The 57,671-nt window shown below is 32.8% G+C and carries 52 protein-coding genes (1 of these 52 only partly in view); 13 read left to right on the plus strand and 39 right to left on the minus strand.

From position 1 onward, the window contains the following. From LCM23_RS06080 to LCM23_RS06130, 10 genes are all read right to left on the minus strand, one after another. A protein-coding gene (locus tag LCM23_RS06080; RefSeq protein ID WP_224936103.1) for a fibronectin type III domain-containing protein crosses the window boundary here: on the minus strand, positions 1-4,399 show its 5' portion. It extends 149 nt beyond the left edge of the window; 4,399 of the gene's 4,548 nt are visible here — the first part of the coding sequence; the start codon lies at positions 4,397-4,399; its stop codon lies beyond the left edge, outside the window. Positions 4,400-4,415: 16 nt separating this feature from the next. Beyond that, positions 4,416-5,237, minus strand: coding sequence for a hypothetical protein (locus LCM23_RS06085; protein WP_224936104.1), 822 nt, complete (start codon positions 5,235-5,237; stop codon positions 4,416-4,418). Positions 5,238-5,268: 31 nt separating this feature from the next. Continuing rightward, a complete protein-coding gene (locus LCM23_RS06090; RefSeq protein WP_224936105.1) occupies positions 5,269-8,097 on the minus strand; it encodes a glycosyl hydrolase family 28-related protein in 2,829 nt (942 codons plus the stop codon). Positions 8,098-8,138: 41 nt separating this feature from the next. Then, a complete protein-coding gene (locus LCM23_RS06095) occupies positions 8,139-8,411 on the minus strand; it encodes a hypothetical protein (protein WP_224936106.1) in 273 nt (90 codons plus the stop codon). Positions 8,412-8,419: 8 nt separating this feature from the next. After that, entirely contained in the window at positions 8,420-13,189 is a 4,770-nt protein-coding gene (locus LCM23_RS06100; RefSeq protein ID WP_224936107.1) for a phage tail spike protein, read from the minus strand. A gap of 13 nt (positions 13,190-13,202) precedes the next feature. Then, on the minus strand, positions 13,203-13,961 hold the full coding sequence (locus LCM23_RS06105; RefSeq protein WP_224936108.1) for a phage distal tail protein: 759 nt from the start codon (positions 13,959-13,961) through the stop codon (positions 13,203-13,205). Positions 13,962-14,024: 63 nt separating this feature from the next. Then, positions 14,025-19,988 carry a phage tail tape measure protein gene (locus LCM23_RS26050; protein ID WP_318247529.1) on the minus strand — a complete coding sequence of 1,988 codons (5,964 nt, stop codon included), beginning with the start codon at positions 19,986-19,988 and terminating at the stop codon, positions 14,025-14,027. Positions 19,989-20,036: 48 nt separating this feature from the next. Continuing rightward, on the minus strand, positions 20,037-20,693 hold the full coding sequence (locus LCM23_RS06120) for a hypothetical protein (RefSeq protein ID WP_224936109.1): 657 nt from the start codon (positions 20,691-20,693) through the stop codon (positions 20,037-20,039). A gap of 55 nt (positions 20,694-20,748) precedes the next feature. Next, a complete protein-coding gene (locus LCM23_RS06125) occupies positions 20,749-21,900 on the minus strand; it encodes an HNH endonuclease (protein WP_224936110.1) in 1,152 nt (383 codons plus the stop codon). 102 nt (positions 21,901-22,002) lie between these two features. After that, positions 22,003-22,215, minus strand: coding sequence for a hypothetical protein (locus LCM23_RS06130; protein WP_224936111.1), 213 nt, complete (start codon positions 22,213-22,215; stop codon positions 22,003-22,005). A gap of 180 nt (positions 22,216-22,395) precedes the next feature. Here LCM23_RS06130 and LCM23_RS06135 point away from each other — a divergent pair, with 180 nt between their 5' ends. Then, on the plus strand, positions 22,396-22,557 hold the full coding sequence (locus LCM23_RS06135; RefSeq protein ID WP_224936112.1) for a DNA-binding protein: 162 nt from the start codon (positions 22,396-22,398) through the stop codon (positions 22,555-22,557). Between the two features lie 419 nt (positions 22,558-22,976). Here LCM23_RS06135 and LCM23_RS06140 read toward each other — a convergent pair whose 3' ends face one another. The 29 genes from LCM23_RS06140 to LCM23_RS06280 all read right to left on the minus strand — a co-directional run bounded on the left by LCM23_RS06140 (position 22,977) and on the right by LCM23_RS06280 (position 44,558). Continuing rightward, positions 22,977-23,360 (minus strand): hypothetical protein, encoded by a 384-nt coding sequence (locus LCM23_RS06140; RefSeq protein ID WP_224936113.1) that lies wholly within the window; start codon positions 23,358-23,360, stop codon positions 22,977-22,979. Between the two features lie 20 nt (positions 23,361-23,380). Beyond that, positions 23,381-24,409, minus strand: coding sequence for a tyrosine-type recombinase/integrase (locus LCM23_RS06145; RefSeq protein WP_224936114.1), 1,029 nt, complete (start codon positions 24,407-24,409; stop codon positions 23,381-23,383). Between the two features lie 18 nt (positions 24,410-24,427). After that, positions 24,428-24,847, minus strand: coding sequence for a hypothetical protein (locus LCM23_RS06150; RefSeq protein ID WP_224936115.1), 420 nt, complete (start codon positions 24,845-24,847; stop codon positions 24,428-24,430). Positions 24,848-24,862: 15 nt separating this feature from the next. Continuing rightward, entirely contained in the window at positions 24,863-25,375 is a 513-nt protein-coding gene (locus tag LCM23_RS06155; protein WP_224936116.1) for a hypothetical protein, read from the minus strand. Between the two features lie 28 nt (positions 25,376-25,403). After that, positions 25,404-25,826 (minus strand): hypothetical protein, encoded by a 423-nt coding sequence (locus tag LCM23_RS06160; protein ID WP_224936117.1) that lies wholly within the window; start codon positions 25,824-25,826, stop codon positions 25,404-25,406. 81 nt (positions 25,827-25,907) lie between these two features. Continuing rightward, on the minus strand, positions 25,908-26,642 hold the full coding sequence (locus tag LCM23_RS06165; RefSeq protein ID WP_224936118.1) for a hypothetical protein: 735 nt from the start codon (positions 26,640-26,642) through the stop codon (positions 25,908-25,910). 47 nt (positions 26,643-26,689) lie between these two features. Beyond that, positions 26,690-27,409, minus strand: coding sequence for a hypothetical protein (locus LCM23_RS06170; protein WP_224936119.1), 720 nt, complete (start codon positions 27,407-27,409; stop codon positions 26,690-26,692). After that, complete coding sequence (locus LCM23_RS06175; RefSeq protein WP_224936120.1) at positions 27,406-27,912, minus strand: hypothetical protein; 507 nt, start codon at positions 27,910-27,912, stop codon at positions 27,406-27,408. Before LCM23_RS06175 ends, LCM23_RS06170 begins: the two co-directional genes overlap by 4 nt. Then, the gene (locus LCM23_RS06180; protein WP_224936121.1) at positions 27,912-28,550 is read right to left on the minus strand and encodes a hypothetical protein; all 639 of its coding nucleotides are present in this window, start codon (positions 28,548-28,550) and stop codon (positions 27,912-27,914) included. Before LCM23_RS06180 ends, LCM23_RS06175 begins: the two co-directional genes overlap by 1 nt. After that, on the minus strand, positions 28,537-28,791 hold the full coding sequence (locus LCM23_RS06185) for a hypothetical protein (RefSeq protein WP_224936122.1): 255 nt from the start codon (positions 28,789-28,791) through the stop codon (positions 28,537-28,539). The genes LCM23_RS06180 and LCM23_RS06185 overlap by 14 nt, the downstream gene beginning before the upstream one ends. Further along, entirely contained in the window at positions 28,788-29,183 is a 396-nt protein-coding gene (locus tag LCM23_RS06190; RefSeq protein WP_224936123.1) for a hypothetical protein, read from the minus strand. The genes LCM23_RS06185 and LCM23_RS06190 overlap by 4 nt, the downstream gene beginning before the upstream one ends. Positions 29,184-29,193: 10 nt before the next feature. Next, entirely contained in the window at positions 29,194-29,658 is a 465-nt protein-coding gene (locus LCM23_RS06195) for a hypothetical protein (RefSeq protein WP_318247530.1), read from the minus strand. Positions 29,659-29,737: 79 nt separating this feature from the next. Continuing rightward, on the minus strand, positions 29,738-30,754 hold the full coding sequence (locus LCM23_RS06200; protein ID WP_224936125.1) for a hypothetical protein: 1,017 nt from the start codon (positions 30,752-30,754) through the stop codon (positions 29,738-29,740). A 39-nt stretch (positions 30,755-30,793) separates the two neighbouring features. Next, positions 30,794-31,309, minus strand: coding sequence for a hypothetical protein (locus LCM23_RS06205; protein WP_224936126.1), 516 nt, complete (start codon positions 31,307-31,309; stop codon positions 30,794-30,796). 27 nt (positions 31,310-31,336) lie between these two features. Next, a complete protein-coding gene (locus LCM23_RS06210) occupies positions 31,337-32,749 on the minus strand; it encodes a hypothetical protein (protein WP_263624139.1) in 1,413 nt (470 codons plus the stop codon). Positions 32,750-32,782: 33 nt separating this feature from the next. Continuing rightward, entirely contained in the window at positions 32,783-34,309 is a 1,527-nt protein-coding gene (locus LCM23_RS06215) for a hypothetical protein (protein WP_224936128.1), read from the minus strand. A 47-nt stretch (positions 34,310-34,356) separates the two neighbouring features. Next, complete coding sequence (locus LCM23_RS06220; protein ID WP_224936129.1) at positions 34,357-36,099, minus strand: hypothetical protein; 1,743 nt, start codon at positions 36,097-36,099, stop codon at positions 34,357-34,359. 9 nt (positions 36,100-36,108) lie between these two features. Continuing rightward, positions 36,109-36,915: a hypothetical protein gene (locus LCM23_RS06225; RefSeq protein WP_224936130.1), complete on the minus strand. Its 807-nt coding sequence runs from the start codon at positions 36,913-36,915 to the stop codon at positions 36,109-36,111. A gap of 105 nt (positions 36,916-37,020) precedes the next feature. Further along, complete coding sequence (locus LCM23_RS06230) at positions 37,021-37,392, minus strand: hypothetical protein (RefSeq protein ID WP_224936131.1); 372 nt, start codon at positions 37,390-37,392, stop codon at positions 37,021-37,023. Between the two features lie 198 nt (positions 37,393-37,590). Continuing rightward, entirely contained in the window at positions 37,591-37,878 is a 288-nt protein-coding gene (locus LCM23_RS06235) for a hypothetical protein (protein ID WP_224936132.1), read from the minus strand. A gap of 17 nt (positions 37,879-37,895) precedes the next feature. Then, entirely contained in the window at positions 37,896-38,138 is a 243-nt protein-coding gene (locus tag LCM23_RS06240; protein WP_224936133.1) for a hypothetical protein, read from the minus strand. Between the two features lie 45 nt (positions 38,139-38,183). Beyond that, positions 38,184-38,453: a hypothetical protein gene (locus LCM23_RS06245; RefSeq protein ID WP_224936134.1), complete on the minus strand. Its 270-nt coding sequence runs from the start codon at positions 38,451-38,453 to the stop codon at positions 38,184-38,186. 28 nt (positions 38,454-38,481) lie between these two features. Continuing rightward, positions 38,482-39,714, minus strand: coding sequence for a hypothetical protein (locus tag LCM23_RS06250; RefSeq protein ID WP_224936135.1), 1,233 nt, complete (start codon positions 39,712-39,714; stop codon positions 38,482-38,484). Between the two features lie 3 nt (positions 39,715-39,717). Then, positions 39,718-39,909 carry a YonK family protein gene (locus tag LCM23_RS06255; protein WP_224936136.1) on the minus strand — a complete coding sequence of 64 codons (192 nt, stop codon included), beginning with the start codon at positions 39,907-39,909 and terminating at the stop codon, positions 39,718-39,720. A 39-nt stretch (positions 39,910-39,948) separates the two neighbouring features. Next, positions 39,949-40,602 carry a PhoH family protein gene (locus LCM23_RS06260; RefSeq protein ID WP_224936137.1) on the minus strand — a complete coding sequence of 218 codons (654 nt, stop codon included), beginning with the start codon at positions 40,600-40,602 and terminating at the stop codon, positions 39,949-39,951. 51 nt (positions 40,603-40,653) lie between these two features. Then, positions 40,654-40,929, minus strand: a complete 276-nt coding sequence (locus LCM23_RS06265) for an HU family DNA-binding protein (RefSeq protein ID WP_224936138.1) — start codon at positions 40,927-40,929, stop codon at positions 40,654-40,656. A 350-nt stretch (positions 40,930-41,279) separates the two neighbouring features. Then, complete coding sequence (locus LCM23_RS06270; RefSeq protein WP_224936139.1) at positions 41,280-43,871, minus strand: hypothetical protein; 2,592 nt, start codon at positions 43,869-43,871, stop codon at positions 41,280-41,282. Between the two features lie 118 nt (positions 43,872-43,989). Further along, a complete protein-coding gene (locus tag LCM23_RS06275; protein WP_224936140.1) occupies positions 43,990-44,265 on the minus strand; it encodes a hypothetical protein in 276 nt (91 codons plus the stop codon). 86 nt (positions 44,266-44,351) lie between these two features. Further along, entirely contained in the window at positions 44,352-44,558 is a 207-nt protein-coding gene (locus tag LCM23_RS06280; RefSeq protein WP_224936141.1) for a helix-turn-helix transcriptional regulator, read from the minus strand. Positions 44,559-44,779: 221 nt separating this feature from the next. On the opposite strand from LCM23_RS06280, the gene LCM23_RS06285 reads away from it, so the two are divergent. The 12 genes from LCM23_RS06285 (at position 44,780) to LCM23_RS06340 (ending at position 57,057) form a co-directional block, all read left to right on the plus strand. Further along, positions 44,780-45,061 (plus strand): hypothetical protein, encoded by a 282-nt coding sequence (locus LCM23_RS06285; RefSeq protein WP_224936142.1) that lies wholly within the window; start codon positions 44,780-44,782, stop codon positions 45,059-45,061. Then, complete coding sequence (locus LCM23_RS06290; protein ID WP_224936143.1) at positions 45,061-46,179, plus strand: FtsZ/tubulin family protein; 1,119 nt, start codon at positions 45,061-45,063, stop codon at positions 46,177-46,179. The genes LCM23_RS06285 and LCM23_RS06290 overlap by 1 nt, the downstream gene beginning before the upstream one ends. 188 nt (positions 46,180-46,367) lie before the next feature. Further along, entirely contained in the window at positions 46,368-46,937 is a 570-nt protein-coding gene (locus tag LCM23_RS06295; RefSeq protein ID WP_224936144.1) for a M23 family metallopeptidase, read from the plus strand. Between the two features lie 235 nt (positions 46,938-47,172). Then, a complete protein-coding gene (locus tag LCM23_RS06300) occupies positions 47,173-47,601 on the plus strand; it encodes a helix-turn-helix domain-containing protein (RefSeq protein WP_224936145.1) in 429 nt (142 codons plus the stop codon). A gap of 87 nt (positions 47,602-47,688) precedes the next feature. Continuing rightward, on the plus strand, positions 47,689-47,877 hold the full coding sequence (locus LCM23_RS06305; RefSeq protein WP_224936146.1) for a DUF7394 family protein: 189 nt from the start codon (positions 47,689-47,691) through the stop codon (positions 47,875-47,877). Beyond that, positions 47,852-48,343, plus strand: coding sequence for a hypothetical protein (locus LCM23_RS06310; RefSeq protein ID WP_224936147.1), 492 nt, complete (start codon positions 47,852-47,854; stop codon positions 48,341-48,343). The genes LCM23_RS06305 and LCM23_RS06310 overlap by 26 nt, the downstream gene beginning before the upstream one ends. 29 nt (positions 48,344-48,372) lie before the next feature. Next, positions 48,373-49,485 (plus strand): conjugal transfer protein TrbL family protein, encoded by a 1,113-nt coding sequence (locus tag LCM23_RS06315; RefSeq protein WP_224936148.1) that lies wholly within the window; start codon positions 48,373-48,375, stop codon positions 49,483-49,485. An 85-nt stretch (positions 49,486-49,570) separates the two neighbouring features. Then, positions 49,571-51,694: an FtsK/SpoIIIE domain-containing protein gene (locus LCM23_RS06320; protein ID WP_224936149.1), complete on the plus strand. Its 2,124-nt coding sequence runs from the start codon at positions 49,571-49,573 to the stop codon at positions 51,692-51,694. A gap of 77 nt (positions 51,695-51,771) precedes the next feature. After that, a complete protein-coding gene (locus LCM23_RS26155) occupies positions 51,772-51,948 on the plus strand; it encodes a helix-turn-helix domain-containing protein (protein WP_224936150.1) in 177 nt (58 codons plus the stop codon). 27 nt (positions 51,949-51,975) lie between these two features. Beyond that, positions 51,976-54,273: an AAA family ATPase gene (locus LCM23_RS06330; protein WP_224936151.1), complete on the plus strand. Its 2,298-nt coding sequence runs from the start codon at positions 51,976-51,978 to the stop codon at positions 54,271-54,273. A gap of 3 nt (positions 54,274-54,276) precedes the next feature. Then, entirely contained in the window at positions 54,277-55,116 is an 840-nt protein-coding gene (locus LCM23_RS06335; protein WP_224936152.1) for a hypothetical protein, read from the plus strand. Positions 55,117-55,278: 162 nt separating this feature from the next. Beyond that, the gene (locus tag LCM23_RS06340; protein ID WP_224936153.1) at positions 55,279-57,057 is read left to right on the plus strand and encodes an ATP-dependent helicase; all 1,779 of its coding nucleotides are present in this window, start codon (positions 55,279-55,281) and stop codon (positions 57,055-57,057) included. Positions 57,058-57,671 lie beyond the last annotated feature (614 nt).

Genomic DNA, 57,671 nt, shown 5'->3' on the forward strand with positions numbered 1-57,671 from the left:
AAGTTGAGTCAGCTGTCTTTTTGTAGTAAGCATTCTTATAAAGAGTGTCTTTATCTTTTGAATCTGTCCAGCTTAAATTTGCAATTCCTGTTACAGTAGATATTGCAGAGAAATCACTTACAGGCAATGGAACAACTAAGTCAAAAAGAGATTGAAAATTTTGTGCAATCTCATCTGATGTTAATGCTCTGTTATAATAGGCAAATACTTTATAATGGGAATTTGATGTATGTGATGAATCACCAATTGTTAAAGAAGTTGTTCCATCTCCATTAAGGTATCTGTAATTAGTATCTAAAGACATACTACTAACTGGAGCAAGTATAGTGTAATCTGTACCATTTAGGTATATCCTTATATTATCACCAGACCTTCTTATAGTTATCATATAATAAGCATCAGGCTCCATTTTTCCTTGCATATCACTATCATTTGTAGAAATAGGTGGATAGTTTTTATATGTCCCATCAATCTGATTTTTCCCTGTGAAAACAGCCTGCACATAAGCACTAGAAGTTCCCCAGTTTGCAGAACTTATAGCAAGAGTCGAATTATTTACCTGTCCTAAAACCCTTCGTTCAATCAAGCTTGTTTTTGTATTAGCCTTAGTCAAAAATGTGACAGTAAAGTCTTCATTTCCTACAAAATAGCTATTTTTATTTAATAAAGTAGTTCCAGCTAGCACATCAGTCATAAATGTTATAAGCCCATCTTTTACATACCCAATAAAACTATTTGGTGGGGTAGAAGAAGTTGACACAGTAAATGGTACACCAGTAGAAACATTACCATTTTTATCCTTGCTTTTAATGGTAAATGTGTATTCAGTTGAAGGGATTAAATTAGTTATACTAAAGTTTGGCGATAACGATTCACCTATTAAAGTTAAACCATTATACACTTCATAAGAATAGATGTCTTCAGCAATGCTAGGTTCCCATGTTAAGCCAATATTTGTATCTGAAATTAAACTAGCATTAATAAGTGTAACTTCCTCAGGGGGTATTTCATCGTCACTTGTTGTAAATGTGACAGATAGCCCGTCAGACTTGTTGCCTGCATCATCAACCGTTACAACTGTTAGTGTATAAGTTGTGTTTGCCAAAAATCTATCTATATATACACTTGCCTCTGATGTTGTTTTAAGCAAGGTTCCCTCATTATACACTTCATATTTTACCCAATCAGTAGCTATTGAATGTTCCCATGTTAAAGTAACGCTGCTATTTTTAATATCAGTTGCTAACAAACTAGTCACATCTTCTGGTGCAATTAAGTCAACATCGTAAAACCATGTCTTTTTAGAAATTACTGATGAATTAGAATCTAAAGCAATAGCCTTTATAACAGTAGGAGATTCTACAACAATTGGGTTAATATATAATGTGCTTGCTGCTGTTGGTTCAGTTCCATCGAGTGTATATCTTATTGAAGAAGCTATCGCACATGTTAGATTTACAGTTTGTTTAGTGTTATAAATATATGGTTCTGGAGTTACAGAAATTTGAACAGGTGTTTTGTCGACTACTGAAGTTGCAATGTCTGTATTTCCAATTAACTGTAAAGCATTAGGGTCTGAACCACTTGTTGATGTTGTCATCTTGTATGTACTACATCCAGTGACCAACAAAACTTTCGGTTGAGAAGCCCACACTGTGGCAACCTTACTATTTTCAATATAACTATCCATTACAATAGACTTATGGTTATTATTTTCCTTGGTTAAAGCACTTTTTGTGAATCTTGAATTTCTGATATTTACATCTCCAAGATATACTGTTTGATTTAAAAAAGTGGCATCAGAAATGTTAACTCCATAGTACTTATTATAATTGTTATCTGTGCCTAAGCTAACGCTATCTCCATGACTTGAGATGAATTTTGCATTACTTACTTGACAATTATTTAACTGTGCTTCACTATCAATTACAGTTAAACCTTCAATAGTAATAGGTCTGCCACTATAGTTGTATGCTGAACCAGTAATAGTGACATTGCAATTTTTAACCACAATATTTTTTAAAGTAGCACCTGATAAAGCAATATCAATTCCTTTTACGCTCGATCTATAGTCTTTTTCAATAGTCACGCCATCAATGTACAGCCTTCCGTAGTTATATCTTGAAACAATAAAACCTTGTTCACCAGAATCATAGAATACTACAGGTTTACCGCCCTCTGTCTCAGAAACTTGGAAAGAGTATGCCTGCTGATTTACGACATAATACACTTTGTTGGTCTGTAATCCTTTAGGAACTTTCCCAGCCCAACTTTCAAAAGAAACTTTAGCTGTATTTCCCATTTCATGTGGAGCTGAGAAAATAAAAGAGCTTGTTGTAACATCTACTGTAGGTGTTCCAAAAAAACCATATTTAGAATTTCCATAGAATATTCCATCTTTTATTTTTACATCCCTTACTATAGCACCTTCCGTAGTTGCTAAACGGATATTACCACCTTTATCAAATGTGCCACCTTGTATTAGGTTATCTCCGCTTACCCATTGTTCACATCCAATATAAGTATTATTTATAAACTTATTGAATCGATATCTGTAATCAGCGCTTACACCACCAAGACCAGCGCCTTCAAAAATATTATTTTCCACTGTAACATAAGAACCATCTGGACTAACAAAATGACCTCTTTCATTGTGGTGAACATAGTTATTAAACACATTAATACGGAAGTTTACCTCTACTCCGTCATACCCATAGTACAAATGTTTATAAGGTATGTTAGATTCACCTACCATAGATTCAATATCAATACCGAATGCAGGAGCAGTAAAATGAGGTGTCACTCCATCGTCATCCTTGCCAATATGATGTATGTGATTTTCATAAACATATTGGTCATTTGGTCCACACAGTGATACCCCTTGTCTACGGTTTCTATGAATGTCATTATGATGAATATAAATATACTGACCAATTTCTCTTTGTAGCTTAACTAAATCAGGATAATTACCGTCAGCTTGATATTTATATCCCGTTCCAGTTAGAACTCCATCTCCTGTGAAATCAAATAGTTCCATATGATCTACTTCTACGTTATAGCCGCCATAAATCGCCACACCATATCCACTTTCATGAGTAAAGTACTGATGGTCTAGTTTAATTCGTAAATTTGATACCTCTTCATCGGTTAATGGGTTATTTGTTATATCAATAGCTATAATCATTTTATTTGCTAAATCTGGTTCAGCAAACCATCCCCGACCTGTTGGAGCATTAGGGGCGAACAAACCATTATTTCTATAGCCTGCTAAAGAATTTGGTGATATTACATCTTTCCACTGTGCAAAATGATAACCAGTTGCGTTAGGTAGTTTGTCTGGCAACCACACTCTGAACATAGAAAGGATACCTTCAGACAATCTATCTAGGATGGGAGTCCTAATCCAATTTGGATCATCGTTTAAAGTACCATCTGGATTTATACCGCCTCTTACAAAGGAAGTATAAATTTCAAACTTATGAGTTTTCCTGTCTCCTTTTATTTTTCCCCCTGAAACTCTAGAGTTAATGGCATTATTAAATAAAACCACGTCATAATTTGTCCAACTATTAGTTTCAACTTCTATTAAAGCATTCCTATCTAGCTCAAAGTGGAAGTCATCTGGCATCTTTACAACATGAGGTGTAGTACCAGAACTACTACGACTGTTCAATTGTAACCGCACCAAATAGTGTCCACTAGGTAAAAATGCTTTTGAATAACCATTATCCTTAGCCCATTGAACAGCATAATCCAATCCTTTAGCTGTGGCATCGGGATTTGTGCCATCTTTACGTATTCCCCATCTATCCAGCTCAATAACATACGTTAGACCTTTATGGGATGTCATAGGAGCCTCAATATCTTTTGGTTTCCAAATGCCAGCTTCAAAAACTAATGCATTACCTTCTAATGGAGTAACTGTGGTTAAATCAACATCACTCAATCCATCCAAACTAGTTGCTCCAGAACCAGAGCCAGATGGTAAAGCTTTCGATACAAACTTTCCTAAAGTTGAATCATATAATAAAGCATATCCATTTGCTTTGTTTGTAACATCCAGACCTGTTAAATCCGATAAATCATGATCATGCTCATTATTTGCCTTTCCTTCAATCGCTTGTTGTAAAGCTCGATCATCATAAACTTGTAGTTCCACACCATCAACGTTGATATATCCATTATTTGTGCTGTCTGTAACTGTTGAGCCGCCACTACCTGAGTCTTTTGGAATATCTGATTTCTTCGCAATTAGAATATTTCCTCTTGCTGAACCTATGTAGAGCTGTTCTTGTCCTGAATCTGTTGCAAATCCAAACTCTCCTTCATCTAGAACAGGTAAGTCTGCTTTTAATCCTTTTCTTTGTATTAATTTTACAATTTCGATTGTTTCAGACAATACATTTTCCTCCTTGCTAGTTAATGAAGCTTCCACCACTTATTGTTTTAGTGTATGAAGCTGTCGTGAAAGTTCCGCCTTCATATGTTATGCGTTGGATAGGTTGAACCCCATCTTCTAAGTAACTTAATCTATCTTCTATGGCATTTAATTTCTCTAATAAAGTAGAATATGCTCCTCTTGCATCCGTCACTTCCTGAGCCATTTCTTCTAATTGTGTAGCAATCCTTTGTTGTTCTTGTGTAATAGCACTGTTACTAACTATTTCTGTAAAGTTCCACTGTCCATTTTCATAGCGATAGAATTTATTGTCATCCATTGTTTGTACAGACCAACCATGAGATGGGGAAGGGTAAGAAGTGGCAATTGCTGCAAAATTAGCTACTGGTTCTTTACGAATTGTCTTATTATCTTCAGCCACTTTTTGAGCAGCATCAATTAAACTTTGAGTGTTTTCCAACATAGTAGATAAACTATTTTGACCATATTCATCTAGTTCTCCAACCCAAACTCGTTCAGCAGGGAAGGAGACATAACCTGTACCTAAATATTCAAATATGAGAGATTGGTTATTTCTAATAGAATTAAAAAATACCAAGCCAACTGAATAGTCGACTCGGTATTGATTAGTAGTAGGGGAGGCATTAGTAGTTTCCGATAAATATGTTCCATTTAATTGCTTAACTTTTACTTTATTATTGAAACTGGGTATTTCTCTAAGTGTCACATAATTTGACTTGACTGTCTTTTCTTCGCTTAAGCTTATGTACGGATCAGAGGATGTTCCTTTTCGCTGATACACATAAGCAGGATCAACATTAGGAAAATAAAATGCCATAAAATCATCCTTTCATTTAGTTAAAGTGTAGTTAGTCAGTTTCAAAAATTCTAACGTAATGTTGCAATGTAGCTAAAGAACCTTGTGTAGCGACTCCAGTTCCAGACCAATCTGAGTAAAAATAAAATTGAATTTTATCATTGGTTGAAACGGGAATTTTAGCAGTTGAGTAAGGGTAGATAAAAGATTCGGAGCTTTCGGACGAACCGCTAAAAGGATGATGGAAAAGCTCCGAATAACTATTTCCATTTTTATAGATTTTTAACACATGTGAAAAGTTTTTATGAGGATACTTTATTGTAACTTTTAAATCAATATGCAAATATCCATCATTTTGCACAATATAAGAACCATCATTAGAAAAATTAGTTCCAAGATTATTAAAAACAATTTTATTGTTGACTCCTTTGGAAATTGGTATTGAATCAGCAACACTAGCAAATGAATAACTTTGCGTTCCACCAATTCTAGTAATATTTTTATTTGAATCAATTTTAACCAGTCTGTCAAAATCGTCTAATCTTATATTGTAACTTCTATTGCCATCTACACTATGCAACCGAAAAGAATCTCCTAAGTTGTCTAATCCTAACCTAACTTTTCCTGAAATGCCTGTAGCATTGTTATTGAATGTCTGAACATCCCTACACTTTGAAGACACTTCAATTCCAAACCTATTCTGTCCTAATGGTGCAATGTTTTCAGAAATTAGACCTTCTGAACATTCGGTGGCAATAAATATGGAATTGTATTCATTTACTTTCTCCATTGATGTATTCTTTATGATGTTGTTTTTAATGATGAAGTTGTTTGTTCTTTGAAGAAATATTCCTGTTTTTTGTGTTTTGTCAACTATATTCCCCGAGATAAAAAGATCGGAAGTGTAATTCAAATTATGCAATTCTTCATCATACTCGTTCGAGAAAATCGCCTCTGTTAACATATCTTCGAAATTATTATTTAAAATTTTTGATCTAGACAAAAAGTTAAAATGGACACCTCTCATTACATTTTTAAATGTGTTCCCTTCAATTAGGTAATCGTCACCCCAAATAATATTAATAGAAGCAGCGGTGTTTCTATGGTTGTTTCTATTTTTAAATGTATTATTTAGGATTTTAACTCCTTTCATTTTTGCATTCTCTAAATCAGATTGACCAGAGTATGCAGTTGCCCTTATGGACTCTTGAACAGAATTGATAAAGTAGTTACCTTCTATAATTACATCTTCACCAGCCTGAGCATTCCCACTTTGAGAGCCATCCAAATTCTTTGACGAATAAGAATTTGGAGCAACATTATTGATTCTGACTCCAACATTACAATTTTCAAATCTATTGTGGCTGATAATTACATCCCGATATTTAAATACACGAACACCAGCAAAAGTCATACCCACGAATTTATTATTTTTTATGCAAATGTGCTCATTATAGATATTGTTAACTCCAGCATGATGGCCTATAGCAGTTGGATAAGGACTCATGCCAACTGTGTCGCTATTACCAAAATAGCAGTTTTCTATAGTTAAATTTCTAGTTGGTGTTCCATCATAATCACCATACTCAGGGAAACCATCTTTAGTGTGTTCTGCAACTTGAATTGCCTCTCTTTGTGTAGCAGCTTCATCTCCATCTACAATTCTATATCCGAGAAAAGAACAGAAGTCAAAAATTACTTTTTGAGAAGAGTTTAGATCAATTACGTGTCCACCCACAGTATCTCTAAATGTGCAATTTCTAAAAATTACTGAAGTATTATGTCCAATTCCTATTTGTGAGAATCCACTCTTGAACTCAAGTACATTCCCATTAGTAGAAATGCCATCAAACGATATTTGTTGATTTTCATCTCCATAGCCAGTTTGTGGATTTAAAGGGTCACCAAGCATAAAAATCATTCCGCTGTGACCCCTTAAAATTTCTGGTCTACCTATACCAGAAATTCTTGTATTTGGGTGTACAATTAAAGTAGAAGTTGTACGATATGTGCCTCTTGGGAAAATAACTTCTAAGCCTGGGTTTTCTTTTGCTATATTAAGTATTTCCTGAATAATCGAGGTATCATCACTTAATCCATCACCAATTGCTCCATAGTTTTTCACATTTAATCCACGATTTAATATGTCCGCATTCAATTTTTTATGGTTAGTTGTTAAACTCTCTAAATTTTCTTCAGTTTCTAAAAAACGCTCTTTTAGGGAAGAATAGATAATACCATTTTGTCCTACATAAGCTTCTTCTATTTTTTTTTGTTCAGCATCAATCCTACTTTTTAGCGATTTGTAGCTAGTATTATTTAAATCAATGTAAGCTTCTTCTATTTTTTTTTGTTCAGCATCAATCCTACTCTTCGAAACAGAGTAAACTTTACCGTTTCTATCTATTCTAGTATCTACAATTTCACTTGGTTGTGGTATCGATAATAATTGCTGATCAATTCTATTACCTTGTACTCTAATGTTTCTATCCAAATCATTGATCTTTCCTGTTAGGTTTGGAAATTCATCGTCATCTGTTAAATATATTCTTGAATCAGGAAAGTAACAAGCACCTTCCCCAGTATATTTAAATGTAAGACTTTCCTTCTCATGTGTTGAATCGAAAGATACTACCCCATTAAGGTAGTCAACATAAAAACTATTCTTATCCAATAGGCTTAAAGTGGAATCGTTAGTCTCATACCAGGAATTGTCTTCGCTTAAAATCTCTACTTTATTAAATCTATTGGGAATTTCCTTTAGTTGAGCTTTACCATTTACAATTTGAACGGTTTCTACAATATTTTTAAATGGGTCTTCAATAGTACCTTTTCTTTTTTTGAATAAAATAGGATCATTAAACAAATTGTTCTGTTGCATAAGAACCCCCTTCTTTCTGTAAAGTGCGATTAAAATAAATCTTATAATTTCGTTCTTAGTCTTGCTAATTCTTCTTCCAACTCTATAATTTTCCTTTCTTCTTCTGTTAACTCAGGGACAACCATATCTTCTCCATCTTTCACTATTAATTCAGGCTTCCCATCATTAATAACAACTTTCAATTTATGCAATTGATCAACAACATAATCCTCTATAATAAAGAAATAGTCATAAGGTTCAACCGCAACTATATTTACGCCGCAGTAGGATTTTGTTATGTTTCCACCTTCATCAACATTCAAAAAAGCCTGCATGTATTTCATCACCCACTTATTGTTTTAATTGTGTAACGCATGTATGTCGGAACTCCTTGAGCATAGCTATTAAATTTTAGATAAATGCCTATGTTTCTATACGTAGGTCTGCCCAAGTCAATTGTAATCGTCTGGAAAGTTGAATCTGCTCTATCATTATATGGAAAACCAAGTGTTGCATTCACCTTGACCGACTCACCAGAATCCATGTTAACCAAATCAACCCGGCAACCTGCTTGGAGGGTTCTTGCCCAAACAACAAAAGTAAGAAAACGTCCAGCGTGCTTAAAATAAAGCGCATCTGCGATTACACTACTGAATGATCTCGTCATAAAAAAGTTATTGCTGACTGATACTTCCGTGTCCATATAAAAAGGTGTTGCTCTATCAATCACAAAATCCCCTTGCATCACACCGTTATTAACTGCCACTGCTCCATCTGGACGAACAATATTTATCGGGCCAGTGACTTTAATAAGATTTGCATTTAAAACTCCACTTATAATATTTGAGGCATTAAGATTAGAAACTATTACTTTTGATGCGTCAAGTTCTCCAGAAACTATTGTAGAAGCGCTTAAATTTTTAACTAATACTTTACTCGCATCCAATTCACCAGTAAGTATTCTAGAAGCACTAAGGTTTACAACTGATATTTTTGTTGCATCTAATGTACCAGTAGTAATATACGTTGCATCTAATTCAGTGGTTTGTACGATACCTGCTCTAATGTTTGCAACTACAGCAGAGTTTGAGAAGATTTCGTTTACATTCAACTGAGCAGCTGTGATTGAATTAGAAACAATATGATTAGCTCCAATGGAACCATCTACAATTAGTGAAGAATTATTTTTTCTACGAACTATTAAATTGTCAACATAAAGGCGATTTGATGTCTCTCCATTATTCTCAAAAGTAATTCGAGGTTGAATATATCCAACGCCAGAAGGGATCTTATATGAGCCGCTCACTTTAGTCCAATTAATTGTCTTATTAGTCGTTATTATAGCAACGCCCCAACTGTGGTGTGCTTTTGATGGTGAATAATTACGAACTCCAAAAATTTGTCTGCCAGTACCAGCACTATTGTGATTCCTATATTCCCATTCAAAAAATAACTCATCGCCTTCATTAACTTTTATAAACCTTTCTTGAATAATGTCTACATTTTTACTATTATTAGCCAATAATGCCATGGTTTTCATAGAGCCATTTTTATTTCCCCAAGTAGTTTGGTCATACACCATGAAGACTGTATCATTAGGACTATTGTTAAACCAGCCACTAGCTTTATTTGTGAGATTAGCTTCATCATCTTCAAATGTTCCATTGTCCACAAGGTTAGTAAAATCACCAATATCAATTAACCTACCACTAATTTTAACTGTGCCAGGCTGAACATTAATTTCACCAATTAGTCCATCTTTATCAACTTTTAAAGAAATGTCATCTGATAAAACACTAATAGTGCCTTCTGCTTGAGTCATTCTTCCTTCAATAGTATCCACATATGTTTTCTCTGCTTTAAATTCAAGTTGGCCAGCTAAAGTAGCAATGCTTCCCTTAGCCTCCGTAATTAAACTCCCATTATCCGTAACTGTTTGAGAAAGAGAAGAGACAGACTGCTCAATCTGATCAGATGCTATAGTTAATTCTGCAAGCTTTGACTGTGCAAATTCCAATTCTTCTGTTAAGTTGTTTGATATTGTTTCAATTGATTCAACTCTATTTTTGATACCATTTACAGAAACATCGATTGAGCTCATTTTGCTTTCATATATAGTTAAGTCAACTTTTTGACCTAACGAATAGTCAATTTCATTTTTAGTGTAGACATCTTCTGAGTTAGCTTTTAACGTTACTTGTCCAGCAATAGTTGTAATACTTCCTTCTACATCTGAAACTCTTCCTGTTAGGGTGTCAATTTCTGATATAGATGCCTTGAAGGAAATCTCCTCCAATAGAAAATTAATGGAAGTCTGCTGCTCGCCAATGATACCGTTGACATTCGATAATTCGCCAATAGTGGCTGTAATTGAATTGTTTAATGTGTCTACATCTAGTCTGAGATTTGTAATTCTTCCATCCGAAGCAAGTAACTCAGCTTCATTATTTGATACTCGTAAAGCGATTTGTTCAGCTTTATTATTCAACTCTGTAATATTGCTGTTTACGTCACCAATTCGTGTACTTAATTCCTGTTGTAGCTCAAGTTCAGATAATAAGATTTCTTCTTGTGTATATGTTCGATAGTCTAGTGTAATGCTTTCTCTAAGGTCTACTAGTGCTTGACTAACTTCTTCTTGATTTGGTGCAAGTGGAATCCATTCATTAGTTGCTTCATCGAATCTCATTAAGCGAGGTGGTTCAACAGAAGTATTCCACCAAAGCCCATTATGTTCCTCGGTAGGAGGAGTAGGGGAGCGAGGAATGTAAGTTTCTCTAATAGCTTTTTCGACATTAGGTATAACTTCATTCTCAATTCGTTCCATCTCTTTATCGACTTCCAACATGGCCTCATCAACTTCTTCTAAAGCACTGTCAATTTCTTCTCGTAGTTTTTCTTCGAAGTCACTTTTGATTTTATCAGTTACCTTATCAGTATGATCATTAGCATTTTTAAGGTCATCATTCACCTTCCAATTTTGACCATCCCAAACTCTGGTTTTAGCATCCTCTGTGCTAATCCAAACATCATTTACATCTGGATTTGTAGGAGATACTTTAGCTACTGTATGTTTAACGTTATTTACCTTTCCATTAATATTTACATATGTACTAGGTAAATAAGGAAGGGAAGGAGGGGCAATGATATCTGAATATAGAACACCATCAAGTGAAATATCGTCATCTACTGAACGATAAGCTCTAACCCCAATATAATAAAATCGGTTTGATGGGAAACTAGGAAAGGTGTATGACCTCTTAGTTGAATCCAAAGTAACCACAGATTCACTTGCAGATTTAAGACCAAAATAATACGATTCATTTTCAATGCTTGAATACAGATATATCCAGAAGCCATCGATATTATCACTGTTCTTTTTAGTTTTATTGAAATCAGGATAATCCCAAGAAACATTCAAATTAATTGAACCATCGTCATTTTGAATATGCTTAATAGCCCCATCTTTTAAGGTGGGGGATGAGGGTATCTCTGATATTCTGTCATTTCTCAAATTGAAATTTTGAGCCATTTGAATCCAGTTTTGTTTACGATTATTGTAATCTGTGTTGACTTTATTAATCGTATAAAATGCTTGTTTTATTCTGTTTTCAACAGAATTAACATGAGTTGTGTTGGATATCGTAACATCAATATTCACATTATCAAAGTCAAACACTAACTGGTCAATTCTTGCCTTAACCCAAATGTTTAATTTGTCATGCTTTATTTTTATGATATCCCCTAGATTAAATCTTTTCCAATTGTGTTGTTCTTCAATAACTTCAAAGAAGTTTATCATTCCAAATTTAATGTTTACAGGAGGACTATTTTTAGATTCTAGTTGTTTCAATCCTGCTTCATAAAGATCATTTTCATCTATAATGTTTGTGTCTGTCCATTCTTCAACATGTATGAAATAAGAAAGTTCCTCTAATTGCGCTTCAGTCAAATGAGAGTCTAATTTTAAATCTTTTTTCAATGTGGTCATGGATGTATTAATATCACTGATTGTAGTTTCAATATCTTTAATCTGTTTCTTTTTAGACTCTAAATCTGCTTGCTTTGCATTCTTTTGCTTGTTCAGTTCAGTAACAGATTCTCCATTTGCTTTTTTAGCTTCAATGGAGTCCAATATCATTTGTAACTCATCTTCAAGAGTCTTTAACTCATTTTGTTTTTTAGTCTGCTCTGTTTGGGAGTTTTGCTTACTTTCAAGTAAGGTGTTAAATTCGCCCTTTCTTGATGAAACGTATTGATTGTATCTAACTAACGCTAATGCTAAATCATCTTCAAACCAGTCACTTGATTTTATAATCTTGCCATTTGCATCAACTTCGAATGGATATAAGAAATAGGAGAAGTCATCAATATAAGCTTGACCAGTAGGGTTAACACCTTGTATCCCTAGGTTATCATTCCCTTTTACAATTAATCTTGTAATAATTTCGTCAGAGTCAATATCTTCAGATATATTATTTAAATATTTACCATAGCTGATCCAGAAACCCTTGTATGATGATATTTCTTCTTCTTTATAAATGCTTACTTCATTTTTCTCGGTATCAAAGATAGGGATGCCTTCAACCGTTTCTGCAATTTCGTAGATAAACTCTAACTTAGTCTTACTTGAGACATTGAACTGCCTATGTTTCAGATTAAGTTCAGGATTGATATATCCCACTTTCCAGCCAGAGCCTTTTAACGTATCGGTAAGAGCTTGAAAAATGTTATAAGACACAACCTCATAATCAATCATTTTATCTTTTGATAGGAGGTGGGGGAGAGAGTAACATTGTAGAGAAATCTCATCAGAATCACTTGAATCCTTGGTTATTTTTGATATGATGAACCATTCAACTTTCTTATCAAACTTTGCTTTAATCAAATATTTTTCTTTTACTTGGTCAATTAACGGATTCCTAATCAGTCTGTTTTTAATGGTGATCTCATAGGGGATTGAAAGTGTTAGTTCATTTATTTTACCGAAGTTAACTGTAAGCTTTCTATTCCTAATGTGTTTCATTTTACCAATGGTATTTCTAGTCTTATTAGGTTTAGCTAGATACAGGTCTAGTTGTTTAGCTTTCTTGGTCTTATCAAAAAAGTACAAATTTCACACCTCCTTATGAAAAAATATATCTGTAGCTAAATTTTACTTTTGCTTTCCCAACTATCTTTATGTGATTTTTACCGTAAACAAGTGTGAGATAGTTTTCATTGAAATCATCATGTCTATATACATTTTCGAGATTTGTTTCTAATATTTCATTCTCGCAGTCTATATAAAGTTGTTCATTCGTTTGAAGATTATCAAGTCTCATTTCTGTGTTTTGATCAGTCAGATTAAAGAAAGAAATGCTCCCACTTTTATCACTTTCAATCCAAATATCAGGTAGTGTAGAGTGATGACCTAAGTTATCAATTTCAATGACTTTGCTACCATCAACTTCTATCCATGGAGTTACTTGCTCATGACTGTAGCTAAAAGGAGAATTACATCTAAAGTTCAATGTTAGATATCCTTGTTTCAATCCATTGTGAATTTGTTCAATACCATCAATAGGAAGGCAATAGAAAACTCTGTCTATATCTTCGCTGAAGAAAAGAGGTTCATAATAATCAACATCTAACCAACGGACTACTTCATTTATTAAATTGTCATTCCATCCCTCATTAAAAAAGAAGTGTAGTTGAAATTGTTTTGGATCTCTTTTTGTTTCTACAAAATAAGGTTTAGGGTTTCCTCGTACTGTAAATTCTGTTATTGATTTTCCCGATGTAAGCTGTTCATTAAATAGTCCACCACTTATTGAGACATTATTAATTCCGAATTCAGTAGACCTTCTTCCAGCGAATGAAAAATACAGACTTTCTTTAATCAATAAATTCACCTCCATATAGAAAAGAGCCGATACAACGTACCGACTCTCAATCATGATGTTTATTTAAATATTGCCACCTAGAATCTTAACTCCAGTAATGGCCTTTCCAAAAAGTTCATTGGTTGCTACTTGTTTAATTCTTGTTTCTAAATGTTTCTCTCCGTAGACATTTCCTTCGATAACTACAGTTACTCGACTACCTGAATTGCCTCCTGGAGTAGTAATTGCGTTACTAGGGAACTTAGGTATAGATGTAAATTTAGACACAATACTTTTAGCCATATCTGTCACTTGGAATAATGCTTTAGTATCTGGCTTATTAGAAATCAATTCACCTTCATGCACAACCATACTTTTTCCTTGTGAACCCCAGTTAGGTAAGAGGCCGCCATCTTTAGCTTGAGCAACTTTAATCGGTTTATAATCTTTTCCGTTTAAATATTTGTTAGCTTGGTTGATTAAATCGATTAAATTGTTACTTAAAGATTTACCAAGTACATTAGCGTTATCTTTGATGTTTTTATAATACTTATCTAAATCTTTTTGAATCTGTTTTGAGTTTGCGTTTATAATATCTGAGCGCATTTTATTAAACTTTCGTTCATCATTAATCAAGTTGTCATAATTAGATTCAATTGTTTCTTTTTCTTTGTTAAGGTTGTCAATCCGATCTTCACGAGATTTTGTTTCTTGCATCTCATCGATGGATTCTTCTTGCTCTTGAAGTTGTTTTGTTAGTTCCGCAATTCTTTTTTCAGCTGTGAAAGAATCATCTAACGATAAAAGAGCAATTTCATCTAATAGATCTTGGCGCTCCTTCTGAGCTTTCTCTAATCGTTTCTTATAATCAGCCTCATCTGCATCTTTGTTAATTTCGTTAATCATTTCATCAATTGCGGATATAGCAGCGTTCTTTTGTGCTTCAGCAGCTTTTTTATATGTATCAACTATTTGGTCAGCCATAGAAATACGTTCATCAAGCAAGTTACTTTCTAATGAATATAATTCTTGATATCTGTCAACTAGCTGATCTTCGAGCAAAGATTTCTGAGCTGCATTTAAATCTTTGTTGGATTTAATTTGTTTCTTTAAGAAGTCAATGGATTTTTTTTGTTGGTCAATTTGCTTTGTCACAATTTTCTCTTTGTTGAGCTGCTGTTTAATCCATTCATTAGATGTGGAAATTTCTCGTTTCTGAATTAAATCGATTTTACTCAAATCATCATTGTATGAATCTTTAACTCTATCAAAAGAAGAAAGTTGAGCATCAATAATATCCATGTACAATTGTTGAATCTCAGCCTCAATAGAGAGCAAATCTTGCTGCATTTGAATCAATTCAGACTTAGCGTTATCAACGTTCGATAGGTTTTCTGCAACTTCCTTAGATTTATTAGAAGAAGATGAAGGTGAAGCCGAAGCTGTGAATGCTCCACTACCACCGTAACTATTGTAATAACCTAATACTTTAGGAACATATTTCTGTGTCTCAGCGAATGGGGGAATACCACCATACTTTCTAACATTGCCTAAACCAGCATTATATGAAGCTAATGCAAGTTGAATATTTCCGTTATTCGCATCTAACATTTGTTTAATGTATTTAGTTCCACCCATGATATTTTGGTATGGATCATATGCGTTCGAAACACCTAAGCCTCTTGCTGTACCAGGCATAAGTTGCATTAATCCCATAGCACCTGCATGAGAGCGAGCATTGGAATTAAAACCAGATTCTGCTTTAATGATAGCTGCGACTAAGTTAGCATCTACACCGTATTTACTTGCTGCTTGATTAATAATGGAAGCATATTGACCTGAGTATGAACCACTCCTAGATGAAGTAGAAACAGTAGTAGCAGTAGGACTACTAGTGGTGATTATGCCAGTTTGCTGAATTTTGCCTGATTTAATCTGTTTTTCTAGAGATTTAGATTGGGCTTCGAGTAAATCCTTCTTTTTCTCTAAAAGGGATAATTCCTTTTTTAGAGAGTCTTGATACTTTTTAGAATGGGTAGGGAATTGATTTTGTATCGCATTTTGCTTCTCTAGTTCAAAGTTAACTTTCTCAACAGCTTGTTTAAATTTATCTGACACATAAGTAGAATTTTCATATTCTTTAGCTGCTTTTTCATTTGCTGATTTAGACGATTCAGCTGCTCTACCTTGGTAATCGATAGAGGAGGCGAGAGCATCAATTTGAGAGTTGAAATCAGGCATTTCAATATCGATGGCCGCCACTAGGTCTTTAGAACGTTGATAGGCTCTAGTTGCTAACTTTTCTTGTTCGAGAGTGTTGGCATTGTCAGCAAGTGTTTTTGAAAGCTCATTGAACTTTTGAACAATCTGATTTTGTGCTGCTAATTCTTGTTTAAGTATATCTATTCTTTTTTTAGCTTGTATTGCAGTAGTGGCAGATTTTTGCTGTTCGACTGTTAAAGTTCCTTTTAACAAATCTTCAGAGGCCTTTAATAATATATCTTGAGCAGCAGCTTCCTTCTCGATAGCTTCAATATTTATTTTTTTGCCCTTAACAAGATGCGGATAAGTTGCTGCTAATTGCTCTGTAATACTTTGGAGCTCTTCAGATTTTGTCTTGCTGTCATTTTCAACAGCGCTAAGGATCTTGTAAGTACCAATTAACTCATAAAGAGAATCTAATTTTTCCCTGTCATATCCAAGTAAGCGCTCAGTTACAGAAATTTTTTCTTCTTCTGTTTCAATTTGTTCCTCAGAAGCATCATTATAAGCAAGTGTTGCCCCTGTTGCTTCATCAACACCAGTTGTAAGGAGATTCATTATTGATTCGACTTCATTTGTGGCTAATCCAGCATTACTTAATTTAGTTTCATAATCTGCCCAATCAGTGTTACCCTTTTTAAACTTAGTTGACATGTCATTGAAAACTGAAACAAGTTCACTGTTATATTTAGTAATAGTTTGAATTCTATCAGTATCAAATAAATCACCTGACACTGTTCTAATCTCACCAATTGAGCCAATGTATGATTTAACTTGATTCTCAACTTCGGAAATACCTTTTTTAGAATCTAATAACTTTTGATTTTTCGCTACAATCGTACCAATATAATCAATATCGCTTTCTTTTATCTTGGACTGCACTCCGTAATATTGAGCATAAGAATTTCCTAAGTCTTGGAATAATCTTTTACGTTCTTCTAATTTGGCATCAATATCACGCTGACCAATTACACTGTTAGCCATATCATCTAGTTGAGCTTTTTCTCTTAGTCCAAAGAAAGGCATTATTCCTTTGTAACCATTATCTTGACGATTACTAATTTCGTCTAGTTGGTCTTGTGTTTCTTGGATTTGTTTGTTCAGGTCAGTTAACTTAGATTGAAAATCAGTAATAAATTTTTCAGCATCAATCATACTTAAGTCTTTAAGATATCCAATTTCTTTCTTAATTGCATCGGCTGACCTTAAATGCGCTTGTCCTTTATCATCAACAGACTCTGCAACATTTGGTAACAATTCATAGATATCTTGCATTACACCCAAGTATTCTTCATCATTTGCTGAAAGCGAGCCAGAATTCACTTTATTCTCTAATTCTTCATATTTGCCAACTAAAGCATTAATTTGTAACTCATTGTCTGAATAGGTTCTACTTAACTTATCTAGTTCGTCTTTTACTTCTTTTTGTTCCTTTTTATGCTCTACTAACTTATTGGTTACGTATGATATTGCAGCACCAAGAGCCATGAATCCAGCAATAGGTAATGCTGCGCTCACTAAAAATGAAAAGACTCCTTTTGAAACTGTTCCCATTGTAGTAAGTGCTCCTGAAGCTGCTCTTGCTGCCAAGGTCACATTATACAGTTGTGTTTGATAAAGCCTAGCACGACCTGTTGCAATGCTCATAGAATCTCCAGTTCTAACTAAGCTAGAAGATAAGATTCCGTTTTGTGTAATAGAATTTCTAATATTAGAATTCAATGCCAATAAACTCGCCCCTGCAATACCAAATAGGGGAGGGAGTAGGCCGAAATTATCCACTAGAAAAGAAGTTGTATTCGCTAGAGTGCTTAAACCTTCAGTAGCAACTACTATAGAACTGCCTAAAATATCTTCGCCAGCAACTTGTGTAAAATTTGTCCACGCATTTGATAATGCATTAATTTTAGCTTCATAGCTATCTAAATACGCTTGGTTCTCTGCATATGCTGAACCTTCTGAATCTAATGCCGCTGCTCTAGCCTTTAAACTTTCTGACTGCTGTTGCATTAAGACCAAGAATCGGGAGAGTTGATACCTCCCAGCTAGTTGTATGCCAAGCCCTTGTTGCTGTTCTGCATTTAAACTAGACCATTTACTACTTAATTCGTCAAGAATGTCTTCAACTGGTCGCATTTCTCCAGATAAGTTACGGATTGAGATTCCTACACTTTGTAAAACTTCAGCAGATCTGTCCATGGTTGTCACTCTGCTGTACAAAGTTTTCAAGGAATTTCCAATTATGTTGCCGCTCTCCCTGGTGATCTGTGAAATAGCTGTTGCATGACCTAGCATTGTATCCATGCCTACACCAAAAGTATTCGCTGCTCCTGTTGCTTTCCTTAGGACTTGACTTAAGTCATTAGTAGTTACTGCGAAGTTATTATCAATTTCATTTAACTTGTCTACAACTGTAATTGCATCAGTAGCAGCGATTCCGAAGCCCTTTACTGCTGCGATTAAACTTGATGCAGACTCATCAACAGAAAGATCACTGACATTACCCATGAGAGTTGCGACCTCAGTTAACGCATATAAATCTTCTCCTCTAAAGCCAGATCTAGCAAAGTTGGTTAATCCATCATTTACTTCAGCAATTTTATTACCTAATTCATCTGCTATTCGTACACTTTCCTGAAGAGCATTATTGATATCTATTTGGCCATTAGAAACCCTTTCAAGAACAGTTAATTGTGAATCTATTTCAATTATTTGAGTTAATGCATCCTGTAATCCACGTAATGGTAGATAGAAGGAGGACATACCTATGCTCCAAATAGGAATACGTTGCATAGCTGTCATTAATTGAGAACCAAAAGAAGCCACATGACTTGAAGCTGCATTAACATTAGAGCTAATTTGCCTAAATTGTGTATTTAATTGCTGCATCTGCCTGTTAAGATATGGTGTTTGTGAATTTAATCTATTAACAGAATTAAGGTAATTATTTAATGCTCTTGCTCCATCATCACCAATGGCATTACCATATCTTCTTTGCAGGTTCTGAACGTTAATCTTTGCTTGCTGTTGATATAAGCTCAATTGATGTTCTAATTCTTTGTTTTTTTCTCTAACTTTAGAGCTACTTTCTATTCTAGATAAAGCTGAAGCAACCCTATTTAATTCCTTTTCAGTTTGAGCAGCATTTAAAGCAGTGCTCATTCGACTCAAAGATGAGTTAGTAATAATTCCTGCGCTATTTAATTGATTCAATTTCTGTCTTACTTTTTCAATGGCTAGTTCTTGCTGTTTGAAATTCTCAACAGTTCTTTGTCCAACCACTTGATTACGATTGTTATAAGATACTGTTGAATTCTTAAAATTGTCTCCAAAAGTTTGTGAGCCACCGACTTGCTTTCCACTTCCATCAAATTTAGTAACACGTTTCTGTGCTTCTCCTAATTTGTTTACTTCATCAGTTAGCTTGGAGGTTTCTTGAGCTTGTTTCCTAGTGGCCTTTATATTCTCATTAATTTTAGTTGTTTCTTTTTGAATAATTTCTCCGCTTTTTAGATGCTGTCTAATTTTCTCTCTAACAGTACCATCAGCTTCTTTTGTGACGGTTTTTTCTTCTTTCGTGACTCTATTTAAGTCTTGAGCTATTTTCTTATGATTCTCCATAGCTTTAGAGAAGTCATTTAATGTCTTCAATACTTTGCTATCTAGTTGAACACTAAGTTTTAGTTTATCCATCCTAGACTCTAACGTACTTAGCGCCTTATTAAGTTCAGTAATCGTACTTTCTGAATTCAAAGTACCAGTAATTCTAATTTTTAACGGTTTCATAGGATACTCCTTTCCACAAAAGAAAAAAGGAGTGTCCTATGACACTCCTTAGATACTCGCTTTATTTTGTTGTTTTAAAATTATATCCATTATTCCTTGCCATTTCTCAATATGATTTAATGCAGTCCGTACTTCGCTACTATCTTTAAGATAACCATTTTTATTTTGGTATCCACTATAAATATTCACATTAGATAAAAAGTCTATTTTATGGGAAGGGGAGTCTAAATCATCAATAGTTAATTTTAATTGGATTGACTTTATTTTATCTTCTTTTGATTTGTTGCCAGATAATCCTCCTATAATAGCACCAACACCACCGAAAACTGCTCCACCAACTGCTGCACCAATCAATTGTGATGATCTAACCGTCTTATAAATTGATTGATTATCAATAACGACTTCTGATTCAATTAATTGTGATGAGGAATAGTGATTGAACTTGTAGGAAAACGACCCATCTTTCAATGTGTGAGTTTTAGATATTATAGCAAATTTCTGTGTCTTTTCATCATAGGCAATCCCATTTGAAAAATCATTAGTCATAAACTTTCTTCCGCTGTCTAATTCATTCTCTTTTAGATAGTTATCAATTTTAATTTGATTAGCAATGAGAATATTAGAGGGGGAGGGTTTTTTATTATTTCTACTTGAAAAAACTATTGCTCCAATTATAATTAAACCTAATAATAACCATATTAACATGATAACACCACCAATTAAGGTATTTGTTACCATTATATCATATGCACAAGTCATTTTATGCATCAGCAAGCATATTTATATTAAAGTCCCAACTTATGCCTTCCATATATTCATGGAATTGCTCTCTTGAGTTCAAGCCATATCCATAAATACTATGAAAATCCGAATGGCAAATGTCGCACAAAGTTACTCCATTATTGATTTCCCATCTACTTTGAATACACCAATCATGGCCATCTAGATGATGAGAATTCAGATTCCCTCCTTTATTATCTCCACAACATTGACATGTATAGTTATCTCTTTTGAACACTTTCTCTCTCCAACGTTTCTGCTCAGAAAAGTTTCTACCATTTTCACGATCTTCTTTAGTTTTTGTCTGATCCCAATTAGGGTGGTTTTCACCTCTTCGATTTAAGAACACTTTACCTTTCCTTAGGGATGACAAATTTTCACTTTTACAACTGGAGCATTTGTGACTATAAGTAAAATTATTTAATGTTTGTTTGTCGATTTTCCCACAAGAGCATATAAACTCCAATTTCTGATTCATGCCAGTGTATTCGACACTCAGTAGTTGACTTCCATGTTTTTCAAATATTGTTTTGATTTCATCTAAGCTTCTTCTTTTTTGTTCACTTGATTTACTAAATCCACACTTTTTACATCTGACTCCATTTTGAAAATCAGAAAGTCTAATTTTTGAAAGTTCACCACAAGAGCAAATATAATCAAGCAAAGTCATTGCATTTTTATATGATTTTGATGTTAATACACATCCAGCATCCTCAAATATTTTTTTAATATCAGAATAACCAAAGGATTGGATAGCCGACAAATGTTGATATGTGCAATTTTTACATCTTTTTAATTTTGATTTTTTATACTTATGGAAGTTAGTAGTAACTATCTCTCCACACGCACATTGATACTGAATATCTTTAGAAACATTTGAGTACTCAGAAGATAAAAGAACACAATTGTGATTTTGAAAATACTCCTTAACAAACTCATATGTAAGAGTGCCTTTACAGACTCTACAGCTTTTATATCTAGTGAACTCCCTCCAAGTGAGTAAATCTGTATTACCACATTTACATTTAAAGTGAATTTTAGTGTTGTTATTTTTATACTCCTTATCTAAAAGTTCACATTCATGAGATGCAAAGTATTCTTCAATTTCTTGTATAGTCTTTTTTCTAGGCAATATTTAGCTCATCCTCCTTATCCCTAATTAACGAATAGGGGAGAGGTATCCTTCAATCAATCTCCCCATATGTAAATCCCAAATGACTAAAATATGAATCTATTATCCTTCTAAAAACTCATCGAGTTCTGCTTTAATCATATCAGCAACATACACATCAAACTCATTACCATCCGAATCTGTTCCAATAAGCTTCCAAGTAATCGCTCTCTGTGGGTTAACCTTGTAATTTGCTTCTAAGAGTGCCATTTCCTCATTACTTGATTCAACTGAATGCATGACTGTAAGTTCGATTTTACCGAATACATAGCTCAATATTAATTCCCCCCTATTATAGTGTTTTGTTTGTCTAGTTGTTAGACCTATAATAAAGGGTTTATAAACCCTTTGTCAATATAAAGTTTATAAAAAGTTTATAAACCATGTAGAAACTATTATGATAATCTGATATTATGTAATTACTAATATGTAATGTGTAAATAGAGGGGGAGAGAGATGAGTATTTCATCCAATAACGATCGTTTAACTGTGATAATCCCAAAGGATTTAAAAGCTGAACTAAGAAAACTTGCCGACAATGAAAACAGAAGTACTAGCAATTATGTTGTAAGTGTACTTTTAAGTCATGTAGCAGAAAAGAAGAATGAATCAAATTGAAGAATAAAATAATCCCAGAATAATAAAACGGCTCCCAACAAGAATCTGTTTTTCTTTGTTGTCAAAAAACCTCCAACTCGGGTGAAGAAAACCTTCTTTTTGGATGTACTTAGTACCATCACACAATAGTTATTTGTTGCCCAAAAAAATGTTCGACAATAATGACCACATATTCCTATATACCATTAATTCCCAAGATGCTATTCTAATAAAGAAGGATTTATCCCCCTTTTTCCTTTGCAAATCTTTTTAACAGTTCCCCAAAGGAACTGTTTTTCTTTATCATTTGAATTAATTTTTCATTTCAAATTAGCAGTCGAAGAAAGGGGAGAGGGAACTTCAACCACTAATTTGAAATGAAAAAGAATCACTTTAAAATTATTTCAAGTGGTAGTAATTCTTTTTCAAATTTAAAATAATTAGACTAAATGACGATATAAAGAAATTTCTTGCTCTAATAAATCGATTCTTGTAACTAGGTCACCAATCCTTGACTCTAAAGCCAACTCTTTTTCAGTTGGGTACTCACTTGCACGCACAACTTTGTATTGTTGAATATCACTTGATTCAGTCACTCTTGCTTCTCCATCTGTACGAGGGCGAATATATAAGGCACTAGTAGTGCTTAAATCAAACAAGGGATTGCTAGACTTATCTGCGCCAACAGTTATTTTTCCTGAATTCATTTTTATATCACCACTCCCTAAGAACGCAATACTTTCATCTTTATCATTTCCTACATATGTACTTATACTTTTGTCACAAATAGAACATTTACTCGTAGTATAGGTTTCATTTTTCATTATCGACAACTCCTTTTTAGTTATAAATCATTTAAACTTTTATTTTCGACTTTTTTGATCCCATCGGATGTGAAGAATTTAGCAAAATCATCTTCTGCTTCGTTATCATCATAAATTTCAATCATATCGATTGATTCCCAACCAAAGAAATCCTTAATGATTTTATCAGGAATATTGTTTGCTCTAAGTTTAGTGGTTAAGTAATGTCGCATACTGTGGAAGTAGAAGTCTGTATCTAAGGTTTTGCTGAATTGAGTCTTCCAGCTTTGAAGTGTAGTATCTGTTGCAGGTTGCCATTCACCATTTCGTCTAGTTACAAATAGCTCGTCACAAGTAATGCCTAATTCATCACGCTCTTTCATCCACAAGTCGAAATATTCCTTAAAGCCATTTTTTAAAATGAATTTATGTTTTGACCCACCATCCCGACCTCGACCTTTAATTCTGATTTTAACTGGGGTTTTATAATATGCATTATTATGTAGGTTTTCTTCTGTAAAAAAGCTTACTTTAAACCTTAGTAGCTCGTTTAAACGTGCACCTGAGTTAGCAGCTAACGCAAACACACAAGCCTTTTGATACTGATGGCTTTCAACTAATGTTTTTAATACTAGTTCAACTTGGTCATTTGTTAAAACTGTTTTCTCTCTAACTGGTTTCTTTTGTGGGGATTCTATTTTATTAACAATATTTCTGAAGTCAGGGTAGAGGTCATCCATGATATTTTCAATAAAGTTGCAAAGGCTACTCAGACAAGACTTAATTCGCCTAGTTCTATTGGAGCTGTGACTCCATGCGTTAATTGAATAACCTTGAAAACTAATAATGTCCCGTTTATTCAAATCTCCAATAAATTTATTGTCACAATTGTTGAGGAGAAAGAGGAAGATAATACGCATGTCATTCTCATATTGCTTAATAGTTCCTTGGGATTTATCGGTAGACATTAAATAGTTCTTCCATTCTCTAAGTAGTTTCTTATTTTCAGGATTTACTTTAGCCCATTCTTCCTCATTAAATATTCTGTTGTAAACAGTTTTTCTTCCCATATGTTCACCTCCTTGATGCTATTCCATATCTAATCCATTGTTGATCATATCTTTTCTTAGTGAATCTGTTAATTTATCGTTGTTCTCCAATGCATTGACTGTAGCTGCAATAAATGGTCGAGGCCTTTCATATGGATATCCACCTGTATAATCGTACCCTTGACCAGTTTCAACTGTCCTAGCAACATCTTTATCTCCATCACGTCTGGTGTTTACAACATCAATTCCATCAGGAGCTTCCTCAACAGCCCAAGATTCCCTTAGACTGCCTGTTCGATTGTAGACTTTAGGGGTATATGCATTGTAAACCACTTGATCCACTTGTTTTCTACCTTCATTTACTACTGTTTTTCTTACATTGTTTCCTCTTACCATTGCAGTTTTTAATTCAGAATTAACATATTTCTCTAAGTCTTTCATACTGTCAAAAGTGGGCATTTCATTCACCTCAAATTATTCTTGCTTTGAAGCTTTTAATTTCTCGAAGACATCTCTGTTTTTTAATTCTAGACTCTCTAGCTCAGATTCATATTTTTTCTGAATCTTTTCAAATAGAGTAAATTGTGCTGTGAATTTACTCATGAAGTCAAACACTTTCGATATTTCCTTTTGGTCAAATACTTCATTAATAATTATTTCAAAGTAGCCAGAATCAATCAGAGAACTCATCTCATTTATTTGACCAGTGAGAGTGGTTGCTTTCAATTGTTTCTTAAGATGTGTGAAGTATTTGATGACGTTATATAGTACATATTTTTGTAGCGTTCTTTCATTTAAATCCAACTCATCTCCAACCTTTTGTAGAACACTTTGAATATCTACAAACATATCTTCAATCATTGAAGGGGAGAAGGTAGGGTAAAATGTTAAAGTTGTTCCATCTTCAAACTCATAAACCTCAGTTTCATTTGCTTCTTTAGCTTTTTGTTTAACTGAAGAAAACTTAAGATTATTAGATTTAGCCAACAAAATTCCTCCTATTGATCCCTTATTTTTATTCCTCAATACTTTCTACTAGTTCACACCAGATATCATAGTCAAAGGCAGCTTGGCCATTATATGTGTCTTCACTATTCAATACGATTTCTTTAACTGCTGTTAACATTTCCTTTTTATCTTCACCAGAAATATGCAATTCCTCAGCAAAAAGCTCATTAATGGCTTTTGCCCATTCTTCATGATCTCTAATATCCCAAAGTTGATGACCATCTACTTCAATAAGCTTTGGGCTGCCTTCATCATCAAGATGGCAATAATCCTTAGCTAACAATTGTGTTTCATCATTTATTTGTTTTAATTGAGCATCGAGTAATTTAACAAAACGAGTCCTAAGTCTTGATTCTTTACCTTTTAACTCAAATGTCATAAGAAATTCAGCAAAAGCCTTCAACAAACTATTTTTAATTTTTAAATTCATAATTTATCCTCCTATATATCCTTATAAAACGATTGTTTTATTTGATTAAAAAAATAAAGTAGGGGAGAGGACTCCACCTACTTATACACGGTCAACTTCTATAATTCTTCCAATTTCATCTTCATTTTGTGGTGTTAGTGCATCAAATGTAATCTCAGGTGCAATAGGTGTACCATTTTCAAATGAAAGTTCATAATCACTACCTGGAACTGCATGGTCTAATTGAATGTAAATATCCTTTAATACGGTATTAGTTACTGGATCATAGCCAATAGTATGGTACTCAATTTCAAATGCTTCACCAAACTTTTTAGCGTCAATTGGAACTGTGTTACCTGTAACTTGAATTTGATAACTTACAGCAACAGCTTCTCCAGCATTAGCATGACCAGTAGGAATAGTAACCTTATTTGAAGCAATAGCAACAGATTCAGTTTCACCTTTAGCATTTGTAACATAAGCAGTTGTACCAACAGGAGTGCCAGCAATAGCAACTTCTAAAGTTCCCTCATTATCAACAACTTTTAAACCATTTTCACGTTTATAGACATCGTGTGTACCTTCTTCAACTGTTACACCTTGAGTAATAGCTAGTAATTCTTGATTGTAGAAAGCATTACGAAGAGTAGATGTTACTTCTTTTTGACCTTTCATTACAGCAAGTGGTTTATTACCGATACCACCAAAGATTTTCTCGTTAATGCCTAAAGAAGATGCGATTGATGCTAATTGTGTTTCAGCTGAAGCGAATACATGACCATCAGATTTTCTCTTGATGGTTACATCAGCAGTGTCCATTATTAATAAATTTGTCATTAAATTTTTACCTCCTAATTTTAAACAATAAAAAAAACAACTATTAATTAGCTGTTTGAAAATGTATTACCAAAATTCTTTTTGAAATCAGATTGAGATATTGCATGTTTTTCGTTGGCGAATAAATCAATATGCTTATTCCAACTGTCTATTTTTACTTTGTCTCCTGCAACAGTGGCAAAGAGGGTAGAAGTATTATAGTTCTGGTATTGACCAATCCTATGAAAAGTCATATAAAGTTGATAAACAGTAAAATCAAGAATCATATCATAAGTAATTCCACTTCCAGCAACAACAGAAGAAACAATATCACCAAGATCGATATTTCCTGATTCCTGAGCTTTAACACGTTTACTTCTTTCAATGGCTCTTTGGATTTCGGGGTTTGGATTAATTTCTTCTTCCTTGATACAATTCATTGTTAATATTAACTCTCTATAGAAAGAAAAATTATCCTCAGTTATCTGTTGGAAAGCGTGTTCTTCAAACATTCTATCGAAGATTCTTAGATAGCTTTGAAATATCTCTGGTACTGAACAGACAATCTCCAACAAACTGTAATTATATAGCTCATTGATAAAGCTATCTTGAGATCCATCTTTATATGCTTCAGAGAATTTATTGATAATATGGTTTTTAGTGAGGGAAATATATTGTAAGTCTGAGTTAGTAGAAGGGTAGTCTCTAACTTTGAGTGGTTTACATTTTCCTAGTTTAGTTTCAATTGGAAGACCTAGAATAAGCTGCTCTTTAATATCATCAATCATCTTCTCAGTCCACCAAATTTAAAAACATGCTTGTATCCCACATATTGATTAGGAACTCCACTTATAATATTTCCACCTGCATAATCCATTTTCCCTAATCCAGTAATAGAAGAGAAGTTGAACATTTGGCTTACCTTATCTGCAATTCGGTTACTTCTAAAATCACCATTTTCATATTCAAAATGACATAATATATCTATATGTAAGTCTTGTGTGACAGCATGGAAACTCTTTACACCACCCATAGGTTCTCTGTCACCTAAATACACACAGAGTCTACACAGTGGATTTTCGTCTAAGTCCTTGTGTTTAGGAGTAGACATTACTAAGTTTTCTCTAAGTGTCCAATCAACATCAGTATCAAGTATATTTGGAAGAGAGGGGTTTAAAGGGTCAAGCGTTTTCTCTCTTAAGCTTTCTGGTTTATAATGTAGCAACCTTAATAACTCTTCATCATTCCAAAGTGTTTTCATTATATCTTGTATATTTTGATACATGCTCATTAGCTTTTCACCACTCTTTCAGCAGTGATTACCATTACACCTTTTTGATTTATAACGGATGAATAGTCAATGAAACTAATTTTAAACGATGAATTGAAAACGGAAAATTCTTTATTGATTTGAATATCTTCACTTTCAAGATAAGCCATTGTTATTTGAATACTACCTTCAGGAATATTCACTTGTTGATTACGGTTATTGATACTACTTTTTGTTTCTGCAACACAAGGAATATGTACAGTTGTACCATCAACAATATCGTAAATTGGTCTACCATATTTATCATGTCCGAGGAACACTTCTGTTTCACCTGTAGAGATAGGGAAGGTAGAGTTACATAAGGTTATTTCAGCTTTCTTGTAGATATTGTTATCTTCGGGGAAAGTAGTTGCCAACCAATTATGTTGATCAATTTTATAAACATTGCCCATTTCAATATCTTCTCGCTTACCAATTACCTTTTTACTGTCACTTTTCGCATCCCATTTTTGATACACTAGCAACCTAGAAGAATATTCTTCATTAATCAACACTTCACGACTCTCAAAACCATTAAGCGACTTCTCAAGTAATAAAAGTCCGTCATGCTTTATTTTTTCATTAGAATCTACGTTATGATAATTGCTATAGTCTTTCACAATTTTCTCCACAAACAACTTTAATATTTGCGTTGATTCTAGTTAAGTCAGCACTAACGGTTAAAATAATATCTCTAATTTCAGAAAGCTCTGGCTCAGAAAGAAGCTTTTTATCTAGATAATTTTCAAGTAGGTAAAGAATTGAATTATTCTTCTTACTTAATCGAGAAGTGTAGTTAAACAGAGTTTCATAATCATCTGAGGAGCCATTCTTAATGACAACACTGTATTTACAACTCATAGAAAATCCTCCTCAGCGTTCATAATAAGACTGTTGATTGTGTCTTTTTGTTCTCTAACTGATGTTTCAAGTGACTTTATTTGAGTATTGAAGTTTTTTAATCCGACATCTTTAGAAAATGGCTGCCATAGGGATTCGATATATGTTTTCTCATTAGTTAAGAAAACCAATCGTATATAATTAGCCACAATTAGAAGATAGTCTTCACTCAATGCTTCAGAAACTTTTTCATCCGTATCATCACATGTGAATTTTGTTCTCATTCTATTATTAAACAGCATTACCGCATTTTTTATTTGCCTGTATATGCCCATATCATCATTCGGTAAATCAATATCCGACACTTTGCAATTATTAAGGAAAGTTTCCCAAATTTCATCATATGTAGTCATCCTCATCACCTTAATCAAATAGAATGGAAGAATCAGTTCCCATCCACTCAGCAATAAAGTCTAATTTACCTTTTGTTAAAGAATCTCTTAGATGTGTTGCTACTTCGACAACAAATTGCTTTTCAGAGTCCACTGTGATTTTCTTTAATTCAGATTTCATTTTATTGATATTGCCATTTAACAATTTTTCTATATCTTCATTAGAATGAGTGTTGCTTTCATAGGCTTCAATGTCACTAATGCCATCTTTGAGTTCTGAAATATCTTTTGCATCTCCAACAATAACTAGTTCACCTTTGTCAAAACAAACACTATTCATTTGAAGCCAATCTACAACTTCTCTTGGAACTTCTTTAGTGTCGATCCTACCGTTTTTACTTCCAGCCCAAGTCCATTGCTTATTTGAGCCATCTGCATCATACCTAACAAAATATGATGTGTTTCTGTGTCTTGCTAATTTAACTTTATCCATTATATTTCTCCTCCTGAATACCTTTAAAAGGTGACAGTAGAATATACAGTCACCTTTGAGATTATTTATTTAATTCAATTAATCACAGCGAAATAGCTGCATCTTCCGTAATAAGTCCAATTGCCTCTCCGAACAATAGGTTGATAGATACATCTTGAATTAATTTAAGTTTTACTCTTTCATCTTCAATATCTTGGTCATGTAGTTGACGTAATCCACCGTATTCAACAATGGAGAATGGCTTTTGATCAACACCACCTGCAAACATATATCCTTTATTTACTGGTAATTCAACTTTAGAGTTAGTAGAATCAGTAAATGGATTAACTAAGTTAACAGCAGTTGTACGGCCAATAGTGGAAGGGTTTAAAGCTGTTAACAATTCTTCTTTAATTCCATCAGTTAATAGATTCTTAATAGTAGAATCAGTTGCTTGTTGCATTGCAAAATAGTCAATCATTAATGAATCGGCAATAAATAGTGGTCTACCGCCATAACGCTGTAAAACAGAAGAAAGCTTATTGTATTGAGTAAGAGTCAAGTTAGCACCTGATAATACATTTGCAGAAGGGATTCTACCAGAAGTTACTGCTGCATTACTCAATTCATTTACTTTGTCAAAATATAGGCGTACTTTTGCATTAGCGACATCTTTAACAAGTTTATTAAATTGGTCAACTGAATCTTTTACTAAATCAAGTGGCTCGTAATAGAAGCCAGTAGATAAATGAGTAGGTACAGCGAAGATAGATTTTTTACCTTCTACACGAACTAAATCTACACCTGAACCAGTTGCAGACCAAACAACTTTAGCTTTATTTTTCTGTGGAATACGAAGTTCTTTTAGATTTCCACGTTGTTCTTTAGATACAGTTGCAAACAAAGATAGAAGGTTTGTAACCATAGGTTTTGCAATTTGATCAGCTGTTTCTACTACTAATTGGTTAAATTGATGTAGAAGAGTAGGATCAGGATTAGCTGAACCATCATTAAACACTTTCTTAATATATGCTTGAATGTCAGTTGAGTCATTGTCTTCCATTTTGTTGAATACAACACGATTAAATAAGCCTTTAAGCTTAAGATTATCAAATTTCATAGTAAATACTCCTTTAATATGTAGTTATTTTTAATTAAATTAAGCTTCAATTACTTCAAGTCGTACCAATGGTTGACCTAAAGTATATTCAATATCTTGCTCATCATTCACAACTAAGAACTTTGCAGACGCAGTTTCATAATCAGCGTGTGTTCCATCATGAATTAAGAATTTCTTTGTTGCAGGGTCGAAGTGTGCAAATTTACCATTAGCTGGTTCACCAGTATATGCACTAGTATCGAAGCGAGTATACGCTTCTTCAAAAATAACAATTCTAGCACGTTCGCCAACTTCATTATAGAAGTCACCGATTGCTTCACCCATATAGCGTGTTTCAGGAGATGCAATTAAATAAGTTTTCTTAGTCACATCTGATAATTGTTTTACTGTTCTTTCACCGTTAGCATTGAAGCCCAATTCAACAGCTGTAAAGTTATCAATAGCAGCACCTTCTACAAGTGCGCCATTCGCAACTGTTTTTACTTTTAGTGAATTTAAATTACCTGTGGCATGTTTACCAACTTCTTGCATTGCTTTTAATAAACGACTTCCCATTATAAATACCTCCGTATTAATATATTTTTAGTTAGAATAACGACTTTCAAAGTCATCAGCAGCAGGAATTAAATTTTCCCTAATACTTGATAATTCTCTAAAAGTAGCAGACTCATTTTCTTTTTCATCAAGTGTAACCATATCCACTAGAATAGAATTAAGTTGAAGCTTTGCATCTTTTCCAGTTTCATCTTCATAAATTGCTTTCTTAACCAATTCTTGAATTTCTTCTTCTTTGAATTTTTCTACAGCACCAAGAGCTTCAAACTTAGCAGAATAGAATGTCTGTTTTTCTTCTAAGGCTTTCTCGAATGACTCTTTTTGCACTTGTTCTTGGAATGGTTTCAATTCTTCAACTTTAGAATTTAATTGAACAATAGTTTCAGATGCCTTATTAAACTTTCCTTCAATTTCTTCTTTAGATTCTTTTACTGAATTGACTTGTTTCTCCAAAGTTTCGATTTGCTCTTCTTTTTCATTCAATTGTGCTTGAATTTCTTCTGGCACAACTTCTTCCCAATTTCTTTTTAGGAATACTTCTTTCTTTGATTCAATATCGACAACAACTTTATCATTTTCATTTGTATAATTGTATTTGAAATATTTATCAAATGAATTGTCTTCATCCCAACTATATAAATTTGCAATGAAGTAATTTTCATACACATCTGCAATATAACTACATGTATTTTCACCTAAAGTAGGATCTAAACTATTGTAAATTAGTGAACGGATATCTCCATGTGATAATTCAAATACTTTTTTAAATTTCTCCATATTTTCACCTTCCTCATTTTTATCTTGAGTAATTGCTTCAGCTATTAATTTAGTAATCTTTGATTCATCATAAGCAGGGTAGATTTTTTTATGCTCTCCTCTGTCAGAAGAGTTTAGGATACAATTTCCTTCATAAACAAAGTTCAATACCTCCGTTATGCCATCTTCAACTTTATAACTGTCATATAATATTTCCATACTTGTAGAAACAGTAATTCCTTCATCAATCCATTCCTTCAATAACCCAACCACATTAGGAAATCTAGAAGTCCACAGAATACCTTTACCAGCTACCACTTCAACTTCATTTCCTTCTGAATCTGTAGTAGTTGTTATGTAAGCATCTTCAGTAAACACTCCAATAGGCATAGTACCCATTGTGACAATAGCATTACCAGTATCTCTATCTTTAGTTAGTTGCATTTCATGTCCACCGAGAGCATCGTCATTAGATTCAGTAGAAGATTTCTCATAATATTTTGCTACGATTGGCATACCATTTAGACTAGATAGAACTTTTTGCGCTGTTTCCTTGGCTATAAAAGCTTTATTGTGTGACACATTGAAATCATGCAAAAAAAACTCGACTTCTGATTTTGTTGGATTATCTGTATCAGAAATTGAGTTTAATTGAATTTCAAATATATGTTTTTTCTTCTCCAATTTTTTCACCTCCTTAAAAGGGGATAGAGGAGACTATGAAGGAACATTATTTCCATCATTGCTCTTACTTTTAATAGTGTTTTCATTGTCAGGGCTCTCCTCACCATTTCTACCTGAACTATCATTAGTCATGGTATGTGTGCTTTGGAATGGCTTAATCTTATCTTGTAATTTTAGTGTGTTAGTTTCATACATAGTTTGATCTAAATAAGAATCCCAAGACACATCACCAATTGCATCAACTACATGCTTTGTTGACCACCCTTTATCATTCATTTTCATTAGAATATCAATTTTCTCCTTAAGAGTGAGAGGAGGTTCTTTATCATATTCCATTTTAAAATTGTCTTTTTGTGAAGCAGGGAGGACTAAGTTAAACAATTTTAGATATACTTCCTGCTCAATATTTTCAAGCATGACTGACAACTTTTTATAAATGGTATCAAAATTTAATTTAGCGCTAGCGAAGTTGCCACCATCACCATTTAAAACTGAGCTTGAAATACCATATGCTGAATGAATATCACTGTTGATATGATCAAATTTCTTTCCATCTAATCCATCAGTTTTAATATCAGGAAAATTTAATTCGGCAAAGTTAGGAATAGTAACTACATTTACACCAGACTGACTATTTTTTTCTAAGGCTGCTTTTACACCAGTGTGTATTTTTTGTTTAACAGCCTTTGCGATATTTAAGTTTTCTGTCCTGTCATAATCTTTAGACCCATTTACACCAACCGTTAACACTGCTACAGCGTTAATAATTTTATTTGCAATAGAATGTTCAACGTCTTTCAACTTCTTCTTATGTAATACATCATATAGACCAGAAGTTACGATTGATGTACCTAGTGCTTGATTCCTTTTTAATGTACCTGTATTAACAACAAAGGTGATTTCTTGAGGTAATGCAAAATATCTATTATTAGTCGGATCTTTTAAATATTGCTCATATTCCTTCTTGGTGATATGTGGAGAAAGGTTCTTAAAATAGTTTTCTCTGGCAAATTCATTCATCTGATGAATCCAATCCATATCAATTACACATTGCCATTCACCTCTAAGTCTATATGCAGGGAAGACATATTTAACATTATCAAATATGAAAGGGTAGGGGGAAGTTTTATCTCCGAGCCACATCCCAACTAATGTTCCAGCAGCTGCATTTTGCTTAAGGATATCTCTGGTCAATCTTTTGTGTTTAACCTTATTTAGTGTTTTATTTAGTGTACCACTGTACTTCTCAGTGGTTTTACTCTTATCGAATGAATCTAATTTATAGTTAAGTGTAGGAAGTGATTCGATAAGTTCAAATAGCTGATGTATCTCACCTGAAGCAATATAATAATATTGTGCAATATCTTCAATCTCTTTTTGATGAGTATCAGGATTAGCAAAATATTTAACTAGAGTTTCTTTTTCAACCTCTTTAACAATTCCTTGTGAGAAGAGATTATCAACTATATTTGTCGCATAGGTAGACATATAATCTGTATATTCGCCTATTAACCTCTCATATTCTTCAGATTCAATATTAGTTTGAGTGTTATTTGTCATCAATTCACCTCCTGTAACTATTGTTATTTATATTAGGTTATTTTCAATTAAAAATAGACAAGATCATCATCTTCATCATAGGCAATACCAGTATTAAGTTTATTCTTTTGTTCAAGTTCTGAAATAAAAGCCATAGCATAAGCTAGACTTGTTACTCTGTCTCGTTTTGTAGACTTACTAATCCTTTCATACACAGTATTACCATGTGCTGTTTCTGCCTGTTTAATATTGCTTAATTCATTAATTAAAAAATCTGTATTAATGAAGGAGCTATATTCTTCTTGACTAATTTCACCAGATTTATAGAGGAAGTCTACTTCAGCTGAATTAACTAGTAATTTTAAGCTCTTATTTTCAAGAGATGCCTTTAAATATGTATACATTACATTGTTAAAATTATTAGTAGCTGCAACTTTCCTAATTAACGGAATTGCTCCTTTAAGCTGTTTTCTTTCATCGTCATCATCTGGTACAAGCGGAGGATACTCTACTGTTTCCCCTTGGTCATTTTTATATTCCCATGATTCGTCTAGTAGGGAAGGGAGGGGTTGACCATTACCACGAACATCTAATACTAATTTGATGGTATTTGGGAATTTGAGTAGTAATTCCCTTAGAAAGTTAGCTTGATCAGGTAAGGACATTCCGTTGTTAGTCTTAATGTAGACCAGCTCTTTATTGTAATTCCCATTAGGCTTTTCCTTGAGTTTGATTACAACTGTACTAGCATTATCACTACCATATGCTTCAGATAAAGCGACATCGTGTGAAATAACATAGGAGACTTTCGATTTTTTAGGTTGTTTTATCTCAGCTCGTTCCATTATTCTGCATGAATCTGTTAAATCATAAGGGAAAAAGCTCTCATTTGAATTTCCAACAAACACTGCTTCGTATTCATATGCGAATTTATCTCTTGTCATTGAAGGTTTGTTTTTCTCTTGCATGATATCATCTTCATAGTAGATCCCAGCATTAACACCGACTTGATAGGGGAGAGTACATACAAAATAATCCTTTTTACCTTCTAACATTTTATTGTAGTGATTTGTGAATCTATCATAAAGACTGCAATTTTTTAAATAGGCGCTTGATATGTAAATAATTTTTCCTTTTTCTACAGGGAGGTCATTGCCATACTTCATTGAAAGGTCAATCATTGTTTGTCTTTTTGTCTTAGTCATAGGAACTAATATTTCTTCCATGATTGAATCTTTTACTAATCGTGCTTCATCAATTAAAAGTTGGTGGAAGCGCCAACTACGAGCAGATTCACCATCGTGTCCAATTACGATAGCACGCACCTCTGAGCCATTTTTAAAGTGAACAACACAGTCATCAGAATTTGTTTTAATATTAACTATTTCTCTAGCTACATTTTCATTTTTAAAAAGCTCACCTTTAATTTTCTGTATAATTACATTTCTGGCTTGTTGACCCTTACCAGAAGCAATACCAAGCTTAATCCCTTTATACAAAATCGCAACACAAATAAAAAAGACCGCTGATAAGTACGATTTTCCCAAGCCTCTTGATGCAATAAACATACTTTCTTTGTGTCTTGCCATTGATCGTAGAATAAGCCTTTGGAAAGGATAGAGATTTATTTTAAGAATATCTACAGCAAATTCATCAATATGATGCCTATAATATGAAATGAATTTTCGCCATGCTTCAATGTTTATTGTTTCTCGTTTCTTTGGATCGTAACTTAATGGGTTGTCGGTGTTATAAACAGAAAAATCTTTAATACTTCTGCTAGTTTGACTGAAATTGTTGTAAGAAGTCATTTTATACACCTAAAGCGACTTATAGATGTGTTGGAAGTCATCTATAAGTTTGTCGTAATTGTCTTTATCAAGGTCATTTTTATGTTCATACACAAATGTTTCTGATTCGACCATCTCAACGATTTGAGAAATTGAGCCCATACCCACGTCTGTAATTCCTCTTTGGCTTTCAGAAAATTTAGCGGATTTTGATAGTGTGTCAAATATACCTTTAGCCTCTTTGTATCTCTTGTCTGCTCCACTTACCCCATCTTGCATCTCTTGAAAACATTTATCCATATGTAGACTAGCTTTTGCAATTTTCTTTGCGTAATCTCTGTGGCTTAATGTTACTATTCTAAAGTCACGGTCTAGTCCTTTCAGATATTCTTCCAAGTAGTCAATTTCAGAGGGGAGATAGTACCCCAACCAACTTCTACTGTATATTTTTTCATCATTAAGATAGGAACTATCGTCACTTTTTGTATGAATTACACTTGCCATATCTTTATGGCCTTCAAAATCACTGTCGTTCCAGGATAAGAGTCTATAATCTTTAGTGTTAACTAATTTCATATATTCTCCTAGCATGTTATTCTGCTTACATGCAGAATCATATAGCTTCTGAATATATGGCTTGTCAATCCTTCTCAATAAATCTAAAAAACTTATAAAGTCATTATTTTTTATGTGGTCTTGCATGCAAGATTTGCATATATGCAATCGTTCTGTAGCTTTATGAAAGGTTGAAAAAGAAGTGTAGAAGTCTCTATTTAAAATCCTTTCCTTTCCGCAACTAGTGCATTTAAATCTTTCTTCAGATTTATCTAAATTCAAAAAATCACCTCATTTTTTCAAAAAAAATAAAACTCCTTATTCAACGTTCACTCTTAATCGTAGACAAAGTGAACGCTGTAGTAAGAAGTTTTATGATTATTTATCCTATTCTCCTTCGGTAGGAGGATTTTCTAAATTTACAATTCTCGATACTAATTCATTCCACATACTCTCACTAACTGTGAAAGCAGGAAGCTTACTAGTTACTGCTTTATTTAAAACTGTTGCAGTAATCCCTCTAGCGGTAGTAGCTGTTCCTGCTAATGCTTCTGCTTCTGACATAGTGCTCAAATTTTGATTTGATGTTCCAGCCCCAATTACACTTCTTGCAGATGATTGATCAATAGCTTCTAATAATGATTTTCCAATTTCAGTAGCATCTGCAATTTGTTCAGAAGTATGAGTGTGATCAATATCAGCTTTATTTTTCATACTATTTTCCAATGAAGCTTGTGTTACTAATTCAATATCAGGCATCATTAATTCACCTTTCTTACGTAAATTTTACTATCTGAACCAAACACTAGAATAGAATTAGAGTTTTGTTCTGAATAATAAACTTTTGAATTATCATCTACGAATAAATTTTCTTGAGGAGTGTAAATAACTTTTCCATCAATAAATTGAATACTTTTTACTCCGTCAGAAGTTACTTTCCCATTGATAAAAAAGCTATTACCCCACATTGTAAGCACCAATCCAATTATAAGTAATTCCATCTTCAGAAATCTTAAAAGAATGGATAGGGCAATCAAAATGATCAATGGTAAACCCTTGATTCTCTCTTAAATAGATAACTGTTTCATCATTTACTTTGATAGTGCATTTTTGATCATTCATAAATGAAAATTTATAAAATGAGTATCTTCCAATTGGAGTGGAAGAGTGGGAGGGGATAATTTCTTTATTGTTCATACTAGTTTCCAAGGAACTACTAGCCATATAACCAATTCCTCTTGCCATATTCTCACTTCCTTATATCATTCATCAAAGTCAATATCATTACAAATATCTTCAATGTCTTGGAGATATTGTCTTGTTTTATCTAATAGAAATTGCTTATATGACCAATTTTGCACATCTAAAAAGAAATCCATTAGAATCTCATCTAATGGAACATTTCTATCTAAATTATATTTGATCATTTCAGTATAATCTTCAACAATTTCTTCAGCTGTCTCACTATTAGGTGGTACTATTAGAACGTTTGGATATTCTTCCATGCCATTTACCTCCGTTAATTAATAGAAGAAGGGGAAAGGGGAGGTTTACAAATCATGCAAAGTGTCTGAACAACATTTATCACAGAAATCTTCGCAAATGCCTTCACAATCATCTGAATATGAAACTTTTTTATTAACTTCCTCTAACAAATACTCAACTACAGCTATGTCTTTTGTTTCTGATACTAAATTAAACAAATGATTTTTCAGTTCATCTTGTGTAGTTGAATCTTTTACTCTATGAAAATACTCATTTACTAAATAACAATTTGTACATTCCAGTTCTTCTTCGTGTAAATTAGTAACCTTTGGCATTTATTTCTCCTTTGATATGTGTTTATTTTTAAATATAGTATATTGCTTCAAGATGAAAAGGGGAGTATTCAAACATCTGAAATCTTTTATGTGATCCAACAAAACCGTTATCCTGATGCCAATCATCTGTTTTTCCTTTGGTTGAGAGAGTTCTAACTAGAATCCCATATTTATCTTTAGCAGCTTCAGCGTGTAGGTGACCAGTATGAACTTCAACTACTTTACATCCAGCCATCAATTTACCAAAATCACTAAAGAAATTTTCATGAATTCTGTTTGCTCCCTTGTGGCCATGAGAATACCCAATAAAAACATCGTTCCAAACAAATGCTTTTCTCATATCTGTTTCTGTATCGAATGACACCTCTGGAAATTTAACCTCTAAAGTTTTAACGAATGCCCAACTCATAGATTCATCATGATTGGCGATAGAATAGCTGCATTCTACTTGTCTAGCGCTGTTTTGTGCAACAGTAATCAATTCAACATAAAATCTAAAAGCATCTTCCCATGCCTTAGTCATGTCAACTTTTTCTATTACTGTTCCACTTGCTGTTCTACCATAAAAATCAGAGTTATGCAGAAGATCCTGACCCAAAATAAAGAAGATAGTATCCCATTTTTTACTTCTGATTTTTGTAATGATTTTATCTCTAACCTCTAAATAGTTTTCATATGTATTTACACCAAAATGCATATCAAATAGAGGTATTTCAAGCAAACCGTCTCCATCACTAATAATATGATGCTTAAACTCTGGTACGATTTTTTCTTTAGCTGACTCTAAAAATTTATCAACATCAAAACCAGTAACTTTCGGTTTAACTGTAATCTTACTTGAATATAAACATTGGACACCATCTTGCTTACTGTAAACATTCCAAATATTATTCCTTGCACTAACTAAATCCCATTCTTTCTCGCTAAAACCGTGTGCTTTCAATAGATAAATTGGGTCTTTTTCTTGAGTTGCTGACATTTTAATTAGTTTGTCAGATTTATAAGAGCCATTTGCCATAATTTCAGTTGATTCTTTATATGTAATAGATTCTTCTTCATTAAGTTTTTCAACTTCCTCATTCTCAATGAATTCTTTATAAGCATAAGATTTCTTTCTCAAATGATCAGAGCTGCAATTTAACTCAAACATTTCAACTATCTCAGACCAATCTAAATCATTTTCTTTATTTAATTTATCTACACAAAGCCTAACCATATGTCTAAAACGACTTTCACCTTGTTGACGCTCAATGTTCTCCATAGATTAGAGTTCTTCCTTAACAGGTAGTTCTTTTTCTTCTTTAATGGAGACAGTAATATTCTTACCGTCAAAATCTCTTAGTTGCTCTAAGAAATCGTATGTATATTCAGCTTCCTTCGCTTGCTCAACAATTTCCATAGTATCTAAATCAAAAGTACCTCTAATGTTAACCTGATTAACTTTTTTACTTGCCATCTATTATTCCTCCTCGATATCCTTATATGTTTTTTATGATTACCATTGTAATTCGTCAGCTTTTCTAGAAATTCTACCCCTGAAATTTCTACTCAGTTCACAAACGGAAACGTAATCTTCACCTGTAAAATGCTCAATATAAGCATTAAATCCACTCTTAGATGGATCAGGTAAATCACATTGGCCAGTATGACCTTCCACGATAACTGTACAAGTATCATGAATTCTGGTTAATATTTTCTTTAATTCTCCACGAGTGAAGTTTTGACTCTCAGAAATAATAACCACACAATCTTTAATATTTGTACCCCTAGCAAAGATATGAGACTTGGGGTAAACCCATACAGTACCATTCTTCTGATTGTCGATATTGTTCTCGCTATGTATGACTCTTTCAGGTTCTTCACCAATTTCCAATAATGCGTCTTTTAATGGTTGAAGATACTCCATCTCTTTTTCTTGTTGATTTCCTGGGCGAAATCCCATTTTTTTCTCTTCAACTGGTGCAAAAATATAAATCAAATCTTTTCCTAATAATTTTGCACAGGCAACAGCTAATGTTGTTTTACCACTGCCACTCGGTGCATTCACAAAAGTTAAACTTTTATCAAATATAGAATCTACATAAATTCGTTGCTCATTAGTTAATTTAGGTTCAAATCCAAATAATAAACAATCATTAGGTAAAGGCATATGTAACCTCCAATATTAAAATAGGGGAGGGAAGACCCCTCCAACATTTAATTATTTATTTAATTTTTCTTTAATATGAGCACTCGGCTTTACTTTTAGATTATTTCTAGCAGCGATTTCTATTTCTTCGCCAGTTTGTGGGTTGCGGCCTTTACGTGCTGCGCTCTCTTTAACTACTAATTTACCTAACTTACCCAATGGAAACTCACCATAATCAACTAGACCTTCTTCAATAACAGCTACAAATTTGTCTAAAAGTGCAGTTGCATCTTTTTGTGGAATATCAAAATGTGCAGCAATTAATTTTTCCTTTTCAACTTTTTTCATAATAGAACTCCTCCTAATATCCTTTTGTATTAAGTTAATTGCAATTAAAGCTATTTTATAAAGTATTTTTTAGTGGTGGTATGAACTACGCCACTGTTATCTGAGTATATGTATGTTTTGATTACTTCTTGTTTATCTTCTTTTGTCTTGCTCTCCTTGTTCATGACACAGCCATTCCTCCTTAGATTATTATAAAAAGAGGGAAGTAGCCATGATATTTGTACTTGAGCTTTTTCTTCCTTTAGGGGTTATTACGGGAAACGTTCAACAAACGTTGGTATATCAGTGTTTAAAAGAAAAACAAAAATTGAATTCAAGGTGAAATACCGATAAATCAACCTTCACAACAATTAAAAAACGGTAGTACCTTTGCTCGTATATTTTTCTTTGTTGGTGTGCCATTTTTTACGCTGTCTTTCTTTTTCTTTCTTACTGTAGCACTTCTTGCAATATTTTGTATTTCTCCCTGTTATTTCTATCCTTGTACCACAATTGTTACACTGTTTGGTTTGGGCTAAGTTATGTCTTAAGTGTTCCAATAAAATATTTCCATAGCAATCCCAAAGTGTGGTTTTTATTGAAGCGTTTGTTTGTTTATATAAATATTCGACTAATTGATTGACGATTTTATCTTCTTCAATGAAAGAGCTGTTTAATTCATTTCTTATGTAGGTATCAATATAGAAACCATCATTTTTATGATCATTCTTTTTAATTATCCACTTTTTACTTCTGTCTAACTTTTTATATAAGTTTACTAAACTCTTATTTGTATAAACAACATCTTGATTCATTAGATTCTTATAGTCAAACTCTCCTGCAATATCTTTAAATTTTATTCTCTTATTTGGAATAACCTTTCTAAGTTTGTTAATAGTGCTATCATTAATCGGTTCAACATTTTTTCTTTCTTTTCCTTTAGCTTCTATGAAGAAAAAGGGGACTTTGCTTTTTATGTATTCTTTAATTACCTTATCTACTTTCTCAGGTCTCTTAGGCATATAAAGCGTCTTGGCGAAATCTATTATGTAGTTATTTTCAGCAGTTAGCCATTTAACCACTCTTAAATCTATGTTCTCACTATTGAAAACTTTAGTTATATTGTTACTCACTTCACCAATGTTGGCTTTAAATGCTAATACTAGACTTTCATATATCTTATCATTAGTGATTATCTCAGGTTTTGCGACTCCCATTTCATAGAAGAGGGGGAGGACACCTTTCATATTCCTTTCAGCGATACTAATAAATAGCTCATCCTGAATGACCAATGCTTTATCCCCATCATTATCAAACTGAAGAATCCGAGAAATTGGATCGTGAATACTAGTGTAAATACCATCTGTAATATACCATTTTTTATATTCCTCAGAAAGCGTATTTTGTCTAATCGCATGCTCTTTATAAAGATGGGGACTTCGTAAAATATCCAGTTTACCAGTTTCATAGATTTTGCAGAAAGCTTCCCCATTCTTAAGTAATCCAGAAGGCTCTTTTTCTAGAAAAAGTTTTTCGCAAAATGCATAGAGGTCTGGAATCAAAAAGGTATATTTTCCATTTATTTTTAACTTCCCAGATATAGCATCATTTATCATTGATTTTTTCTTATCCTTAATAACTTTCTTAGAATATGTATCATTAAGGAGTTCAGGATAAAGCAACAAGGCCTTTTGGAAATGACTCTTATTTTTATTGGATTCTGTTGCACCTAATACCCTTAGCATTGTTTCTTTGTCAGATCCTAATCTTTCAATATCTCTTATTGTTGGTTCAGCAAGCATAGCTAGTTCTTCTGTTGTAATATCAGTTAATGTTTGCAGCATTTGATAATTGAGTGTTGCATCTGCTCCAACATCTTCTTCGTTCAGTTTGACAGCTTGACACTTATATTTTTTAAACCGTGTCTTATAATCTTGCCAGTCCTCATAAAATTTTTTCATTTTAAATTGTGATGCTGTAAATATGTATTGGATATCATCCTTTATGATATCCCATTCTTTACCATAAATATCTTTTACTTTTGATGCTCCAAATTCTACTGCAAATTTATCAAATGGAAAGGGAACTAAAAGGCCTTTTACATAAGGAAGGCGCACCATAAATGATTTTTTGCTTTTCTTTGGAAGAATCATTCCGCAACCATCAGTATGTTCAATAGCAACACTCATTTCTTGAGCAGTAATTTCATAAGTTTCTCTGTCTATGTAGTCGAACATTGCTTTTACGTTAGTCTCAAGATCTGGAACTACTATTGCCTTATCAATATCAAAATTAGACCACTTTTCTGATGCTGAGGCTGTAAGAGCTTTATAAGCCAGCAGTTTATTTACATTCATACCACCTTTTTCATTGATTTCAGATAATGATAATCCACAGGTTAAAGATGGCTCGTGTTTTTCCCAAAGTGACTCTTTTATAAAAACAGCTTTTTTAGTTCTAATTTGTCCTGCGCTGGATGAAAAGTATGTGTATTTCTCTCCATCATATATGAATCCATCATTTATTAATTCTTTTAATACTTGATAATAATAAGCTCTCACAACAAGCATATCCAGTGATACTTTATCCACTTTCATTCCTATAGTCCTTGTTAGCGCTGAATCAAACATACCTATAATATGATTCTTTTTCAGGCTGTCAGTTCGCAACTCTCTAATTCCCTGGTGTGAGTCCAAAAGGCGAATAAGCTTTTCTTTATTCTGCCTTATTGCAGCTGTAATTCTTTTCAACGCAGTTCTTAATTGTGCTTTTCTATTAGTGAGAGATGGAGATTTATCGGTTTTAATTATTTCTTTTTCAATTTTTTTTAGTTTGTTCTTAATTGATTTTTTTAAAAGATGAAATTTTAATAATTTATTGTGCACTAAATTTTCTTTATCAGTGTAAAAAGAGCTGGTGTCCAAACTATATATGAAAACTTGCTTATCTAAACCTTTAGCCATTCATTTCCTCCTATTTCAATTCTAAGCTTAATTTCCCTAATAATAATCACAAAAAACTAATATGAAAATATAGGGTAGAGTATTTATAACCAAAATATATGTATGTATTTATTTTTAATTAATTATTGGCTTTTCTAGCCTTAGACATTCTTTCAGACAATTTTTGTTTCTGTTCTTCTGACAATACTCTTACTTTTTTCATTGATACTTGCTTTTCACTCAATATTCCTGAAATGGCAGTGGGGCGATCACCATCTTTATCTACAACAGTCATTTCACCTAGTTCCATTAGTTTTCTAATGTGTTTTGGTATAGTTGAGTAAACTTTCCATTCTCCAGTTTCCACTTCAAATACTAAGCATGTTTCTTGTTCTTCACGACTATAGTTTCCCACATACAACCCTCCTTTCTAATTAGTAACTCTATATTAAGTTAATTATAATTAAAAGTAAAGTTATTTTTGAAGCGAGGGATAAACTTTTATTCATCTTCATCTATGTATTCAAAAAGTTCATCTACAGTACAGTCTAAAATATAGGCAATCTTAAAAGCTGACTCTAAGGTTGGCATAGATCTTCCATTAACCCAACTATTTAAAGTTTGTTTTGTTACATCTAATTCTTCGCACAGTTCTTTTTGTTTTTTGTTAAGTTCTGCGAGTTTCACCTTTATTCTTGGTTTTAACAATATAATCACTCCAAATTATCCCTCCATATAAATATACATACATAGCTTTATTATAGCAATTTTATCATAAAAGTAATGATTATAGGTTAAAAAGTAATAAAAATTCTTTCATTTGTACTTGCAATATTTTCATATAAGCCCATATAATTACACTAGGATAAACAATTATCCATGAATATCATTAAATATTTTCAAAGATTTTTATTTATGGAGGTGGTAAGGTGAACTATTTTAACTCTATTGTTCAAAGTTTAACCATTACAGATTTAAAAATACTTGGGATTCTTCATGATCAAAATATCGATGTGAAATTCAAAGCTGTAAAGAAGAAGAAATTGAAAGAAGAGTCACTTTTGTCAGAGTCAAACTTTAGGAAGTCTCTCTACAGATTAGACGCAATGCAATTTATTGAATTGGTAACAGGGGAAAAAGATCACAGAGTATTCATAAGCGATATAGGAAAAGAAGCTTTACGAATTTCATTATCTGAGGAGGCAATTTAATGTACGGATTTATTGGATTAGGAGCAGCTGGAGGTAACTTAGTCGATGAAATGGCTAAGAAAGGTTATCCATCTATTGCAATCAACTTCTCAAGTAGCGACCTAGATTCACTAGAAAGCGTTACTGATAAACTGAAATTAGTTGGTTCAGAAGGTGTAGGGAAACAAAGAGAGAGAGCAATGGCCTTGATGCAAGACAATTGGGAATCAACTATTGAATTTGTAAAGCAAAAACTGTCTAAGCCTTCAGTTGATGTAATCTTTGTTTGTTTTTCAACAGCAGGAGGAACAGGCAGTGGTCTAGCGCCAATATGTATCGAACTCCTAAAAGGAAGTATAACAAATAAGACAATTGTAGCTGTTCCAATTTTACCTGACACAAAAGAATTTACTGCCAATCAAATGAACACACAAGAGGCACTTCTTCAATTATCAGAATTAGATACTTGTGTTCTACCCTTGGATAACCAATCATTTATAGCTAATCATGATAGCAATATCCCAAAAAATGAACTTTTTCAAAAGATAAACTCCGAATTTAGCAATTTATTAACTAAGATTGACCAATGTACTTACAAAAAATCAAAGTTCGGTATTCTCGATAAAAGGGATGCTCATCAACTGTTTTCAACTAAAGGTATTATGGTTATTTCTCAAACATCGTTAATTGATTTAAACAACCTAGTTCTTTCAGTTGATAATTTTACTATCAATATTCAAAAGTCTTGGAAGAAGACAATATTTTCTCCTATTCAATTTGAAAAGATAATTCGAGCTGGGATAATCTTTGAAGGAGATGAATCAATGCTTCAATTCCTCAGATACGAGAAACTGTTTGATGCGTTTAAGAATCAACCTTTAGAGCTATTTGAGGGTTATTACACAGAAGGGAAAGGGAATGTAATATGCATTCTGTCTGGTTTAAATTGGATCTATAATAGAGTAGAAGAAATAGATGTAATTATTGAAAAACACAAATCAATTGAGCATGAAGTAAAACCACGCTACACATCAAAACACATTGGAAAAACAGAAATGATTAACACCATTTCAAAAAACGTTAAACAAGAAAAGAAATTTAACGCAATGGATGTCCTAGCAAAATACAATACTAGATAACTATTTTTCAAAAATAAATAAGATGATTTTTAGATTACCCAAATCAATTTATAACATTACCCATTATCGTTACCCACCTTTATTTCTGGAATGGGTAATTACCAAAGCAACGGGTAAAGAAAATTTACCTACAATGAAAAATGGGTAATAATCAACAATATTACTTTTTTAGGAAAGTAGGCTCAACTATGTATAAGATAACTTCTAAGTATGGTCAACAAGAAATCTTTAGAAATTCCCCTCACAGTGGAATAGATTTCAAAATGGAAACTGGAACACCATTAAAATCTATTCGTGAGGGGGATGTTGTTGGGGTATTTGACTATGGAGATTTAAATGCAGGTAAATGTGTGAAAATCAAATGGGTAAATGGTGAAACAGCAATATATGGCCATATGAATGACTTCAATGTTGATAAAGGTCAACATGTGTATCCTGGAGATTTAATAGGTCATTCTGGCAATACAGGATATTCAACTGGAAGCCATTTGCATTTCGGTCTAAAAGATGAGAGTGGTCAAATTATTGATCCCTCAAAATATATTGCAGATATTCAAAATATGAATACTGAAGGATTAACATTGTTAACTAATAATAAACTGTCATTATTTGATTATTTTCAACAACATATGGATTTTATTAATTCTGCCCTTATAAATTTAAAAGTGAACTTAGTAACTATATTTACATCATCTGATTATTTTCCAATCATACAATTGACTAAGAATTTGTTGAAGTTTTTCTTTTTCGATGTCTAGTCGCTCAAAATCAAGATGAGATAATTTGTCAAACTCAATTTCCCAAGCCATTCTTTCATCTGTAAACCATCCAATATTCTTATCCATTCTATTTCCTCGGATTCCTATTATCTTTTGCACTATCCATTATTTCATCAAATAATTCATCTGATTCGTCTTTTTTTAGTAAAGTCAATTTTTTGTCCTCCTTATATGATTACATTCATATCATTAACAAAAGGAGATGAGTGTATACATGGAAAAACATATTGAGATTCCCATTTATCTAAGAGAAGGAATTTTAAAGGACATAGATAACTATATTATTTACCAAAAGTCCAAAACATTAAATTTTCAAGATTCACAGAGTACCTATGCTTCTGTTGAACAATTTGTTGTTGGGTGTGTTTGTCATTATTTGAAACAATTAAAATATCAAGAAGATTTATCAGGTTACACTGATTTAGGGAAGCCATATAAACTCAAGAATAAATTCAGAGATTATATGGATAAAAAAGGAGTTATTCCAGCAGATTTAGCGAAGAAAACTGGCATTGGAGCATCTAATATCAGTCTTATCCTTAAGAATAAAAATCAGCCTTCATTGGATTACTTTTTAAGAATATGGATTGCTCTTGAGTGCCCTCAACTGGATAAAGTTCTATATAGAGAAGTTGAAAAATAAAAACTTTTATTTTAAAAGTTGAATAGGACAATTTTCTACTTGAGTATCAATGAATATATTAAAGTATCAAGATAAGGAGTGATTTGAATGGGGATCGGCACAGTATTTGTTGTAGGTTCTTTAGTTAAAATAGCATCTGTTTGTTGCATAGGGTTGGGAACAACTTCTTTTATAAAGTTTTTCCATGATTACGAGTTAAAATTTAAAAAGAAAGGTGATTATAATGCAACCAATCAAGGTGAATCTTTGCGTGAGAAAGCCCAAAAATTATCTTAATTATCATTTATCAACTTTCTACCTGAATGAAAATTTTACAATGGGGTTAGTAAAGGAGGTGGAAAATCTCAGCCCCAAACAAAGAAAATACATCAAGAGGAATATTCAGCTATTCATTTCAACGACAGCAAGTTTTCTAACATTGTCATCAAAGTCAATGGCAAGCGCACAAATTACACATTCGGAGCAAGTAATCACAGGGATACCAACAGAGCTTCTACAAACGACACAAGAATTAATCGGTTTGGCAGTAGGAAGTTCAGTATTACTAACTATTTTACTTTTGATTGGAGCAGGTACTTTAAGACAGTTCAGAAAGAAAAAAGAAGCTTCAGAATGGACAGTAGACATAATAAAAGGGTTCATTCAAATAATGATCGCAACACCACTCGTTTTCATTCTTTATTATCTAACAACCATCATTTTAGGAAACTTCGCTCAATTCTCCCAACCATTTCAAGGTTAAGTAAAGCTTCAATTCTCCCATTCGCTGTTATGACTTCATCCTTTCTATACTCAGGCATAGCAAAAGCAGCCACTTTAAAAGATACTTTATTTGAACAAAAAGGAATACTCACTAAAGACTTCTCAGGTGAAGACAAAACAACCTTTCTCGGAATAGGTGAACTAATAAATAATTTAACTATCGCAATAAACTGGCTAAAAGATATCAAACAACATATCTACGACTTCTCCATTGATATATTTTCCTTTGTTTTTGAAATGTTAATGGTCATAGGATTGCAAACGCCTAGCTTTATATTCAACAATCCCTACACCATAAACACAACAGTGACTTTTTCCTTAATATCAATTAGCATCATCATCTTACTCACTATTTACGAGTCTATCATACAAATGTTTAGTAAAGTTTCTAAAAAAAGTTACACTCCTTTTATGAAAATAATGAAAAGGCTGCCTATAGCAATAGGAATTTCAGGATTTGCTCCTTTTCTATTCCAACAAGCATTTAAACTCCTAAATAAAATAACAAGAGGTATCACTGGCTTAGGGGGGAACATCTTTAAACAGAACAATTTTAGTGAAATCATATCATTAAGTGGAATAGATGTGCTTGGTATGGTTTTGTTTGACATTGTTGCTCTTGGTTTGATTATTCCTATCCTATTACAAGGAGGGAGAAGATGGTGGGATTTATTTTGTCTATGCGTAGCAAGCCCCCTAGCATTAACTGCATGGATATTTGATAGGCATCGGCACATGTTTAATATATGGTTTAATTCCATCAAGCGTCTTTCTATGATCCAATTAGTTATTGCTACTTTTATTGTCTTAATGGGATTATTTTTATATGGTGCACGATTTATAGCTGCGGATTTATGGGCTATTAAAATATTGATTATTCTTGGTGCATTATATCGAATTGCGAATCCACCTAATTTTGTAAAATCTTACACGAGAGGCGAGCAAGATGTAGTAGAACTTTTCGATAGCTATAAAAAGACAGCTCAGGGTGTTTATAATACGGTCACACTTAAAAACCTAAAACCTTTAAATTTCTACAGAAAACAAAAAACACTAGCAGCAACAAAGACCGCATTAAGAATGAAGCATGGTAAAAGATTTGTAGATAATTTAATCAAATAAGGAGATGATTCTCATTTATTTAAACAAAATCATTAATAAAACTCCTTTAGTAAATAAAAGTAACAACTTCTATCAAGTGAACGATATGGCAGACATATTAGAAAGGATTTTATCTTCTAGATACATCGGTAATGGAGTGTATTCTGTTGAACAGGTGAAAGCAGGAGAAGAGATTGTTAACTTTTTAATGACACCAAGTTTTGATAAATATCCATATAAAGCAGCAACTAGTACTTTAGAAATTGAAGAAAATACTAATATCTTTTCCTTGTCTTTAAACAGTCCAACATTTCTACCTTTAGACATAAATCAAAAATTAGATTTACTAAAAGAGCTTGCTAATTTAGATGATGACTCGTATATTCAAATTTTATTTTGTAAGAGAACTGACAATTGGAGAGTCCCACTTATAAATAAATACGAGGCTTATTTAAAGGGTAATACCAATCCCCTAGACAATACACTGTTATGCAATGTTCAAACTAAAGTAATTAACTTTTTGTCCTCTGTGACAGGTGTAAATGAAACAATAGATGAGATAGAAGAAATAGAAAATAAAATATTGCAAGACGGTTTTAGAATTGAAGTTAGATTAGTGGCCAGCGATTCGGTTGTAAAGAATGTTAACGAATCACTTAAATCAATAACGCTATTCAATTCTGCTCAATTTAATCAAGTAGAAACATTGGAATACGCACCTTATTTACAATCTAGATCCTTTAGACATGAATCAGTTGATATTATCTTTTCTAAGCAAGAGCTTCTTCTACTATTACAGAAAGAAACTACTTTTAAACCTATTACTAATAATTCAAGCATAAAAGCAATCAATTCTACACCACAAAATAATAGTGCGCTTCAAATATTAGCTGATCCACCGCCCCAACAAATTGCAAATGAATCAAAAGAGAAATTGCTAAATCAAGGTCTAAAAAGAATAAAGCTAATAAAACAAGATTTGAAAATTAAGGAAATTGTTAAGTCAGCTAGTGTTCAAATCATAAAAGCCTATATTCCAAAAGATAAAGCTTATAGTAACTTTAAAAACAAAATTGAAGATATTAGAGCAGCTACAGGTAATCAAAATATTACTCTCGAGATAGGAGATGAACCCGATATCATTAACTTTTGTTTACCACAGGATCAACAACACCCAATTTATCTTAAAACTTTTTTAGAGAGCCCTCAATTTGAAAAGTTTAAGCAGGATAATGAGCTACCTATTATCATTGGAGAAAAAACAGACGGAAAACCCTTATTTGGCTCACTGACTAACTTCAGACATATGCTAGTATCAGGAACTAGCGGAAGTGGTAAGAGTGTATTTGTAAATACAGTTATAACTACACTGTTGCTTTCTGTTCCGTCTGATCGACTTAATTTATATCTGATTGATCCTAAGTTTGTAGAATTATCAGTATATGAAACATTCCCTCAAACTAAGAAACTAGTCACCGATATGATGGATTCATTAGTGCTATTAAATAAAATTTGCATACAAATGGATAAACGATATGAATTATTTAAGGAGCAAGGTGTAAAAAACATTCAAGATTACAACCAAAAAGAAGATAATCGTATACCTTATATGGTTATTGTAATTGATGAGTTTGCAGATTTAATGATAACAAATAAAACAGTAGAAAACTATATTATAAGGATTGCTCAAAAAGGTAGGGCAGCAGGCATACACCTTATTTTAGCTACTCAAAGACCATCAGTTGATGTAGTAACAGGATTAATTAAAGCAAACATGCCTGTTAGAATTTCATTTAAGGTAGCATCTGGCACAGATAGTCGAACTATACTTGATAAAACAGGGGCAGAAAAATTAATGGGAAAAGGAGATGGGATAGCTAAAATAGAAGGCTGCCTGAATGAGTTAGAAAGGTTTCAAGCGCCTGTTATATCCATGGACAGTGAAGAAGAGGGGAGAATATTTGAACAATTGTCTAATTATTTTTCAGAGTTGCCGACTTCAAAGGATGAAATAGACGATGTAAGAATATTGACTCCCATAGAAAAGTTAAAAGCACATATTGCTCAAACTGGTGAAACAAGAATCAGCGAGTTACAAAAAATGATGGGTATACGAATAAATGATGTTAGCAATCTTGTTAAGGAATTAGTTCAAGAAGGGTGGCTTCAAAAAGAAGGTAGGGGATATAAATTAATAATAAGCGAAGAAGAACTCGAAGAATGGAGATAAAAAACCTCTATTCTTTTTTCTTGTCAACTTGTTGACATTTAATTATAAATAACTTAATATAAATTTATCAAAAGGAGGTGAACACGATACTAAGCGGTAAAGAACTAAAGATTAAAAGAATCATAGCTAACAAGAAAGCTAGTGATATTGCTAAATACCTTAACGTACATAAGAGTTACATAAGTAAACTAGAAAAAGAAACAAGAGACATACCTATACACATATATGAGAAATGGTTGGACTATTTTAATTGAAAATAAATTAATATAAGGGGTGTTGAATTGACTGGATTAATTAACGTAACAGCACAAGTCAGTAGAGAACTATTCTATAATCAGGAAGATATGTATGGAGTATTCGCATTTAGGTTAATCAAAGGCTCAGAATTCATAAACATAGACAGGAACAATTTTGTAGTATCTGGTAATTGCCATTCTCTAGTTGAAGGGAAGGAATATAATTTCACTATAAAACCCAGTTGGAGTAAGAAGTATGGGGATGGTTATGAATTCGTTGAATTTGAAAAGCAAAAGCTGAATACAGTTGAAGATCAAAGAGAATATTTAAGACAGATATTGCCACCATCTGAGGTTAATAGTTTAATAGCAGCTTATCCTAACGAAAAATTAGTTGATTTAATCAAAGAAGGCAATATTGATATTAATTTACTAAACGGAATTAAAGAGGCTAAGTTAGAGAAAATAACTAGTCGAGTTCTAATGTATGAAAATCTGCAACTGGCCTTAATTGAATTAAAAGGGTTAGGTATTACCATGACTGCACTTCAGAGACTTGTTTCTCATTTTGGTTCTGAAGCTTTACTAATCGATAAGATAAAAGAAAATATATATGTCCTTACTGAAGTTGATTTGTTTGGATTCTTAAAAGTAGATGAATATGCTATGAAAAGGGGAGACAGTTTAGTTTCATCTTACAGAATTAAAGCTTGCTTTGAACACATATTGAAAGAGGTAGAAAAAGATGGTCATAGTTGGATTGAATTAGAAGATGCTATAAGGAGAGCAGAGGAACTACTGAAAATTGACACAGAATTAATTGTAGACTTCATCAATAAACTCAAAGACAAACCAGGAAAATTTCATTTGGATTTAAACAGGTTCGCTTTGAAAAAGAATTTTTACTATGAGAATGAAATTAAGAAAAAGTTGGATATATTGCTTAAGTCATATCAACCGAGTAAAGATTTAATTAATATCGAGTTAATTGAAAAAGAAAATAAAATTACATATACAGAAGAACAAAGAGATGCTATAAATTTAGCAAATAATAGTGGTGTATTCATTCTGAATGGTAAAGCAGGCACAGGGAAAACAACCGTTTTAAAGGGTGTTATAGACGCTATGAGGGGTTTTAATTATGCTACTTGTGCTTTATCTGGAAAGGCAGCTAAAGTTCTTGAGAGTAAAGGCATTAGATCCATGACGATACACAGACTATTAAAGATTGGGAAGGATGGAAGGTTTGTCTATAACGAAGATAATCCCTTACCTTATCAAACTATAATAATTGATGAGTCTTCTATGGTAAATAGTTATCTTTTTTATTCTTTAGTAATGGCCATAAGAAAAGGTTCAAGATTAATAATTGTTGGAGATAATGGTCAATTGCCAGCTATTGGAGTAGGAGCTATATTCGATGACCTTGTAAGCACTAAATTTTATCCTAACAAAGAATTAACACAGGTACACAGACAAGCTCAGAAAAGTGGAATCTTAACGACAGCCAATGAGATAAGAGAAGGAAACAAAATAAGCCATAGATATGACACTGGAACAAAAGTATTTGGTGAGCTAGAAGATATGGTTTTGATTCCTGTTGATGATCGAGAGGATATATTCAGTCATATTTTATCCATTGCTGAAGATTACTATGAAAAATATGGCGAGGCAACATTTAATGATTTTCAAATCCTTACAGCATTAAAAACAAGGGGAGTAAACAGTGTAAAAAATTTAAATATACAGTTGCAAGGTATTTTTAATGACCAAAAAAAAGACTACATTGAGAAGAATGGATATCAGTTTAGAGAAGGTGACAAAGTAATACAAAATGGAAACTTCTATAAGGCCATGTATTTCTCTGATTTAGACTCTTATTTAAGTAATAATTCATACAGTCCAGAAGATGAGTCACTTTTCATGTCAATGGGGTTTGAATTTGATGATGATGAGCCTAAAATTGAAACTTGTGATGTCTTCAATGGGACAATGGGGATTATTAGATATATCAATTGGGATAAAAAAGAAGTTCTTATCCAGTTTGAGGACAGTGAAGATTTAGTTTTATATGATCAACAAGACTTGAAAATGGTTGAGCTCGGTTATGCAATCACAATTCATAAATCACAGGGGATTGGTGTGAAAAATGTCTTAGCGACCTTTGACTATGTTGCTTTTAAAATGCTTTCAAGACAATTGTTATATACTGCTTGGACTAGAGCAAGCCAAAAACTAGTTGTAATTTGTGAAAATGGTGCTCTACATAAAGGAATTGAAGTTGATCATGGTTCTACTAGAAACACATTCTTGAAATATATCATTCTTGAGGAAGCTAACTAAACAATGTGTAATACTTTAAATTTTCATCCGATGGAAAGCAAAATCTTTATGCCTAATGAACTGTTTCAAGATTTAAGTGTTTTAAAAACTAAAGGGAGTAACCATATCACTTTTGCATATTCTTTTTATTATTTAATTAGTTGGCTATATAGATTTGCTAAATACGATCAATTCCATTTAACTATTAGAGAATTGAAAGAGATATTGGGATACAACAAAACTTATGGAGGGTTGGATTATATAATTAAAAAAGGTGGTGTATTAGACCAGATAGGATACACTTCTCATGCTAATAACTATCCTATCGCTTGGGAATACGATACTGAATTAAAATTCACTTTACTAAATGAATTAGATAATGAAACCCAATCAATTATTAAATCTAATAAAAGTAGAAAATACAGTATTAAACTGCCAGCTAAAGGATTCTATAGAAATAAGGATTCTGATTATTTTGACGGAACATTCTACGAGGTTGATAGAACACATCTTATTCCGTTTGAAGCTTTTAAGTTTTCAATGTCTAAAAAAGAATTGGGGTGTACAGGATTCTATTTATGGAGCTATCTCAAAATGAGAACTCAACAGTTTGAGAATGGATATGACTCATGTATTGATGATCTATCTGTGGAAACTATGATACCAAGAAGCACTTTGTTGCAATACTTGGTTCTTTTAAGAGAATATAGAATGATCACCTGTGATTACAATCAAAATTTCTTTAGCTTTAATTTATTGAAAGAAGAAAGAAAAGCTAATACATACAGGGTAAATGATTTTGAAGAGTTTTCGGATTTAAAGCTGCAAGTTACTACAATGAAATTCATTGGTAGTAAAAAATAAAATCGATTTAAAAATCGAATGTTATAGAAATCTGGACTACATATAATATATATATTATATAAGAGTTTAATTAAAAATAAATTAATACTAAGTTATTAATATATATTATATGTAGTCCGAAAACCTATAACATTCAAAAATACAATTCCAGGAGGAAATAAATTGGACTTTAATAATAAGCAACTTGAAGCAATTAATCATTATGAAGGAGCATGTGGAGTTATAGCTGGTGCAGGAAGTGGGAAATCTACAGTATTAATCAATAGGATTAAAACATTAGTTGAAAAACATAGAGTTCCTGAAAGGGATATATTAATTATTTCCTTTACAAGTGCTACTGCTAAGGAGTTAAAAGCCAAGCTTAATGGCTTTGGGTTAACCCAAGTAAAAACAGGAACATTTCATGCAATTTGTAGAGATATCCTTTCAAAGAGTGGATACTTAAATGGGAAAACGTTGATACCTGAATACAAAAGAGAACAAGCAATTGTATCAAAAGAAACTAAATTAGACACTGAGGCGATTCTGTCTTTTATAGGCTATCAGAAGAATTATTTAAAGAGTGTTACAGATGAGTTTGAACACTTCGAGAGTGAATACACCCAAGATGAATTAAGACGCTTTTATCGGGGATATGAGAGCTTTAAAGACAAGAATCATTTCTATGATCACGAAGATACGTTAATTGAAGCGCTGAGGGTGCTAGAGAAGAAGAAAATTCACTATACATTCCCATTTTTATTAGTGGATGAGCATCAGGATTCTAATTTGGTTCAAAATGAATTAATTAAGCATCTATGTCCGAGTAGAAATATTATGTGCGTACAAGATTATAGACAGGCTATCTATGGCTTTAGAGGAAGCAATCCTGAGTTCTCAATGAATTTTGATAAAGAATACCCTGGTGCAAAGATTATTAACTTGGATATTAATTACCGTTCACCAGCGAATGTAGTAGATAAAGCAAATCATTTTATTAAGAGATATTATGGGGATTTCAAGCATTATTCTGATTCAATTGCTCATTTAAAGGATAGGGGGATTATTTCTAAAGATGTTTTCTATTCATCAGAAGAAGAAGGGTTATCAGTAGCTGAGAAGATTGAAAGTTTAATTGGATCAGGTGAAGATATTAATCAAATTGCAGTTCTATTTAGAAACAATTCACAAGTGAGTAATGTAGAATATGAATTGAAATTGAGAAATATTAGCTATTACAATGCCAAGGGTGGAAGTTTCTTTAAACGAAGAGAAATAGCAGCAATCATTTCTTATTTAAGATTAATTAGTAATCCACATGATGATGTTGCATTTGATAGTGTATTTAGATTTAGAAATTATCCAATTCAATTCTTCTCTAATAAGTTGTATAACGATATAAAATCATTTTCAGGTGTACATAATTTATCTATATTTGAAACGCTAACTAGTCCAGAATTTAAATATGATAAGCCATTCCAAAGGAAAAACGCAAAAGAATTTTGTGATATGATCAACAATCTTAGAAAACAATATGATAAAGGGATTTCAGTAACAACTATGATTGACAATCTAATTAAGGCATTTAAATTTGAAACATACATATACAATAACTCTAACAATAAGGAAGAGCTTGAAGATAAAATGAAATCTCTCAGTCTATTAAAAAGTTTTGTTAAGAATAATAACCTTGAACAGTTTATTAACTTTACATATAGCAATAAGCAGAATAAACATAAAGAGAAAGATAGTGTGAAACTTATGACTGTACATGGAAGTAAGGGATTAGAATATAAACATGTATTTCTTATAGGAGTGGAAGATGGAAAGTTCCCTTCTGACAAATCAGATATTTTGGAGGAGGCCAGATTATTTTATGTAGCTGTGACTAGACCAAAAGAAAACTTATATGTTAGTGAGATTGGAAGGGATAATCAATTTGTGAAAGAATACTTTAATTAAAATTAAATTAATACAAAATAATTAATAATAGACAACCGATATGGGTTGTCTTTTTTTTGTTATAATATGGAAAATTTTAGTGGTAAAATGAAAAAAGTTGGATAATTTTAGGTTAAAATTTGTGTAGTCGTGATATATCTTTGAGAGGTAATTATTGATAGCTAATAGGTATAAAGTGTTGATTAGCAAGGAGAAATGGGGATTTATAGGCAGGAAGGATGACAAATGGATAATGACGATAACATGTGATCGTGGAAATGGGAAAATAGAAGGTCAAAGTGGGTGATAAAGCCAGTGTTTATTAGGGAAATGTTATGTGGGGAATGTAGAGAGAATAGGGGGAAAGAAGATGTAGTCGTGAAAGTGTAGATGTATCAAGGGCTGGGAGGGAGTCTGAGGAGTGAAAAGGGGAAAATTGATGTAAATTTAGGGGAGTGTGAAAGAGGAAGAATGTAGGTGTATCAAGGGATGTAGTCGTGCGTTGACGATAACATTTACGATAACAATTAGGGTGAAAATAAGGATAATTGAGTGAGAAAGGGAGAGTGAAGAAAATGGGATAAGATGGAAAATTCGAGATGGTGTGTGAATGGAAGTGCTAGGTGGATATTTTA

The sequence above is a fragment of the Cytobacillus kochii genome (genome assembly GCF_020171845.1).
Lineage (GTDB): Bacteria > Bacillota > Bacilli > Bacillales > Cytobacillaceae > Cytobacillus > Cytobacillus kochii.

Coding starts and splice junctions, on each gene's coding strand:
- LCM23_RS06290 (WP_224936143.1), top strand. CDS start 45,061: ATGTACGGATTTATTGGATTAGGAGCAGCTGGAGGTAACTTAGTCGAT.
- LCM23_RS06215 (WP_224936128.1), bottom strand. CDS start 34,309: ATGACAAATAACACTCAAACTAATATTGAATCTGAAGAATATGAGAGG.
- LCM23_RS06255 (WP_224936136.1), bottom strand. CDS start 39,909: ATGGCAAGTAAAAAAGTTAATCAGGTTAACATTAGAGGTACTTTTGAT.
- LCM23_RS06090 (WP_224936105.1), bottom strand. CDS start 8,097: ATGCAACAGAACAATTTGTTTAATGATCCTATTTTATTCAAAAAAAGA.
- LCM23_RS06190 (WP_224936123.1), bottom strand. CDS start 29,183: ATGACTACATATGATGAAATTTGGGAAACTTTCCTTAATAATTGCAAA.
- LCM23_RS26050 (WP_318247529.1), bottom strand. CDS start 19,988: ATGAAACCGTTAAAAATTAGAATTACTGGTACTTTGAATTCAGAAAGT.
- LCM23_RS06260 (WP_224936137.1), bottom strand. CDS start 40,602: ATGCCTTTACCTAATGATTGTTTATTATTTGGATTTGAACCTAAATTA.
- LCM23_RS06120 (WP_224936109.1), bottom strand. CDS start 20,693: ATGTTAATATGGTTATTATTAGGTTTAATTATAATTGGAGCAATAGTT.
- LCM23_RS06135 (WP_224936112.1), top strand. CDS start 22,396: ATGAGTATTTCATCCAATAACGATCGTTTAACTGTGATAATCCCAAAG.
- LCM23_RS06300 (WP_224936145.1), top strand. CDS start 47,173: ATGGAAAAACATATTGAGATTCCCATTTATCTAAGAGAAGGAATTTTA.
- LCM23_RS06335 (WP_224936152.1), top strand. CDS start 54,277: ATGTGTAATACTTTAAATTTTCATCCGATGGAAAGCAAAATCTTTATG.
- LCM23_RS06230 (WP_224936131.1), bottom strand. CDS start 37,392: ATGCCTGATATTGAATTAGTAACACAAGCTTCATTGGAAAATAGTATG.
- LCM23_RS06150 (WP_224936115.1), bottom strand. CDS start 24,847: ATGCCCACTTTTGACAGTATGAAAGACTTAGAGAAATATGTTAATTCT.
- LCM23_RS06220 (WP_224936129.1), bottom strand. CDS start 36,099: ATGACTTCTTACAACAATTTCAGTCAAACTAGCAGAAGTATTAAAGAT.
- LCM23_RS06175 (WP_224936120.1), bottom strand. CDS start 27,912: ATGAGCATGTATCAAAATATACAAGATATAATGAAAACACTTTGGAAT.
- LCM23_RS06240 (WP_224936133.1), bottom strand. CDS start 38,138: ATGGAAGAATATCCAAACGTTCTAATAGTACCACCTAATAGTGAGACA.
- LCM23_RS06265 (WP_224936138.1), bottom strand. CDS start 40,929: ATGAAAAAAGTTGAAAAGGAAAAATTAATTGCTGCACATTTTGATATT.
- LCM23_RS06085 (WP_224936104.1), bottom strand. CDS start 5,237: ATGGCATTTTATTTTCCTAATGTTGATCCTGCTTATGTGTATCAGCGA.
- LCM23_RS06145 (WP_224936114.1), bottom strand. CDS start 24,409: ATGGGAAGAAAAACTGTTTACAACAGAATATTTAATGAGGAAGAATGG.
- LCM23_RS06095 (WP_224936106.1), bottom strand. CDS start 8,411: ATGCAGGCTTTTTTGAATGTTGATGAAGGTGGAAACATAACAAAATCC.
- LCM23_RS06270 (WP_224936139.1), bottom strand. CDS start 43,871: ATGGCTAAAGGTTTAGATAAGCAAGTTTTCATATATAGTTTGGACACC.
- LCM23_RS06205 (WP_224936126.1), bottom strand. CDS start 31,309: ATGGGAAGTCGTTTATTAAAAGCAATGCAAGAAGTTGGTAAACATGCC.
- LCM23_RS06160 (WP_224936117.1), bottom strand. CDS start 25,826: ATGAATTTAAAAATTAAAAATAGTTTGTTGAAGGCTTTTGCTGAATTT.
- LCM23_RS06250 (WP_224936135.1), bottom strand. CDS start 39,714: ATGGAGAACATTGAGCGTCAACAAGGTGAAAGTCGTTTTAGACATATG.
- LCM23_RS06200 (WP_224936125.1), bottom strand. CDS start 30,754: ATGAAATTTGATAATCTTAAGCTTAAAGGCTTATTTAATCGTGTTGTA.
- LCM23_RS06140 (WP_224936113.1), bottom strand. CDS start 23,360: ATGAAAAATGAAACCTATACTACGAGTAAATGTTCTATTTGTGACAAA.
- LCM23_RS06295 (WP_224936144.1), top strand. CDS start 46,368: ATGTATAAGATAACTTCTAAGTATGGTCAACAAGAAATCTTTAGAAAT.
- LCM23_RS06245 (WP_224936134.1), bottom strand. CDS start 38,453: ATGCCAAAGGTTACTAATTTACACGAAGAAGAACTGGAATGTACAAAT.
- LCM23_RS06315 (WP_224936148.1), top strand. CDS start 48,373: ATGACTTCATCCTTTCTATACTCAGGCATAGCAAAAGCAGCCACTTTA.
- LCM23_RS06305 (WP_224936146.1), top strand. CDS start 47,689: ATGGGGATCGGCACAGTATTTGTTGTAGGTTCTTTAGTTAAAATAGCA.
- LCM23_RS06170 (WP_224936119.1), bottom strand. CDS start 27,409: ATGATTGATGATATTAAAGAGCAGCTTATTCTAGGTCTTCCAATTGAA.
- LCM23_RS06185 (WP_224936122.1), bottom strand. CDS start 28,791: ATGAGTTGTAAATACAGTGTTGTCATTAAGAATGGCTCCTCAGATGAT.
- LCM23_RS06165 (WP_224936118.1), bottom strand. CDS start 26,642: ATGACAAATTTATTAATAATGGACACTGCTGATGTAACCATCAAGAGA.
- LCM23_RS06320 (WP_224936149.1), top strand. CDS start 49,571: ATGGCAGACATATTAGAAAGGATTTTATCTTCTAGATACATCGGTAAT.
- LCM23_RS06235 (WP_224936132.1), bottom strand. CDS start 37,878: ATGGCAAGAGGAATTGGTTATATGGCTAGTAGTTCCTTGGAAACTAGT.